At 69.8% G+C, this 48,556-nt stretch carries 48 protein-coding genes and 1 pseudogene (1 of these 49 only partly in view); 31 read left to right on the plus strand and 18 right to left on the minus strand.

Annotated elements, in window-relative coordinates; all coding sequences use genetic code 11:
- The 5 genes from AB0E90_RS18525 to AB0E90_RS18545 form a co-directional block, all read left to right on the plus strand.
- A protein-coding gene (locus AB0E90_RS18525) for a flagellar assembly protein FliW (RefSeq protein ID WP_360406412.1) crosses the window boundary here: on the plus strand, positions 1–346 show its 3' portion. Its footprint begins 53 nt before the window's first position; the window shows 346 of its 399 coding nt (coding positions 54–399); the start codon falls outside the window, past its left edge; the stop codon is at positions 344–346.
- Between the two features lie 121 nt (positions 347–467).
- Positions 468–710, plus strand: coding sequence for a carbon storage regulator CsrA (gene csrA / locus AB0E90_RS18530; RefSeq protein ID WP_203725277.1), 243 nt, complete (start codon positions 468–470; stop codon positions 708–710).
- A gap of 54 nt (positions 711–764) precedes the next feature.
- A complete protein-coding gene (locus AB0E90_RS18535; protein ID WP_360406416.1) occupies positions 765–2,324 on the plus strand; it encodes a methyl-accepting chemotaxis protein in 1,560 nt (519 codons plus the stop codon).
- Between the two features lie 207 nt (positions 2,325–2,531).
- Entirely contained in the window at positions 2,532–3,254 is a 723-nt protein-coding gene (locus AB0E90_RS18540; protein WP_360406419.1) for a hydrolase, read from the plus strand.
- Between the two features lie 80 nt (positions 3,255–3,334).
- A complete protein-coding gene (locus AB0E90_RS18545; protein WP_360406422.1) occupies positions 3,335–4,177 on the plus strand; it encodes an SRPBCC family protein in 843 nt (280 codons plus the stop codon).
- A 58-nt stretch (positions 4,178–4,235) separates the two neighbouring features.
- On the opposite strand, the gene AB0E90_RS18550 is transcribed toward AB0E90_RS18545, so the two are convergent.
- Together AB0E90_RS18550 and AB0E90_RS18555 are read right to left on the minus strand one after the other, a co-directional pair.
- A complete protein-coding gene (locus AB0E90_RS18550) occupies positions 4,236–5,975 on the minus strand; it encodes a PAS domain-containing sensor histidine kinase (RefSeq protein ID WP_360406425.1) in 1,740 nt (579 codons plus the stop codon).
- A gap of 54 nt (positions 5,976–6,029) precedes the next feature.
- Complete coding sequence (locus tag AB0E90_RS18555; protein ID WP_360406428.1) at positions 6,030–6,242, minus strand: hypothetical protein; 213 nt, start codon at positions 6,240–6,242, stop codon at positions 6,030–6,032.
- A 246-nt stretch (positions 6,243–6,488) separates the two neighbouring features.
- Here AB0E90_RS18555 and AB0E90_RS18560 point away from each other — a divergent pair, with 246 nt between their 5' ends.
- The 3 genes from AB0E90_RS18560 (at position 6,489) to AB0E90_RS18570 (ending at position 9,933) form a co-directional block, all read left to right on the plus strand.
- Positions 6,489–7,706 carry a S8 family peptidase gene (locus tag AB0E90_RS18560; protein WP_360406431.1) on the plus strand — a complete coding sequence of 406 codons (1,218 nt, stop codon included), beginning with the start codon at positions 6,489–6,491 and terminating at the stop codon, positions 7,704–7,706.
- A gap of 87 nt (positions 7,707–7,793) precedes the next feature.
- The gene (locus AB0E90_RS18565; protein WP_360406434.1) at positions 7,794–8,198 is read left to right on the plus strand and encodes a response regulator; all 405 of its coding nucleotides are present in this window, start codon (positions 7,794–7,796) and stop codon (positions 8,196–8,198) included.
- Positions 8,199–8,370: 172 nt separating this feature from the next.
- Positions 8,371–9,933 (plus strand): DNRLRE domain-containing protein, encoded by a 1,563-nt coding sequence (locus tag AB0E90_RS18570; RefSeq protein WP_360406437.1) that lies wholly within the window; start codon positions 8,371–8,373, stop codon positions 9,931–9,933.
- A gap of 3 nt (positions 9,934–9,936) precedes the next feature.
- Here the strand turns inward: AB0E90_RS18570 and AB0E90_RS18575 are convergent, their stop codons facing one another.
- Positions 9,937–10,743: a class I SAM-dependent methyltransferase gene (locus AB0E90_RS18575; RefSeq protein WP_360406440.1), complete on the minus strand. Its 807-nt coding sequence runs from the start codon at positions 10,741–10,743 to the stop codon at positions 9,937–9,939.
- Positions 10,744–11,499: an SDR family NAD(P)-dependent oxidoreductase gene (locus AB0E90_RS18580; RefSeq protein WP_360406443.1), complete on the minus strand. Its 756-nt coding sequence runs from the start codon at positions 11,497–11,499 to the stop codon at positions 10,744–10,746. It lies immediately after the preceding gene.
- A 113-nt stretch (positions 11,500–11,612) separates the two neighbouring features.
- Between AB0E90_RS18580 and mshA the strand changes: the two genes are divergently transcribed.
- On the plus strand, positions 11,613–12,884 hold the full coding sequence (gene mshA, locus AB0E90_RS18585) for a D-inositol-3-phosphate glycosyltransferase (RefSeq protein ID WP_360406603.1): 1,272 nt from the start codon (positions 11,613–11,615) through the stop codon (positions 12,882–12,884).
- Positions 12,878–13,369: a YbjN domain-containing protein gene (locus AB0E90_RS18590; protein ID WP_360406446.1), complete on the plus strand. Its 492-nt coding sequence runs from the start codon at positions 12,878–12,880 to the stop codon at positions 13,367–13,369. The genes mshA and AB0E90_RS18590 overlap by 7 nt, the downstream gene beginning before the upstream one ends.
- Before the next feature lie 397 nt (positions 13,370–13,766).
- Here AB0E90_RS18590 and AB0E90_RS18595 read toward each other — a convergent pair whose 3' ends face one another.
- The gene (locus tag AB0E90_RS18595) at positions 13,767–15,050 is read right to left on the minus strand and encodes an MFS transporter (RefSeq protein ID WP_360406449.1); all 1,284 of its coding nucleotides are present in this window, start codon (positions 15,048–15,050) and stop codon (positions 13,767–13,769) included.
- A 133-nt stretch (positions 15,051–15,183) separates the two neighbouring features.
- Between AB0E90_RS18595 and AB0E90_RS18600 the strand changes: the two genes are divergently transcribed.
- Positions 15,184–15,930: a phosphoglyceromutase gene (locus AB0E90_RS18600; protein WP_360406452.1), complete on the plus strand. Its 747-nt coding sequence runs from the start codon at positions 15,184–15,186 to the stop codon at positions 15,928–15,930.
- A 60-nt stretch (positions 15,931–15,990) separates the two neighbouring features.
- Here AB0E90_RS18600 and phoU read toward each other — a convergent pair whose 3' ends face one another.
- Entirely contained in the window at positions 15,991–16,644 is a 654-nt protein-coding gene (phoU, locus tag AB0E90_RS18605) for a phosphate signaling complex protein PhoU (RefSeq protein WP_360406455.1), read from the minus strand.
- Between the two features lie 203 nt (positions 16,645–16,847).
- Here phoU and AB0E90_RS18610 point away from each other — a divergent pair, with 203 nt between their 5' ends.
- On the plus strand, positions 16,848–18,143 hold the full coding sequence (locus tag AB0E90_RS18610; RefSeq protein ID WP_360406606.1) for an ATP-binding protein: 1,296 nt from the start codon (positions 16,848–16,850) through the stop codon (positions 18,141–18,143).
- 31 nt (positions 18,144–18,174) lie between these two features.
- On the plus strand, positions 18,175–18,858 hold the full coding sequence (locus AB0E90_RS18615; protein WP_020512993.1) for a response regulator transcription factor: 684 nt from the start codon (positions 18,175–18,177) through the stop codon (positions 18,856–18,858).
- A gap of 4 nt (positions 18,859–18,862) precedes the next feature.
- Here the strand turns inward: AB0E90_RS18615 and AB0E90_RS18620 are convergent, their stop codons facing one another.
- From AB0E90_RS18620 to AB0E90_RS18635, 4 genes are all read right to left on the minus strand, one after another.
- Positions 18,863–19,306 carry a hypothetical protein gene (locus AB0E90_RS18620; RefSeq protein WP_360406459.1) on the minus strand — a complete coding sequence of 148 codons (444 nt, stop codon included), beginning with the start codon at positions 19,304–19,306 and terminating at the stop codon, positions 18,863–18,865.
- A gap of 2 nt (positions 19,307–19,308) precedes the next feature.
- Positions 19,309–20,466, minus strand: coding sequence for a putative T7SS-secreted protein (locus tag AB0E90_RS18625; RefSeq protein WP_360406462.1), 1,158 nt, complete (start codon positions 20,464–20,466; stop codon positions 19,309–19,311).
- Positions 20,466–20,792 carry a hypothetical protein gene (locus AB0E90_RS18630; protein WP_360406465.1) on the minus strand — a complete coding sequence of 109 codons (327 nt, stop codon included), beginning with the start codon at positions 20,790–20,792 and terminating at the stop codon, positions 20,466–20,468. Before AB0E90_RS18630 ends, AB0E90_RS18625 begins: the two co-directional genes overlap by 1 nt.
- A 70-nt stretch (positions 20,793–20,862) precedes the next feature.
- A complete protein-coding gene (locus tag AB0E90_RS18635; protein WP_360406468.1) occupies positions 20,863–21,690 on the minus strand; it encodes a hypothetical protein in 828 nt (275 codons plus the stop codon).
- Between the two features lie 111 nt (positions 21,691–21,801).
- On the opposite strand from AB0E90_RS18635, the gene AB0E90_RS18640 reads away from it, so the two are divergent.
- Positions 21,802–22,623 carry a sugar phosphate isomerase/epimerase gene (locus AB0E90_RS18640; RefSeq protein ID WP_360406471.1) on the plus strand — a complete coding sequence of 274 codons (822 nt, stop codon included), beginning with the start codon at positions 21,802–21,804 and terminating at the stop codon, positions 22,621–22,623.
- Here AB0E90_RS18640 and AB0E90_RS18645 read toward each other — a convergent pair.
- Positions 22,610–23,146 (minus strand): CGNR zinc finger domain-containing protein, encoded by a 537-nt coding sequence (locus tag AB0E90_RS18645; RefSeq protein WP_360406475.1) that lies wholly within the window; start codon positions 23,144–23,146, stop codon positions 22,610–22,612. The two genes, AB0E90_RS18640 and AB0E90_RS18645, sit on opposite strands and share 14 nt — an antisense overlap.
- A 78-nt stretch (positions 23,147–23,224) precedes the next feature.
- On the opposite strand from AB0E90_RS18645, the gene AB0E90_RS18650 reads away from it, so the two are divergent.
- The 5 genes from AB0E90_RS18650 (at position 23,225) to AB0E90_RS18670 (ending at position 27,073) form a co-directional block, all read left to right on the plus strand.
- Complete coding sequence (locus AB0E90_RS18650) at positions 23,225–24,142, plus strand: proline dehydrogenase family protein (protein ID WP_360406478.1); 918 nt, start codon at positions 23,225–23,227, stop codon at positions 24,140–24,142.
- A gap of 183 nt (positions 24,143–24,325) precedes the next feature.
- On the plus strand, positions 24,326–24,538 hold the full coding sequence (locus AB0E90_RS18655) for a helix-turn-helix domain-containing protein (RefSeq protein WP_020512985.1): 213 nt from the start codon (positions 24,326–24,328) through the stop codon (positions 24,536–24,538).
- A gap of 174 nt (positions 24,539–24,712) precedes the next feature.
- Complete coding sequence (locus tag AB0E90_RS18660) at positions 24,713–24,814, plus strand: AURKAIP1/COX24 domain-containing protein (protein ID WP_007465623.1); 102 nt, start codon at positions 24,713–24,715, stop codon at positions 24,812–24,814.
- A 75-nt stretch (positions 24,815–24,889) separates the two neighbouring features.
- A complete protein-coding gene (locus tag AB0E90_RS18665) occupies positions 24,890–25,978 on the plus strand; it encodes an NAD-dependent epimerase/dehydratase family protein (protein WP_360406482.1) in 1,089 nt (362 codons plus the stop codon).
- A gap of 66 nt (positions 25,979–26,044) precedes the next feature.
- A complete protein-coding gene (locus tag AB0E90_RS18670; protein WP_360406485.1) occupies positions 26,045–27,073 on the plus strand; it encodes a lysophospholipid acyltransferase family protein in 1,029 nt (342 codons plus the stop codon).
- A gap of 102 nt (positions 27,074–27,175) precedes the next feature.
- On the opposite strand, the gene AB0E90_RS18675 is transcribed toward AB0E90_RS18670, so the two are convergent.
- Positions 27,176–28,342, minus strand: coding sequence for a DUF5667 domain-containing protein (locus AB0E90_RS18675; RefSeq protein WP_360406488.1), 1,167 nt, complete (start codon positions 28,340–28,342; stop codon positions 27,176–27,178).
- A 181-nt stretch (positions 28,343–28,523) separates the two neighbouring features.
- A complete protein-coding gene (locus tag AB0E90_RS18680) occupies positions 28,524–29,492 on the minus strand; it encodes an ECF subfamily RNA polymerase sigma factor, BldN family (RefSeq protein ID WP_360406491.1) in 969 nt (322 codons plus the stop codon).
- A gap of 377 nt (positions 29,493–29,869) precedes the next feature.
- On the opposite strand from AB0E90_RS18680, the gene AB0E90_RS18685 reads away from it, so the two are divergent.
- The 9 genes from AB0E90_RS18685 to AB0E90_RS18725 all read left to right on the plus strand — a co-directional run bounded on the left by AB0E90_RS18685 (position 29,870) and on the right by AB0E90_RS18725 (position 39,039).
- Positions 29,870–31,354, plus strand: coding sequence for an AMP-binding protein (locus AB0E90_RS18685; protein ID WP_360406494.1), 1,485 nt, complete (start codon positions 29,870–29,872; stop codon positions 31,352–31,354).
- A complete protein-coding gene (locus tag AB0E90_RS18690) occupies positions 31,351–31,599 on the plus strand; it encodes a glutaredoxin family protein (RefSeq protein WP_360406497.1) in 249 nt (82 codons plus the stop codon). Before AB0E90_RS18685 ends, AB0E90_RS18690 begins: the two co-directional genes overlap by 4 nt.
- Before the next feature lie 10 nt (positions 31,600–31,609).
- The gene (locus AB0E90_RS18695; RefSeq protein ID WP_360406500.1) at positions 31,610–32,254 is read left to right on the plus strand and encodes an HAD hydrolase-like protein; all 645 of its coding nucleotides are present in this window, start codon (positions 31,610–31,612) and stop codon (positions 32,252–32,254) included.
- Positions 32,255–32,475: 221 nt separating this feature from the next.
- Positions 32,476–33,228: a redox-sensing transcriptional repressor Rex gene (locus AB0E90_RS18700; protein WP_360406503.1), complete on the plus strand. Its 753-nt coding sequence runs from the start codon at positions 32,476–32,478 to the stop codon at positions 33,226–33,228.
- Positions 33,225–34,514, plus strand: a complete 1,290-nt coding sequence (locus tag AB0E90_RS18705) for a glutamyl-tRNA reductase (RefSeq protein ID WP_360406506.1) — start codon at positions 33,225–33,227, stop codon at positions 34,512–34,514. Before AB0E90_RS18700 ends, AB0E90_RS18705 begins: the two co-directional genes overlap by 4 nt.
- Positions 34,511–35,440, plus strand: a complete 930-nt coding sequence (hemC, locus tag AB0E90_RS18710; protein ID WP_360406509.1) for a hydroxymethylbilane synthase — start codon at positions 34,511–34,513, stop codon at positions 35,438–35,440. Before AB0E90_RS18705 ends, hemC begins: the two co-directional genes overlap by 4 nt.
- 85 nt (positions 35,441–35,525) lie before the next feature.
- Positions 35,526–37,112 carry a uroporphyrinogen-III synthase gene (locus AB0E90_RS18715; protein WP_360406512.1) on the plus strand — a complete coding sequence of 529 codons (1,587 nt, stop codon included), beginning with the start codon at positions 35,526–35,528 and terminating at the stop codon, positions 37,110–37,112.
- A gap of 18 nt (positions 37,113–37,130) precedes the next feature.
- The gene (gene hemB, locus AB0E90_RS18720) at positions 37,131–38,114 is read left to right on the plus strand and encodes a porphobilinogen synthase (RefSeq protein ID WP_360406609.1); all 984 of its coding nucleotides are present in this window, start codon (positions 37,131–37,133) and stop codon (positions 38,112–38,114) included.
- A gap of 430 nt (positions 38,115–38,544) precedes the next feature.
- Positions 38,545–39,039 (plus strand): helix-turn-helix transcriptional regulator, encoded by a 495-nt coding sequence (locus AB0E90_RS18725; protein ID WP_360406515.1) that lies wholly within the window; start codon positions 38,545–38,547, stop codon positions 39,037–39,039.
- Positions 39,040–39,051: 12 nt separating this feature from the next.
- On the opposite strand, the gene AB0E90_RS18730 is transcribed toward AB0E90_RS18725, so the two are convergent.
- Positions 39,052–40,071, minus strand: a complete 1,020-nt coding sequence (locus AB0E90_RS18730) for a GNAT family N-acetyltransferase (protein ID WP_360406517.1) — start codon at positions 40,069–40,071, stop codon at positions 39,052–39,054.
- A gap of 77 nt (positions 40,072–40,148) precedes the next feature.
- On the minus strand, positions 40,149–40,736 hold the full coding sequence (locus tag AB0E90_RS18735) for a lytic murein transglycosylase (RefSeq protein WP_360406520.1): 588 nt from the start codon (positions 40,734–40,736) through the stop codon (positions 40,149–40,151).
- A 993-nt stretch (positions 40,737–41,729) separates the two neighbouring features.
- On the opposite strand from AB0E90_RS18735, the gene AB0E90_RS18740 reads away from it, so the two are divergent.
- The gene (locus AB0E90_RS18740) at positions 41,730–41,951 is read left to right on the plus strand and encodes a zinc ribbon domain-containing protein (RefSeq protein ID WP_360406523.1); all 222 of its coding nucleotides are present in this window, start codon (positions 41,730–41,732) and stop codon (positions 41,949–41,951) included.
- Positions 41,952–42,977: 1,026 nt separating this feature from the next.
- The gene (locus AB0E90_RS18745) at positions 42,978–45,626 is read left to right on the plus strand and encodes an adenylate/guanylate cyclase domain-containing protein (RefSeq protein WP_360406526.1); all 2,649 of its coding nucleotides are present in this window, start codon (positions 42,978–42,980) and stop codon (positions 45,624–45,626) included.
- Here the strand turns inward: AB0E90_RS18745 and AB0E90_RS18750 are convergent.
- Entirely contained in the window at positions 45,619–46,113 is a 495-nt protein-coding gene (locus AB0E90_RS18750) for a phospholipase (RefSeq protein WP_360406529.1), read from the minus strand. The two genes, AB0E90_RS18745 and AB0E90_RS18750, sit on opposite strands and share 8 nt — an antisense overlap.
- A gap of 164 nt (positions 46,114–46,277) precedes the next feature.
- On the opposite strand from AB0E90_RS18750, the gene AB0E90_RS18755 reads away from it, so the two are divergent.
- Complete coding sequence (locus AB0E90_RS18755) at positions 46,278–47,291, plus strand: NAD-binding protein (protein WP_360406532.1); 1,014 nt, start codon at positions 46,278–46,280, stop codon at positions 47,289–47,291.
- A gap of 1 nt (position 47,292) precedes the next feature.
- Here AB0E90_RS18755 and AB0E90_RS18760 read toward each other — a convergent pair whose 3' ends face one another.
- Together AB0E90_RS18760 and AB0E90_RS18765 are read right to left on the minus strand one after the other, a co-directional pair.
- Positions 47,293–48,315, minus strand: a complete 1,023-nt coding sequence (locus tag AB0E90_RS18760) for a 2-oxoacid:ferredoxin oxidoreductase subunit beta (protein WP_360406535.1) — start codon at positions 48,313–48,315, stop codon at positions 47,293–47,295.
- Positions 48,308–48,556 (minus strand): annotated as a pseudogene (locus AB0E90_RS18765) (2-oxoglutarate ferredoxin oxidoreductase subunit alpha); the annotation flags it as partial. The pseudogene AB0E90_RS18765 and the gene AB0E90_RS18760, both read right to left, overlap by 8 nt.

The raw sequence follows: 48,556 nt of genomic DNA on the forward strand, positions 1-48,556 counted from the left end.
CGGGTTCCCGGCACACCGCGACTTCGTTCTGGTTCGGCTCAACGAGGACGGACTGCTCTACGCGTTCACGTCCATCCAGGACCCGGACCTGCGCTTCCTGGTTGCGCCGCCGGAGCCGTTCTTCCCGGACTACGCCCCGGAGATCGCCGATGAGGTCTTCCAGGCGCTGAACACCAAGGACCCGGACCGGCTGCTCCTGATGGCGGTCATCACGGCCGGCACCGACGAGACCACGGCCAACCTGATGGCGCCGATCGTGGTCGACCGCGACAACATGCGGGCCATGCAGGTCGTGCTCAGCGGGTCTGGCTACCCCGTCCGCGCGATCATGCACCGGGCCTACTGACGTCCCGGCGCCGGCGCGACCGCCCGGTCCGCGGTCGCGCCTCTCACGATGGTGCCCATTCACGGACGAGGCTGACGAAACATAATGCGGTCCGTCCACGGATGGAGGGAGGCACCGGACGATGCTGGTGCTGACACGGCGCGCCGGAGAGAGCGTGATGATCGGGAACGACGTGATCATCACGGTGCTCGAGGCGCGCGGGGACGTCATCCGGCTGGGCATTCAAGCCCCGCGCGACGTCCAGGTCCATCGTGAGGAAGTGTTCCGGGAGTTGCAGGCGGCCAATCGCGAGGCGGCCTCGCCCACCGACGATGCGGTTCGGGCGATCACGAAGATGCTGCAGTCGCCGGAGGAATCCGGTTGATCGGGTACGCCCCGGCGCATCGCGCCGGGGCGCACCCCGTTCCAGGAGGATCCGATGGGGCGACTCGCCAATCTCGGTATTGCGCGGCGACTCACGCTGATCGTGGCTATCGGGGCGATCGTGCTTGCCGCCCTCGGGATCATCACGGTGGTCAGCCAGAACAAAATCACCGCGCAGGGGAGAATGCTGGTCGGACTCCAGGCCGGCGCCTCGGCGCTCAACCACCTGGACACCCGGCAGAGCGAGCTGAAGGTAGACGCCTACCGCGCCGCGCTCGGCCAGGACGTCACCCAGGACGTCAGCGACGACGTGGCCTCCTCCACCGAAGCGGCGGACGCGGCCGAGGCCGCCGGCATGCCGGCCGCCCTGACCGAGAAGTTCGCCGGCTATCGGGCCGACTTCACCTCGTTCAGCGAGTTCATCACCCAGTTCGCCGCCGACGCCAAGAAGAACGTGAAGTCGGTGCAGTCGCGGCTCGACGAGATCTCCGAGCGCAACCATGTCACCGACGACGAGCTGGGCGGTCTGGTCGACGAGGTGAGCGCCCTGGTCGTCCAGGAACGTGCCGACCTGAACAAGATCTCGAACACGACCCAGGTCACGGTGATCGTGGTAGCGGCGATCGGCCTGGTCCTGATGATCGCGCTGGCCGTGCCGATGGCCCGCTCGATCCTGATCCCGGTCCGCCGGCTCGGCTCCGTCATCGATCAGGTGGCCGCCGGTGACCTCACCGTGCGCAGCGGCATCACCAGCCGCGACGACCTGGGCCGCATGGCGATCGGGTTGGACGGCGCCCTCGACTCGATCCACCACTCGCTGGAGACCATCGGCAAGGACGCGGACCAGTTGGCCAGCGCCGCCGGCGAGCTCTCCGCGGTGGCCGCGCAGATCGCCGAAGCGGCCGGCGACACCGACCGGCAGACCTCGGCGGCATCGGCCGAGGCCGAGGAGATCTCGCGCAACGTCCAGTCGGTCGCGGCCGGTTCCGAGGAGATGGGCCTCTCGATCCGGGAGATCTCCCGCAACACCAGCGAGGCCGCCCAGATCGCGGCGATCGCGGTGTCCGAGGCGGCCCGGGCCACCGAGACGATCCGTCAGCTCGGCGCCTCCTCCGAGGAGATCGGCAACGTGATCAAGCTGATCACCTCGATCGCCGAGCAGACCAACCTGCTCGCGCTGAACGCCACCATCGAGGCGGCCCGCGCCGGCGAGGCGGGCAAGGGCTTCGCGGTGGTCGCCTCCGAGGTCAAGGACCTCGCCCAGGAGACCGCCAAGGCGACCGAGGACATCGGCGCCCGGGTCAACGCGATCCAGCAGGACACCGGCGGCGCGGTCGAGGTCATCTCCCGCATCTCCGAGGTCATCGCCCAGATCAACGACTTCCAGACGACCATCGCCAGCGCCGTCGAGGAGCAGACCGCGACGACCGGCGAGATGAGCCGCAGCATCGCCGAGGTGGCCAGCGGCTCGTCCCGGATCGCGCACAACATCTCCGACGTCGCGGCGGCCAGCGCGAGCGCCGTGCAGGGTGTCGAGCAGACCCGCGAGGCCTCCACCGAGGTCGCCCGCACCGCCGATGAACTGCGCGGACTCGTCGGGGCCTTCCGCCTCTGAAACGCAAAGGGCCGTCCGCCTCTGAAACGCAAAGGGCCGTCCGCCTCTGAAACGCAAAGGGCCGTCCGCCTCTGAAACGCAAGGGGGCGTCCGCCTCTGAAACGCAAAGGCGGAAGGTAACCGGACTGCACCATCCGCGGACCGGGCCTGTCACCACCGCTCCCGCACTCTGTACCAGGACGGAAGATCTCGAGCCTGGGAGAAATAGTGGGCGCAGAAGCAGTGATCGACGCGCTGGACCTCACGGTGGACGCACACGTGCACACCGGGTTCGCGGCCGGTCGCGACAGCGTCGGCGTGGTCGTCTCGGCCGCCGACCGGGCCGGGCTCACCGCGCTCACCTTCGCCGACCAGGCCGGCCCGGAAACCACCTGGCTGCCGGCGTACGCCGACGCGGTGCGCCGGGCGCAGTCGCGCACCGAGATGACCCTCCGGGTGGCCGCCGAGGTCGAGGTCGTGCAGCCGGACGGCTGGCTGTCGCTGCCCGCCGACCTCGGTCACCTCGAGGCCCTCTCGGTCGCCGTCTCCCGCCTGCCGATGATGGATGGCGGACTGCTCGGCCCGCGCGAGGTGCGCGTGCTGCTGTCCACCGGCGAACTGACCGCCGAGCAGGTCGCCGAGGGCCTGATCACCGCCACCGTGCGTGGTCTCGAGCGCGCCTCCCGCTATGCCCCCACCCAGCTGGCCCGCCCGCTCAGCCTGTTCGCCCAGGTCGGCCTGGACGACGCCGCGATCACCCCGGACATGGTGGACGCGCTCGCCGGCGCCTGCCGGGAGAGCGGCACGATCGTCGAGGTCAGCGAGGCGTGGCGGTGCCCGTCGGCGCGGATCGTGGCGCACCTGCGCGCGGCCCGGGTGACGCTGGTTCCCGCGAGTGACGCCCGGTACGCGGCCGAGGTCGGCCACTGGCAGTACCTGCGCCGGGTCTGACCGAAAACGAACACGATCAGTAGCCGTCTCCGTACGCTCGATCATGCTGGTTGAAGCATCCGAGGCATGGGAGAGATGCGATGAGTGTGGTTCAGCAGGCCATCGAGGTGAGTGCACCGCTGCATACGGTGTACGAGCAACTTGCCGCGTTCGAGAACTACCCGCGATTCATGAGCGGCGTCCACGAGGTCACCCCGATCGGCCTCGACCAGACACACTGGATCATGGAGGTCGACGGGAAGCGGCGCGAGTTCGACGCGCGGATCATCGAGCGTTCCATGGACGAGCGGGTCTCCTGGGCGACCACAGAGGGGCCGCTGCTCGCCGAGACGCTCACGCTGCGCCCGCTGGGCGAGATGAAGACACAGGTCGTCGCGCAGCTCGAGGCGGACATCGCGTTCCTCATGCCGAGTGATCGGCATGGCCAGGCCTCGCTGACCAGGCGGCTCAAAGAAGACCTGACCACGTTCAAGGGCCTGGTGGAGAGCGGCGTGCTGGGCGGCCGGCCGAAGCCGCTGAGCGGGACCCGCCCGTCGCCGAAGCGGCCGCTGCCGGGGGCCAGCACCAAGATGCTGTCGGCGAACGCGAGCCCGGCCGCGGTGGCGGCCCGAATCCGCGACAACCGCAACGTGCACCCGGGCGCCGGGTGGGGAACGAGCGCGGCGGAGCAGAGCAACGCCGCCCGGACCAGCCTGCCGCGCCACAATCTCGGCACCAATGTGGACATCACTACCGCGCCCGGCATCACCAGCGAGCACGACCTCGACGACGTGCTGGCCCCGGGCCGCCGGATCGCCAAGGGCGGCTCGATCAGCGGTGGCGCGGCCGGCACCGCGCCGATGGGTGGTCGCACCACCCACAAGGACACCTGGGGGGACGGCATGATCAACGAAGAGGATCGAGGCTCGGCCCACGACATGTGATCGAGCCACGGTGAAAAGGGGGCCCTCCGCGCGGAGGGCCCCCTTTCCGATAAACGAATCAGATCGGCGCCGACTCCAGCGTCACGATGAAACGCGCGCCGCGGGGCTCGACCGGCTCGTACCGGATAGTTCCGCCGTTCGCTTCGACCAGGTGCCGGACGATGAACAGCCCGAGCCCGGCGCCGCGCATGAACCGCCCGAAAACGGTCGGCACCAACTCCGGCGGGATGCCCGGTCCGCTGTCCTGCACGACGAGTTCCACCTGATCGCCGCGGCGCGACCCGATCAACCGCACCGGCGGATTCCCGTACGCCAAGGCGTTCTTGATCAGATTTTGGACCACCACGGTCAGATGCCCCCGGTCGGCCAGCGCGGCCAGGTCGTCGTCGATCTCGACCTCGATGCCCGGGCCGGCGGCCGCCTGCACCACCTCGGCGAGCGGCACCGGCGCCTGCCGTGCGGTGACCGATCCGGTGTCCAGCCGGAACAGCAGCTGCAGGTCGTTCATCATCTTGATCAGCCGCTGGGTGTTCTTGTCGATCTTCGTGGCCAGCTCGAGCCGGATGTCGTCGGGCAGGTCGGCCCAGTCGGCCCGGAGCAGTTCGGCCAGGCTGGCGATCGAGCTGATCGGCTGCGCGACGTCGTGGGTGAGCATCGACGTCAGGTCGTTCTTGAAGGTAAGGGCGGTCTCCAGCCGGCTGTTGGCCTCGCGCAGCTCGGTGTTCTGCTCGCCGAGCGACTCCTCCGCCTTCTTCCGGTCGGCGATGTCGACGTAGGTCGCCACGTACGCGCGGGGCGCCCCGTCGGCGTCCGGGATCGTCGCGATGGTGGCCAGCACCGGCACCTCGCTGCCGTCGACCCGGGGCATCAGCCAGTCGCCGCCGCCGGCCGGCGGCACCGGCGGCGGGTCCAACCGGATCGGCTCGTCCGGCCCGTGCCCGGTGAGCTCCCGCCAGCGCCGGTTGACGTCGATCACCTGATAGTTGGCGTCGAGCACCATGACGGCTTCGTTCATCGACTGCAGCAGGGTCGCCGCGAACTCCTGCCGGTCGTTCAGCTCACGGTCGGCGTTGTCGAGGGTCCGCACGAGGTATCCGGCGAGGCCGAGCAGCGCGAGGGCGGCGAGGATCGCCCCGGTGCTGATCGCGGCGGCCGGCCGGCCTACACCGGTGCGGGCGGCGAGGGCGCTGACCAGGGCGGCAACGGCCGGCACGGCGATCAGCGCGGGAAGCATCCGGCGAACGGACGGGTGCGCGGCCGGCATTGGCCCGGCCTCCGGCCCGCTCTCCGGCCGGGCGAGCACCGCACCCAGGGCGATGGCGAGAAGTGCGCCGGCCATCGGCGGCGGCATCAGGGCGCCGGGATGCGGACCCTCGATCATCCTCGGCACCAGGGCGGCCAGCGCGATGATGGCCGCGCCGGCGACCAGGGGGTCGGCGACCCGGAGGCGGACGTGTCCCGGCGAGCGGGCGAGGCGGACGTCGAGGCAGGCCAGGCCGAGCCCGGCGAGCAGGGCGGCGGCGCCGGCCGCCGGATGCCGGTGCAGCGACAGCGCGCCGAGCACGGCGGCCACGACGGCCAGCAGGAGGGCGGCGGCCCGCACGACCCGCCCGGCCGGCAGCACCTGCAGAAGCAGGGCGATGCCGGCCGGAACGAGAGCGGCCGCCGGATCGAGATCCGGCGGCCCGCTTCGAGCTGTGGTGAGCATGGTCGCGACGCCGGTGACGGCGCCCGCAAACCCGGCGCAACCGGCGATCAGCCGGGAGAGCCTGCCCACGTCATTAGCTGCGATTTGCACATAAGCCCCTCAGATACGAGGAAATGAGCATAACGCGGCTTTTGTATTAGGAGATTACTTACCTGCCCACTCAAAACCATCTTCGAGCTGAATGCGCTCGCCGACCCGAATGATGTCGTCCCGGTGCCGGTTCGCGTGGTGCCCGCAGAAGGCAAGCTCGCCGCCGCTGGTGAGGGTGACCACCAGCCGCGCGGCCGCGCTGCAGCGGTCACAGCGGTCGGTCATCGAGGGAACAGTGGTGGTCTCGGGCGACAGCAGGCTGGTCATATCGCTCTCCTTGCTCGGTGGCGGTGTGCAGCGGTACAGCGGGTAGATCGGCCCTCCACTACACAGCCTTAGCTCTTTCCCTCGGCACTTCAAGGGCGTCCGCGCTGGGCGGAATCGGTGCTCCGGAAAGACACCCGACCGGGTCCCCGGGACCCCGGGGACGCCTCTCAGCATTTCCCCTCAGCAGCCTTCGGCATGCCTGTCTCCCCCAACGAGTGGACCGAAGCCAACCCGAGAGGAAACAGCTTGCGTATCGACACCGGCCGTCTCACCACCCGCTTTGCCCTGCTCATGGGGGCCCTGGTCGCCTCACTCGGCCCCACCGCCGCGGCATTTGCGCAGCCAGTGACCTCGGTCACTCCGGTCGGCCCGATCCTCGCCGCCGGCTCCGCCGACGCCATCGGCAACAGCTACCTCGTCATGCTCAAGGCCGGCGCCGGTCCGGCTGCACTGATGCAGCGGTACGGCGGACGGGTGGCCGACAACTACCCGGCCGTCCACGGTTTCCACGCCCGGATGACCGCCGCCCAGGCCGCCCGGCTCGCCGCCGACCCGTCCGTGCGATACGTCGAGCAGGACGCGACGGTCGCCCCGGCCGCCTCCCGCGTCACGTGGGGCCTCGACCGGCTCGACCAGCAAACACTGCCCCTGTCGAAGTCGTTCGCGGCGCCCTCGGCCGCCAATGTCACCGCGTACGTGCTGGACGGCGGTGTCCGGGTGACGCACAAGGAGTTCGGTGGCCGGGCCGTCAACGGCTGGGACTTCGTCGACGACGACGCCGTGGCCCAGGACTGCAGCGGCCACGGCACCCACGTGGCCGGCACGATCGGCGGCGCCACTTACGGCGTGGCCAAGGACGTCAAGCTGGTCGCCGTCCGGGTGCTCGGTTGCAAGGGCAGCGGGTCGTATTCGGACATCATCGCCGGGGTCAACTGGGTCACCGAGCACGCGCAGAAACCGGCGGTGGCGAACATGAGTCTCGGTGGCACCACCAGTAAGGCACTCGACGACGCGGTCACCCGCTCGATGGCCAGTGGTGTCGTCTACGCGGTGGCGGCCGGCAACGACCACCGGGACGCGTGCAAGCAGTCGCCGGCCCATGCCCCGGCCGTGATCACGGTGGGCGCTACCGATGAGAAGGACACCCGTGCGTCCTTCTCGAACTACGGGTCCTGTCTCGACATCTTCGCGCCCGGCGCCCGAATCGTGTCGGCTTCCAACGGCTCGAACACCGCGACCAAGACGATGAGTGGCACCTCGATGGCGAGCCCGCACGTGGCCGGCGCGGCCGCGCTGGTGCTCGGCGCGCACCCGGACTGGACCGCCGCTCAGGTCCGCGACGACCTGGTCGGACACGCCTCGACCGGCCTGGTGCGCAACCCCGGCGCGGGCTCGCCCGACAAGCTGCTGTTCACCGGTTACCTCAACACCGTGTCGGCGGCTTCGGCGACCAAGAAGCGCTGATCAGCGGGATGTCGCAAAGTCCAGGTGGTGCAACCGGGCGCCGATAGCGTGAGTTTCGCCAACTCGACCGCGAAACCTGGAGGACCCATGTCGCAGGCGCCCGACGCGGAGAACCGGCCCACCGTCCTCGTCGTCGACGACGAGGAGGACCTACGCGACATCATGCGGCGGATGCTCGAGCGCCGCGGTTTCTCGACCCTGATCGCCGGCGACCCGCAGCAGGCGATCACCGTCTGCCAGGAACACCCCGGTGAGATCGACATCCTGGTCACCGACCTGGGCCTGCCCGGCGTCTCCGGCGGCGAGCTGTCCCGCTCCGCCACCGAGCTGCGGCCGAGCATGCGGGTCGTCTACATTTCCGGACTGCCCAAGGAGATCGCTGTCGCGGACGGGCTGATCGAGCCGGACGCGTTGCTGGTCAAGAAGCCGTTCAGCACCGAGTTGCTGATCGAGGCGCTGCGTTCGGTCCTCAGCGAGGGCGCCGCGCCGTAACCACCCGCTCCACGAGAACGCCGCCGTCATCTTGACGGCGGCGTTTTTCGTCGTCCGCCGATCCATTGTGTCCGCTCCTGTGCTGCACCCGCTCTTACACCAATCGGGACCCGACTCCCGCCGACGGTGAGGTCAAGCAATGACCGAACCAAGTCAGCGAGGGAGACATCAGGTGAAGCGCAAGCAGGCGGTAATCGGCGCAGCGGCGATCGGAGCGGCGGTGAGCGCCGGGTTCCTGCCCTCCGGGCAGGCCGGCGCCGCGGTCACGACACCAGCGATTCGGACCGCATTCGCGAGCGACGACGCGTACGTCTCCAGCACCCGCACCACCACCAACTTCGGCGAGGCGGACAAGCTCGTCATCGGCGGCGCCGACGGCGAGACCCGCACGACGTTCGTGAAGTTCTCGACCGGCGGCTTCCCGACCGGCGCTACCCTCAGCAACGCCCGGCTGATCCTGCCGTACGACGGCAAGCCGGACGAGTCCCGGGTCAGCGTCTACCCGGTGACCGGCGACTGGAGCGAGAACGCGATCACCTCCGCCAACCAGCCGCAGGTCGGCTCGGCCGCGATCGCCTCGGCGGCGCCGCGAGCCACCGACGCGTCGGTGACCATCGACCTGAGCGGGGTGGTGACCAAGGCCGGCACCTACTCGTTCGCCGTGCGTTCGGCATCGACCACGGCGATCACCCGGTTCCGGTCCGCCGAGTCCGGCGCCGACGGCGGCCCGCGCCTGGTCGTGAACTACACGCCGGTGAGCGCCGCGCCGACAGCCGCGCCGGTCCCGGAGTCCTGCGTCACCGACAACCTGCTCGTGCCGAACTGCGGCGTCCTCTGGGGAGCGGCGGCCGGCGGCTTCACCGACACCCCGCGCGACACCGCGCTCAAGAACTGGGAGACCCTGACCGGCCGCACCTCGACGATCTACCACACGTACCACAAGGGCGACGAGAAGTTCCCGACCAAGGCCGAGATCGCGATGACCCGGGACGCCGCGCACCCACGCGTCCTGCTGCTCAACTGGAAGGTCGCCTACGGCAGCACCTGGGCCAAGGTCGCGGCCGGCCAGCAGGACGCGCGCATCGACGCGTGGGCCAACTACGTCAAGGCCAACTACAGCACCCAGAAGTTCTTCCTGGCCCTGCACCACGAGCCGGAGAACGACGTGCAGACCGGCGCGAGCTCGGGGATGACCGCGAAGGATTTCGCGGCCATGTACCGGCACGTCATCGAGCGACTGCGCGCCGACAAGGTGACCAACGTGGTCAACGTGGTGGCCTACATGGGCAACGAGAAGTGGATGGCCCAGTCCTGGTGGAAGGACCTCTACCCGGGTGACGACGTCGTCGACTGGATCGGTCTCGACTCCTACGTCAGCGTCGAGAAGGGCTACTACCACTTCGGCGACTTCGGCAGCCTGCTCGACCGGAAGCCGACCGGCGGCGGCCTCGGGTTCTACGACTGGTCGGCCACCAACCACCCGAAGAAGCCGATCATGGTGGCCGAGTGGGGCATGTACCACCGGGTCGCCAACCCGACGAGCAAGGCGGCCGCGTTCAACACCGTCGTCCCGCAGCTGCTCAAGCACTCGAAGATCAAGGCGGTCGTGTACTTCGACACCGCCCAGGACAACGAGGGTGACCGCAACATTGCGGTGGACTCGACCGCCGACAGCCTCACCGCGTTCCGTAAGGTGGCCGCCGAGCCGCTGTTCAACGTCGAGCTGAAGAACTGATCTTTACTCACCCCCTGGGGTCGGGCCGGTCCGCTGCGGAGGACCGGCCCGACCTACTTCCGGCCACGGAATCGTGAATTCACCCAACTTCCAACGACGAGGCCCATCGAGTACGGGGTGACCTTCGTCCCGCATCCGCCGGCAGGTCGCCAACCAGCGCTGACGGGGCCCGAACGGGGTCGCCTCGGTCTCCCAGGCGCGACCGAGCGCGCGAAGCAACTCGTGGATCGGCTCACCCGCGACGTTGCGGTGGATCAGCGCCTTGGGCAGCCGCTCGGCGAACGTCGCCGGATGGTCCAGATCGGACAATCGGGCGGACAGCGTGAGAGTCAGCGGTCTGCCTTCGGAAACCACCGCCCAGGTCGCGATCCGGCCCAGCTCGTCGCAGGTGCCCTCGACGAGCAGCGCGCCGGTCGCGGTCATCTGCCGCCAAGCCGCGTACACCTCGTGCTCGGCGTACTGCCGCAGCACGTTGAAGGCGCGCACCACGACCGGTCGCAGGCCGGCCAGCTCGAAACCGCCGCGGCGAAACTCGAGACCGGGCGGATCCGCGTACGGCCGGGCCGCTTCCACGCGTACCGGATCGATCTCCAGACCGACCACCGCGACGTCCGCCCGGACCGCCGCCGCCAGGCGGGCGTGCAACTCCACCGCGGTGACCGGCGTCGCGCCGTACCCGAGGTCGATGACCAGCGGCTCGGCCGCCGCGGCCAGAAGATCGCCGCAGCGGTACGCGATGAAGTTGTCCACCCGGCGCAGCCGGTTGGGGTTGGTCGTCCCCCGGGTGATCGCGCCGACCGGCCGGCTCACCTACTTCTCCCGGTGCACCTTGTGCTGGGCGGCCTGGGCGACCGGGCGCACCACGAGCTTGTCGATGTCGACGTGGTGCGGCCGGGTGGCCATGAACGCGATGCAGTCGGCGATATCGTCCGCGGTCAGCGGTTCCTTGACGCCCTCGTAGATCGAGTCGGCCTTGGCCTGGTCGCCGTCGAACCGGTTGAGCGAGAATTCGTCGGTGCGCACCATGCCCGGGTCGATCTCCATGACCCGGATGTTCCGGTCGACCACCTCGAGCCGCAGCGTGCCGACCAGCGCCGTCTGGGCGTGCTTGGCCGCCGTGTATCCGCCGCCACCCTCGTAGACCGTGAACGCCGCGGTCGAGCCGACCGCGATGATCGTCCCCTGGCCGCTCGCATCGAGGGCGGGCAGCAGCGCCTGGGTCACCCGGAGCGTGCCGAGGACGTTGACGTCGTACATCCATTGCCAATCGGCGATCGCGCCGGTCGACACCGGATCGAGCCCTTTCGCCCCGCCCGCGTTGTTGACCAGCAGGGTGAGCGTGCCGCCCAGCCCGGACACGACGGTGGCGAGGTTCGCCACCGAGGCGTCGTCGGTGATGTCGCACTCGACCGCGGTAGCCGCCGGCCCGATCTCCTTGACCAGCTGCTCCAGCCGGTCGGCGCGGCGGGCCGCCGCCACCACGTGGTAGCCCTCCCGGGCCAGCCGGCGGGCCGTGGCCGCGCCGATCCCGCTCGACGCGCCCGTGACCACTGCGATGTTCTGCATGTCCTTATCTTTCCTCCTCCCCGATGACTTCAGTCACCCACGGGTGCCTGCATGGTGGTTGCATGCGCAAGGACAGGGAAGATTGACAAAGACGTAACAAGCTTCGGGAGGAAATTGTGGTTGAGTGGCCGACTCCACGGCGAATCGCCACCCTTTCTGTGCATACGTCTCCGTTGGAGCAACCCGGCACCGGTGACGCCGGCGGCATGAACGTTTACATCGTCGAGGTCTCCAAGCGGCTCGCCCGCCTGGGCGTCGAGGTGGAGATCTTCACCCGGGCCACCCGCAGCGATCTGCCCCCGCTGGTCGAGATGGCCCCCGGCGTCACGGTGCGGCACGTCACCGCCGGTCCGTTCGAGGGCCTCGCCAAGGAGGACCTGCCGTCCCAGCTGTGCGCGTTCGCCAACGGCGTGCTGCGCGCCGAGGCGGCGCACCCGCCGGGCCGCTACGACCTGATCCACTCGCACTACTGGCTCTCCGGCCAGGTCGGCTGGCTGGCCCGGGAGCGCTGGGGCGTGCCGCACGTGCACACCGCGCACACCCTGGCCAAGGTGAAGAACCGGTGGCTCGCGGCCGGCGACCGCCCGGAGCCGAAGGCCCGGCTGATCGGCGAGGAGCAGGTCGTCGCCGAGTCCGACCGGCTCGTCGCGAACACCCGCTTCGAGGCCCAGGACCTGATCTCCTGCTACGACGCCTCGCCGGACCGTACGTTCGTCGTCCAGCCCGGGGTCGACCTGGACCGGTTCCGTCCCGGCCCACCTGATCGTTCTCGTCTCGGCCTTCCAGCTTCCGGGCAGATTGTCGCTTTCGTGGGCCGCATTCAACCGCTCAAAGCGCCCAATGTGCTCATTTCAGCGCTGCCGTTCCTGAAAGACCCCTCGGTGACCGTGGTCATCTGCGGCGGCCCGAGCGGGAGCGGCCTCGACCGCCCGACGGCGCTGATCGAGCTGGCCGCGTCACTCGGGGTCAGCGACCGCGTGCTGTTCCTGCCCCCGCAGACCGGCGACAACCTGGCCGCGCTCTACCGCTGCGCCGACCTGGTCGCGGTGCCGTCGTACAACGAGTCGTTCGGGCTGGTCGCGCTCGAGGCCCAGGCGTGCGGCACCCCGGTGGTGGCGGCCGCGGTCGGCGGGCTGGTCACCGCGGTTCGCGACGGGGTCAGCGGCATGCTGGTCGACGGGCACGACCCGCGCGACTGGGCGCACGCGCTGGATTCCCTGCTCGCCGCCCCGCGGCATCGGGCGGCGCTGTCCGAGGGCGCGGTGGCGCACGCGTCCGGCTTCTCCTGGGACCGGACAGCCGAGGGCCTGCTCCGGGTCTACCGTGAGGCCGTGGTCGAGCATCGCGCGATGATCGCCGCCCGGCTGGAGGCGTACGCATGGTGAGTTCGCTGGTCGAAAAAGTGCTGACCGACCACGAGCTGGAGTGGGAGACCACCGGCCCGGGCGCCTACGTCGTCACCCTGCCCGGCACCCACAAACTCAAGACCGCCTGCAATCTGATCGTCGGCGAGCACGCGCTGCGCATCGAGGCATTCGTGATGCGCCAGCCCGACGAGCGCCGCGAGGAGTTGTGGGCGTGGCTGTTGCAGCGCAATGCCCGGATGTACGGCGTATCGTTTTCGATCGATGCCGTCGGCGATGTCTACCTGACCGGCCGGGTCTCCTTGAAATCCGTGGACGAGGATGAGTTGGACCGTCTGCTGGGCTCCGTTCTCACCTACGCCGACGAGTCCTTCGACACGATGCTGGAGATCGGCTTCGGCACGTCGATCCGCCGCGAGTGGGAGTGGCGGGTAAAACGCGGCGAGTCGCTGGCCAATCTCCAGGCGTTCAAGCATTTGGCCCCGGACGTGCCCGAAATTGGGTGATTACTGCCCGGCTGTCCCCGCTGTCACCCGATTCAATAGATGTGAAATGACTGTGAACTAATAGCCGCCGTGGGGGCTTCGCACCGCCAGAAGATTGACCGGGCGCTCCGCCGATCGGTCATTTATTGGTGACTGTGACGGTGCAGACAGATGGCAGACAGCCAAGTGGCTTGTGGGGCTTGACCGCCGCAACTAGCGTAATCAATGGACGCCTGACCGTTAGTTCGGGGAACTGGTTGATCAGCAATGATCGCCGCGGTCGGCGTTTGGGGACGGGTGGCATATGCCGTTGGGGGACGGCGCGACCCGAGACCGGCGGTTAGTGCGGGCGACGCCTATGGGGATGGGCGTCGTCCGCCGCCGCCGGTGCTTTGTTTCCGGCCCGTTTCGGCCGCGTTTAATTGACTCGGCTGTCTGCGATCGGCTCAGCCACCATGGGCGGGAGCGCGGTCGGCGCGGCCGATGTGGCAATGATGGGCGCCGCGGCCGCCAACTGGGTGATCCGCCGCTCGCGCCGCGGCCCGGTGATCAGGTGCCCGAGCGCCACCAGCGCGCTGAGCCCGAAACAGCCGATCCACAGCGCGGTGTCGCCCAGATGCTGCTGGGTGAAGCCGCCGGCAATCGGCGCGAGGGCCGCCCCGGCCGACCAGCTGAGCGAGTTCAAGCCCTGGTAGCGACCGCGCAGCGCGGCCGGTGACAGCCCTGCCACGGTCGCCGCGTTGGACGGCGACTGCAGCATCTCGCCGAGCGTGAAGATCACCACGGCCAGCGCGAAGAACCGGGCCGCATTCGCGAACGCGACCAGCCCGAACCCGGCCCCGATGATCAGCGCGGCGAGGGCCAGGACCCGGGAGCGGTCACGGCCCTCGATCAGCCGGGGGACGAACAGTTGCCCGAGCACGATCAGGACCCCGTTGATCGCGATCACCCAGCCGTACGTCGCCGCCGACAGGCCGTCCGCGGCCATCGCGATCGGCAGCGTCGACAAGTGCTGCATGATCACCACGATCGAGCCGAGGCTGATCACCAGGTAGAGCAGGTAGGTGCGGTCGCGCAGGGCCGCGCCCAGGCCGCCGCCGGCCGACCGGTGCACCCGGTGGGCGGGGCGGGTCTCGGCCAGCAGGATCAGGCTGAGCACCGCGGTGATCAGGGTGGTGCCCGCGTCGACCACGAACAGCAGCAGGTAATCAGCCCGGGCGGCGAAACCGGCGCCGACCGCGGAGAGCGCGAAGCCCAGGTTGATCGCCCAGTAGTTCAGCGAGTACGCCCGGACCCGGTCCTCTTCCGGCACGACGTCGACCATCATGGCCGCGAACGCCGGCCGCACCGCCTCGGTGAACACACCAAGCAGAAACGTCACGGCGAGGATCTGCCAGTAGCCGTACGCGAAACCGAGCGTGAGCATCAACGCCGCCGCACCGAACTGGGCGGTGAGCATGGTGGGCCGGCGGCCCCAGCGATCGGCCAGCACGCCGCCGATCGTGGTGCCGACCGCGCCACCGACCCCGTAGAGACCGATGACCAGGCCGGCCTGGCTCTGGCTGAAGTGCCGCTGGCCGGTCAGATAGATCGCCAGGAAGATGACGACGAACGCGCCCAGCCGGTTGATCAGCGTCCCGGTCCAGAGGAACCAGAATTGCCGGGGCAATCCACCCGTGGCATGCCGAAACCAACCGCGCACGTCGCCTCCTGTAAGTGCCGCCCACTCGACCAACACTTACAACCTAGGTGTCCGCGCAATGGGGTTTCTACGTGGCGCCGGACACTGCCGGGTCGGCGTCCGAGCGGATCTTCGCTGGAGGAGGATGGAGGTCATGACAGGGACATTGGTGCTGCTGCGACACGGCAACAGCGAGTGGAACGCCAAGAACCTCTTCACCGGCTGGGTCGACGTGGACCTGGATGCCAAGGGCGAGGACGAGGCCCGCCGCGGCGGCGAACAGCTGAAGGAATACGGCGTCCTGCCCGACGTCGTGCACACCAGCGTGCTGCGCCGCGCGATCCGGACCAGCGAGATCGCCCTGCACATCGCCGACCGTCACTGGATCCCGGTGAAGCGCTCCTGGCGGCTGAACGAGCGTCACTACGGCGCGCTGCAGGGCAAGGACAAGAAGCAGACCCTCGAGGCGTACGGCGAGGAGCAGTTCATGCTCTGGCGCCGGTCGTACGACGTGCCGCCGCCGCCGATCGAGGCCGACTCGGAGTTCGCCCAGTTCGGCGACCCGCGTTATGCGGGCCTGCCGCCCGAGCTGATGCCGAAGGCGGAGTGCCTCAAGGACGTGCTGCTCCGCGCCCTTCCGTACTTTTACGACGAGATCGTCCCCGACCTGGCGGCCGGCAAGACGGTACTGGTCGCGGCGCACGGCAACTCGCTGCGCGCGATCGTCAAGCACCTGGACGGCGTCTCCGACGAGGCGATCGCGAAGCTGAACATCCCGACCGGCTTCCCGCTGCGCTACGACCTGGACGAGAACTTCCGTCCGACCAATCCGGGCGGCACCTACCTCGACCCGCAGGCGGCCAAGGACGCCGCGGCCGCGGTCGCCAACCAGGGCCGCTAGCTCTTATGGAAAAGGCCGGGACGCCCCCGTGGCGTCCCGGCCTTTTCGTACGGCCGAGCGTCAGCTCTGGCCGTCCACCGGCTGACCGGTGACCAGGAAGACCAGCTGCTCGCCGACGTTCACGGCGTGGTCGGCGTACCGCTCGTAGAAGCGGCCGAGCAGCGCGCCGTCGATCGCGGTCTCCGCGCCGTACGGCCAATCGTCGTTGAGCAGGACCTTGAACAGCTCCCGCTCGAGGTCGTCCATCGCGTCGTCGGCCGTCTCCAGCGCGGCGGCCGCCTCGGCCTCCGGCTTGCCCAGCAGGTCGGCGATCTTCTCCGCCATCTGGTCGGCCACCTCGGCCATGCCCTTGAACACCGGGCGCAGCTCGGCGGGCACGGCCGGCGACGGGTGCCGCCGCTTGGCCGTCTTGGCCACGTGCTCGGCCAGGTCGCCCATCCGCTCGAGGTCGGCGGAGATATGCAGAGCCGTGATCACCATGCGCAGGTCGGACGCGACCGGCGCCTGCCGTGCGATGGTGTCCGCGACCTTCGACTCGACCAGTGCGTAGATCTTGTCGATCTCGACGTCCCGTTCGATGACCGACTCGGCGGCCTTGAGGTCGGCGGTGAGCAGAGCGGCGGTCGCCTTGCGCAGGGCAGCCCGCACGGCCTCCGCCATGGTCACCAGCAGGCGGCTGACCTCGTTGAGATCTGCCTGGAACTCCTCGCGCATGTCCTCGTCCCGGGGGTAGGGGTCATGCCGTTTGGGCTGGGCATGACCTTGATGGTGCCCACGCTAGGTCGGTGGGACGGCCTGAACGTGAACACCGGTGAACGACGCCGGGCGCAGTGGTGAACATTATTCGACGCGCGCCCGTTATGTCCGATTGAACGTAGGGCCTAGGTAAACAATGACCCTACGATCGCTGCGTGGACTTGGCGTACAGCATCATCCTCGCCCTCGTCGCGCTCATCATCGGCGCGGTAGCGGGTGCGGTGGTGTTCGCCCGTGCCCGCAGGACGCCGGAGCAGGCCGGTTCCACCGGGCCCCGGTCGGACGAGGGGGGACGCACCATCGAAACGGACGACGAGCCGCACACCGGAAAACACGGCATGAAGGGGCTCGGACGCAAGAGCCTCGACTCGCTGCGTGTCGGTGTGGTCGTCCTCGACGCCGAGGACCACCCGGTGCTGGTCAACCCGGCCGCCCGCGCGATGGGCCTGCTCCGCTCCGGTGGCGCGCCCGGCACGATCGCCGCCCACCCCATCCTCCGGACCTTGGCCGGCCAGGTGCGCCGCACCGGCGTGCGGCGCGAGGTCGAGCTCGACCTGCCGCGAGGCCGCGCCGGCGGCGCCTCGGCCCCGCTCGGGCTGCACCTGCGCGCCGTCGCGCTCAACTCGACCCACGTGGCCATCGAGGCGGCCGACGTCACCGAGGCGCACCGGCTCGCCCGGGTCCGCCGCGACTTCGTCGCCAACGTCAGCCACGAGCTGAAGACCCCGATCGGCGCGCTGCAACTGCTCGCCGAGGCCCTGCTCGACGCGACCGAGCTGCCGGCCAGCGAGGCCAAACCGGACGACGAGCAGACGGAAGATCTGGTCGCGGCCCGCCGGTTCGCCGAGCGCATCCACCACGAGTCGGCCCGGATGGGCCGGCTGGTCAACGAACTCCTCGAGCTCACCCGCCTGCAGGGCGCCGAGCCGCTGCCCACCCCCGAGCCGGTCGCCGTCGACTGGGTGATCGCCGAGGTGGTCGACCGCACCCGCACCACCGCGTCGGCCAAGGGCATCGAGGTGCTGTACTCCGGTCCCAAGGGCGCGACGGTGTACGGCAGTGACAGTCAGGTGGCCACCGCGGTGACCAACCTCGTGGAGAACGCCATCGCGTACTCGGGCGAGGACACCAAGGTGGCGATCACCCTGCGCCAGGACGAGCACTGGATCGAGATCGACGTCACCGACCAGGGCATCGGCATCGCCCCGCACGACGTCGACCGGATCTTCGAACGTTTCTACCGTGCCGATCAGGCCAGGTCCCGGTCGACCGGTGGCACCGGTCTCGGCTTGGCCATCGTCAAGCACATCGCCACCAACCACGGTGGCCGCGTCGACGTCACCAGCACCTTGGGCGACGGCTCGACGTTCACCCTGCGCCTGCCGGCGCGACCCCCCGAAGCCCCCTTGCCGTTACCCGCGGCAATTGAGATCGAGTCCGGGGTTACCGGGCGCTAGTCCCGGAAACCGGAAGATGGAAGGAACCACATTGGCCCGCGTGCTCGTGGTCGAGGATGAGGAGTCGTTCTCCGACGCCCTGTCGTACATGCTGCGCAAGGAGGGCTTCGAGGTGTCGGTCGCCCCGACCGGAACCTCGGCACTCACGCAGTTCGACCGGACCGGCGCCGACATCGTGCTGCTCGACCTCATGCTTCCGGAAATGTCCGGCACCGAGGTCTGCCGCCAGTTGCGGCAGCGTTCGGCCGTCCCGATCATCATGGTCACCGCCCGGGACAGCGAGATCGACAAGGTGGTCGGCCTCGAGATCGGCGCCGACGACTACGTGACCAAGCCGTACTCCCCGCGCGAGCTGGTCGCCCGCATCCGGGCGGTGCTGCGCCGCCAGGGCACCGAGGCAGCCGAGGTGTCCACCCCGACCCTGGCCGCCGGCCCGGTCCGGATGGACGTGGAACGCCACGTGGTCACGGTCGACGGCGCCGGCGTGCAGCTCCCACTGAAGGAGTTCGAGCTCCTGGAGCTCCTGCTCCGCAACGCCGGCCGGGTGCTGACCCGAGGCCAGCTGATCGACCGGGTCTGGGGCGCCGACTACGTCGGCGACACCAAGACCCTGGACGTCCACGTCAAGCGCCTGCGCTCCAAGGTGGAGCCCGAGCCCTCAGCCCCGCGCTACATCGTCACGGTGCGCGGCCTGGGCTACAAGTTCGAGCCGTAGGCCGTCAGTAGTTCGCCAGATCTTGCACGATCGGCCCGTCGACCGGGACGCGCCGCCACCACCAGGGGCGGCCGTTCAGGTCGACGTCGGCAATCTTGGCCATTTTCTGGTCCGGGTCATCGACGGTGTACGACCGGAACCGCTCGTCAGCGACGGCGATCCAACCCGCGAGCCGGTCTCGGGCCGATACCGGCAATCCGTCGAGTGCCGTTTGCAGGAAGTCGCGGGCGAACAGGGCGCCGGCCAGATCGTGCTCGTTCCAGACGGTCCGGTCCGACCACGGCAGGGCCCGGTCGGCGTCGAACTTCTCGACCCGGGCGGCCCAGCCGATGGCGAGGTCGATGGCGTCGACGGACGTCGCGTCGCTCAGCCGCACCGGATGCGCCTCGATCGCCATGATCTCGGCCTCGCCGAGCTGGGCGCTGAGCTCGGGGGGAAGGACTCGCACGACTACCGTCCCGGGTAATAGGTGGTGGACTTCCAGGGCATGTCGTAGTTCACGATCACGCGCACTCCGTTGTACTCGAATTTCTCGGCATTCTGCCCCGGCAGTTTCTGCGGTTCTGCCTTGGTGAGCGCGGCATCGACCTCGGCGCTGGTCGGCCGCCCCATCGCCACGTTGCCGTCGCCGGTGTGACCGTTCACGAACTCGACGATCTCGTCCTTGCTGAACTCGCTGCCACGGAAGCCCTCGGTCGGCTCGTACTCACCGCCGCCGGCTCCTTCGTAGTCGGTCCGGGCCGGTGACACCCCGTCGTCGCTGGTCGCGTGCATCATCAGATCGCCGGCGCCGGCCACCACGATCCCGCCGCCGGCGACGACCGCCGCGGTCGACGCGATGTTGATCGGCACGCCGATCACGGCGCCCACGCCGGTCAGGTCGAGCAGACCGCCACCCACGTCGCCGGTCGCGCCGGCGATCATCAGCCCGGCGCCGGCGGCTGCCGCCGCGACATCGCCCGGGTGATGGATCATCGCGTTGCCGAACGACGCGAGCCCGTTGGCCACGTGCCCGCCGACGTTGGCCAGCCCGGCGCCGACGTCCTCGAAGAAGTCGCCGACCTTGCTCCAGAAGCCGGGTTTCTTCGGCGCCTTGTCCCGCACGGCCCCGACCGTTCCGGCGGCGGTGTCGCCCGCGCCGTCGAGCTGCTGCCGTGCGCTATCGAGGGTGTCCCGGGCGGTGCTGCGGCCGGCCTCGCCCGGGTCGTCGAACGGCAGCGCGGTCCCGGCCTGCTGCTCGGCCTGCTGATGCTGCGCGGTGGCCTGTTGAGTGGTGTTCTGCGCGGCGTTCCACTGCGAGATCGCCGTGGCCGCCTGCTGCTGTGCCCAAATCAGCATCTTCGAATAGTCGGTAAGCGCATCCGCGGCGGAGTGAAAGCAGTCGCCCGCCTCCAGCCACCGGGACGGCTCCCCGTCGAACCGGGCCCGGAACGCCTCCGCGGCCTCGCCGCTCCACCCGTCCGCGGTGTCGATCCGCTTCAGCCCGGCGCCCGCCTCGTGCAGGGCGTCGCCGCGGGCCCGCAGCGCCGTCGCCGTGCCCGCGACGGAGGCGGCGTCGCCCGGGATGAGCTCGCGCGGATCGTTGGTCTCGCCGAGTTCCTTGGCCATCAGTCAGCCGCCGGATCAGCGCCGGTCTGCTGATGGAAGATGCCGTCCATGCGTCCCTTGGCCGCCTGATCGACCTTGAGATAGGCCTGCACCGAATGGTTCAGCCGGCCGACGATCTCCTGCCCATCGGTGGCCAGGTGTTCCACGCCCAGTTCCCACCGGTCGCAGAAGTCGGCCACCGTGTCGGCGAGCTTGCCATGGCCGTAGTCGGCCGCCCGGCCGTCCAGGTCGTCGATCCGTTTCGCCTTCAGGTCGTTCAGCGTCTTGTTGATCCCGGTCGCGGCATCCTCGAGCGCGCCCAGATCGACCCGGAAACCCTCCGCCATGAGTCACGTCCCCCGTCCGCACCACATCGCCGACTGTGCATGCAACGGTTTCCAAGTGGACTCCCCGATGTCAAGCCTCGGGGCTGGCCGGCTCGCGGCCGCCTCGGGTGACGGGGTTGCCGGCGGCGGCGGTGGCGGGGTGGATGGCGATCAGGCCGGACTTCAGGCGGGCCGTGCACAGCTCGGTGAGCTTGTCGTAGGCCTGCTTGCCGATCAGGGCGGCCAGCTCCGGGCCGTAGGTGATGTACATCGGCTCGGAGCCGACGTGGGCCTCCGGTGACGACGTGCACCACCAGTCGAGGTCTTCGCCGCCCGCGCCCCAGCCGCGGCGGTCGAACTCGGTCAGCGTGGACTGGAGGATCTTGGTGCCGTCCGGGCGCTTGATCCAGTCCTGCTCGCGGCGGACCGGCAGCTGCCAGCAGACGTCCGGCTTGTAGGTGAGCGGGTGCACGCCGTCACGCAGGGCCTGGGCGTGCAGGGCGCAACCGCCGCCGGCCGGGAAGTCGGCGTCGTTGAGGAAGACGCACGGGCCGTCCTCGGACTGGATGGCGGTGCGGCGGGCCGGCTTCGCACCGTCGATGGTGTCCATCTCGGTGTAGTTCTTGAAGCCTCGCCGATGGTGCTGCCAGGTCTCCGGGGTGAGTTTCTGAACCGCGGCCTTCACCCGGTTCTCGTCATCCGCGTCGGTGAAGAACGCGCCGTGGGTGCAACAACCCTCGTGCGCCCGGCCGGCCACGATGCCGTGGCACGCGGAGCCGAAGACGCACGTCCAGCGGGAGAGCAGCCAGGTCAGGTCGGCGCGGACCAGATGCTGGTCGTCGGCCGGGTCGAGAAATTCGATCCACTCACGAGGGAAGTCGAGGCCCACCTCGGGGCGGATCCGGTCACTGCGGGTCACTCGCGACAGCGTACGCGTGCCGGTGACTAATGCGGCGTCACCGCCCGGTATGACCGCATTTACCCGCACGTGTGGCGGGGCCGCGAGACAAACGGGTCTACCCTTTGAAGGGTGAGTTCCCGCGTCCCCGTGCTTCTGTCCAGCTCTTCGGTGTTCCCGGAGCCGACCGCCGCCGCCTTCGAGATGGCCGCAACCGTCGGTTACGACGGCGTCGAGGTCATGGTGTGGACCGACGCCGTCAGCCAGGACGCCGGCGCACTGCAGGGCCTGTCCGAGCATTACGACGTGCCGGTCCTGTCGGTGCACGCGCCCTGCCTGCTGGTCACCCAGCGGGTCTGGAGTTCCGACCCGTGGGAGCGGCTCAACCGGGCCGCCCAGCTCGCCGAGTCCCTCGGCGCGCCGACCGTGGTGGTGCACCCGCCGTTCACCTGGCAGCGCGACTACGCCAAGAACTTCGCCCCGGGCCTGGCCAAGGTCCAGCAGCGGCACCCCGACCTGTCCTTCGCCATTGAAAACATGTTCCCGGTGAAGATGGCCGGCCGCTGGTTCGTTCCGTACACGCCGGGCTGGGACCCGACCGAGACCGGCTTCGACGCCTACACGCTGGACATCTCGCACTGCTCCGCGTCCCGCATCGACGCGCTGGACATGATGCAGAAGATGGGTTCCGGCCTCAAGCACGTGCATCTCGGTGACGGCACCGGCGAGGGCCGTGACGAGCATCTGGTGCCGGGGCGCGGCAATCAGCCGTGCGCCGAGGTGCTGCGCTCGGTGGCGGCGCGCGGGTTCACCGGCTCGGTCGCGCTCGAGGTCTCCACCCGGAAGGCGACGAGCCGCCCCGCGCGCGAGAAAGACCTGCGCGAGTCCCTCGAGTTCGCCCGGCGCCACCTGGCTCCGGCGAGTTCGGCGGCGCCGGCGATTACGCGGGCGTGAGGTTGGCGGCCCGCTTGCGGGCCCGGTGCGCCGCCACGTGCGAACGGGTGGCGCAGCGCTCCGAGCAGAAGCGCCGGCAGTTGTTGGACGACGTGTCGAGGTAGACGTTGCCGCAGCGCTCGTCGGCGCAGATGCCGAAGCGGGCGCTGCCGTACTCGCAGAGCCACACCGACAGGCCCCAGGCGGCGCCGGCCAGGTATTCCGCGCTGACCGACGCGCCCCGGCTGGTCACGTGCATGTGCCAGTCGCTGGCGTCGTGGCCGGAGATGCGCGGCTGCACCGGAAACGTCTCGAGCAGCGTGTTGAGTTCGTTGACCGCCTCGGCGTCCCGGCCGCCCGTGCCCAGCTCGAAGACGTCGCGCAGCCGGCGCTGGGCGCGGCGGAAGACACCGAGGTCCTTCTCGGTGATGTGCTCGCGCATCCAGGCCTGGTCGTCGGCGAACAGGGCCCGCAGCCCGGCGATGTCGCTGAGCTCCGCGTTGACGAGATCGACCGCGGTTCGGGCGTACGCATCGAAGTTCACTCGACAACGGTAGCCGCACCGCGCGCGGACGGACACGGTTGCCGCGACCGGCGCGGTTTCGGGCGATACCCTCGGCCCATGCTCCGTTCCGTCTTCCTGGCCGCCGCGGACTCGTCCCGCCTGGGGCGACTGTTTTCGTCGGTGACCCTCAGTAAAAGCGTTGCCCGTCGGTTCGTGGCCGGTGACGACGTGGCGGATGCGCTGCGCGCGGCCCGCGAACTGGCCGACGACGGTCTCGGGATCACCGTGGACCATCTCGGTGGCGAGACGGCGACTGTGGAGCAGGCGGAGGCGGTTCGCGATGAGTATGTTGCTCTGCTCGCCCGGCTGACCACCGCCGGCCTGACGCCGGCGGCCGAGGTGAGCGTCAAGCTCTCCGCGCTGGGCCAGCGGCTCGACGACAAATTGGCGCACGACAACGCCGAGGCCGTCTGCGCCGCGGCCGCCGCCGCGGGCACGTCGGTGACCCTCGACGCCGAGGACCACACCACCACCGATTCGACGCTGGAGATCCTGGCCGGGCTACGGAAGGACTATCCGTCGACCGGCGCGGTGCTGCAGGCATACCTGCGCCGCACCGAGGGCGACTGCCGGGAGCTGGCGACGACCGGTTCCCGGGTGCGGCTCTGCAAGGGGGCGTACGCGGAGCCCGAGTCGGTGGCGTTCCAGGACACGCTGGACATCGACAAGTCGTTCGTCCGCTGCCTGAACATCCTGATGTCGGGGGAGGGCTACCCGATGGTGGCGACCCATGACCCCCGCCTGATCGCGATCGCCGAGGACCGGGCCCGCTGGTTCGACCGCTCCGCCGACGAATACGAATTCCAGATGTTGTACGGCATGCGCACCGAGGAGCAGGCGCGGCTGGCGGCGGGCGGCAACATCGTCCGGGTCTACCTGCCCTACGGCGAGCAGTGGTACGCGTACCTGATGCGTCGCCTGGCCGAGCGTCCCTCGACCGTGTCGCTCTTCGGCCGGGCCATCGCCGGAAAGTAGCCCATTCGGGGTAAATCGAACCATAAGCGGCGTGTCGGCCTTGACTTTTTCTTGCGCATTTCACGGAACGTATCGCGTTGGTCACAGCGGTATCGATACCGTTCTGATGACACGCACGTAAGCCGCCGCGTCGCGAAGCGGGGAGTCGCGGGGGCCGTGCCGCGAAAGGATCGGTGCAAGGAGATGACGGGTCCAGCCCAGACCGAGGAACGCCTCTCGGAGGTGCGGTTTCTGACCGTTGCCGAGGTGGCCGCCTTGATGCGGGTCTCCAAGATGACCGTTTACCGGTTGGTGCACGGCGGCGACCTGACCGCCGTCCGGGTCGGCCGGTCGTTCCGGGTGCCCGAGCACGCGGTGCACGACTACCTGCGGGGTGCCTTCTCTCAGACGGCGTAGGGGCCGTTTTGGCCCTGCCCCGGCCGGGCCGGTACGCTGGGGCGGTTGGTTCCCGGTCCACCACCCGCCGCTGCTTCGCGCGACGAGGAGATCCGGGACCCCGTCCAGAACGGACGCGGTCGTGCCCGGCGGGCACCCGGGTTCGACCCGCATGGTTTCGAGAGGCAAATTCGTATGGGCTCCGTGGTCAAGAAGCGCCGCAAGCGTATGGCGAAGAAGAAGCACCGCAAGCTGCTGCGCAAGACCCGCGTCCAGCGTCGCCGTCTCGGCAAGTGATGGCCGGCCGGGCGTCAGCCCGGCCCTGCCTCACTTGCCCGCCGCTTCGCCAAGCCGCACCGGAAGGTCCGCCCCGTGGTGACCTCACCGCCCCGCGTCGTCGTGGTGACCGGCGTGAGCCGATTTCTCGGCGCCCGAGTGGCCGCTCGTCTGGCCGCCGATCCGCGTATCGAACGCGTCGTCGGTCTGGATCCGCATGAGCCTCCTCCGGCCCTGAAGGCCGTGCTGGGAGACGTCGAGCTGGTCCGGGCCGACGCTCGCGCGGCTTCCGGCGCCATGGCCGACCTCGGTGCCGAGGTCGTTGTGCACATGGCGGTGACCAGCGCTCCCGATTCGCAGCACGGCGGTCGCCAGGCGATGAAAGAGCAGAACGTCATCGGCACGATGCAGCTGCTCGCCGCCGCCCAGGGTGCTCCTGGCCTGCGCAAGATCATCGTGCGCTCGTCGACGGCCGCCTACGGCGCGTCGTTCCGCGACCCGGCGGTCTTCACCGAGGACACCGAGCCCCGGGCAGTTCCGCGGGGCTCGTTCGCCCGCGACATCCTCGACATCGAGGGCTACGTTCGCGGATTCCGCCGTCGCCGGCCCGACGTGGCCGCGACCGTGCTGCGGTTCGCGCCGTTCATCGGCTCCACCGCCGACACGACACTCACCCGCCTGTTCGTTCAGCCGGTGGTGCCGACCGTCTTCGGCCGCGACGCGCGCCTGCAGTTCGTGCACGTCGACGACGCCCTCGAAGTGGCCCACCGGGCGGTGACCGAAGACCACCCGGGCACGTTCAACGTGGCCGGCGCCGGGGTTCTCACGCTGTCCCAGGCCGTGCGCCGGGCCGGCCGGGTCGCCCTGCCGCTGCCGGAGGGCACCTTCTCCGCCGTGCTGGGTCTGGCCCGCAACCTCGGGATCGGCCGGATCGGCCTCGACCAGGTCGACCTATTCGTGCACGGCCGCGTGGTCGACACGACCCGGCTGATCGAGGAGTTCGGCTTCACTCCGCGCACCACCGAGACCGCCTTCAACGACTTCATCGAGGCGCATGCCAACGGATCGTCGCTCACCGCCGCCCGGCTCGAGGCGGCCGAGCGGGCCATCCTCGACGGCATCCGCGCGGTCCGCGCCGCGGGAACAGCTAGCGGCGGGGGTGATGTCGCACATGAGCGAGCGTAGCGAGCGAATCGGCAAGCTCAGTGCAGAACTGGCTCTTGGCAGCTCGGAGCGAAGCGAGGAGCTGGCATGAGTCAGCACGAGTACCGTGACATGCTGCCCGGCCACGCCGACTTCACGCTGCCGAAACCGGCCGCCCCGGTCCGGGTCAACGGCCGGCGGCCGATCCCGGAGGTGCCGCAGATGAATGGGCATTCCGAAGAGTCGCCGACACCCGAGCCGACACCCGAGCCGCCGGCCGAAAAGGCCGACCCGGTCGACGTCTGGGACCAGCGAGTCGCGGGCGCCCTCGCCTTCCTGCGCCGGCGCCTCGCCGGCGCGTACGAGGTGGACGACTTCGGCTTCGACCGGGAGCTCACCGACGCGGTCTTCCACCCGGTGCTGCGAGTGCTCTACCACGACTGGTTCCGCACCGAGGTGTTCGGCATCGAGCACGTGCCGGGCGACGGTGGCGCCCTGCTCGTCGGCAACCACTCCGGCACGATCGCGCTGGACGCGCTGATGCTGTCGGTGGCGATCCGCGACCGGCACCCGGCCGAGCGGCACCTGCGACTGCTCGGCGCCGACCTGGTGTTCCGGGTGCCGTTCATGAGTGAGCTGGCCCGCAAGTCCGGCGCCACGGTGGCCTGCAACCCCGATGCCGAACGCCTGATGAGCGACGGCCAGTTGGTCGGCGTCTTCCCCGAGGGCTTCAAGGGCATCGGCAAGCGCTTCACCGACCGCTACAAGCTGCAGCGGTTCGGCCGGGGCGGGTTCGTGTCGGCGGCGCTGCGCACCGGCACCCCGATCGTTCCGGTGGCCATCGTCGGCGCCGAGGAGATCTATCCGATCCTGGCCGACATCAAGCCGCTGGCCCGCCTGCTCGGAGTGCCGTATTTTCCGGTCACGCCGACCTTCCCGTGGCTGGGGCCGCTGGGCCTGGTGCCGTTGCCGAGCAAGTGGCTGATCCAGTTCTGCCCGCCGATCCCGACCGCGCACCTGACCGAGCACGCGGACGATCCGATGGTCGTCTACAGCCTTGCCGACCAGGTGCGGGAGACCATTCAGGCGACGTTGCTGGAGCTGCTGGAGAAGCGTCCGGACCCGTTCGGTCTGTAACAGATGGTGCTCGGCGGCTTATAGTTACAGATGAGGGGCGGTCCGGTAACTCCCGGCAACCGCCCCTCGCCATACCTGTTACTGCCTACTGCAAATCTGCGGCTAGTCGCCGAACCCGAAAAGCTCGCCGAGCAGGCCGCCGACCGCGTTGTCGTCCTCGCCGGTCTCGCTGTAGGTCGGATCGACCGACGGGGTCAGCGGCGTCCCGCCCAGCGTCCCGAGACCGGGTGCCGGTGAGTCGGTCGGCGTGGCCACCTTGTTCGACCCGCCGGTCGGCTTCGCCGTCGGGCTGGTGCGCTGCGGCTTGGCCTTCGACCCGCGCGGGTCATCCTTGGTGCTGGGCTTGCCGCTGTGCCCGTTGGGCCGGCTCGTCGCGGCGCCGTCGGCCGTGCTGGTGCAGTCCTTCAGCTTCGGCCCGAGAGTGTCCGAGCCCGCCGAGAGAACCTGCGGACAGTTCAGCCCGGTGCGCAGCTCGTCACCGCGCTTGCCGACCGCGTCGAGCAGCGACAGCGACTGCCCCGCCCGCTCCTGGTTGGCCGTGCTCAGCTTGTCCAGCGCCGGCAGCAGCGTCTTGCGTTGCTCCTGCACGAACGTGTCGACGGTGGCCAGCGGCTTGACGTCGCGGCGGGCGACCGCCGAGGTGTCCAGCAGCCGGACGCCCTTGCGGGTGTCGGCGTCCATGTCGTCCAGCACCCCGGCGAACCCGGGTGCGTCGCCGGACATCGCGGCCGCCTCGGCGAGCCGGGTGCGGGCGAAGTCCAGTGAGAGCTGGCCCCGGGTTACGTCGGAACCGGCCATGGCCAGTTGGGCGCGCTCGGTCGAGCGCTTGACTCCGTACAGCGCGTCGCCGGGCGACGCGTTCTCGCTTGCCGCGGAGATTCCGGACACCGCCATGGCACCGGCGGCGACGCCGATGACGATCGCACCGCGCGCCCGGATCCGGCGGCCACCGCGGCCGAGGATCGTGGCTCGCAGTCCGGACCGGGCCGGCGCCGGCTGCGCGGCACTCCCGGGCTCGGACTCGACGGCGGTACGGCCGATGCCGTCCCGCTCGGCGGTGGCGACCAGCATGGCTCGCAAGCCGACGCGGAACTCGGGATCGACCTGGATCCCGGGCTTGGTCGCGGTAAGGCTGGAACCGATGGCGACCAGTTCGGCGAGTCGCTCGTCGGCCGGGCCGTGGCTGTGATGCCGCCGGCCGCCGGTGCTCTCGTCGAGAAGCTCCGCGAAGCGCTCGGCGCTCCGCCGGTCGAGGAAATCGAAGCTCATAGCGGGCACCTCCCCTCGCTAGTGACTGTCTCGTCGGCAGCGTCGCCGACGGTCGCGACAAGACCGGTGGCCGTGGGGACCTGCCGGGGTCGCACCCGGACAAACGCGTGACACTCGCCCCCGGTTACGGGGGCGAACAGCTGATATCGGGATGCGTAGATCGACATTTCAGACAAAAAGGTCACCACTGGAACCCTTCGGGCAACAGGCGGGCGAGCGCCCGCACCGCCCGGTACTGGAGGGCCTTGATCGCACCTTCGTTCTTGCCCATCGTCTGCGCGGTCTCGGCCACCGAGAAGCCCTGCAGGAAGCGCAGCACGATGCACTCCTGCTGCTCCGGATTGAGCTGCTTGACCGCGGTCAGAAGGGCGACGTTGGTGATGTGGTCGACCACGGCCGACTCCGGGCTGCCTTCCGGACCGCGGTCCTCGCGGTCGGCGTCGAGCACGTCCCCGGTGGTCACCTCGAGGCGGTAGCGGCCGGACTTGAAGTGGTCGGCCACCAGGTTGCGGGCAATGGTGACCAGCCAGGCGCCGAGGTCGCGACCCTGCCAGGTGAAGCTGCCGATGCGCTTGAGGGCACGTAGGAAGGTGTCCGAGGTGAGGTCTTCGGCGAGCTGGCGGTTGCCGACCCGGAAGTAGACGAAGCGGAACACCGTGTCGACGTACCGGTCGTAGATGAGGCCGAACGCCTCGGACTCGCCGGCCTGGGCGCGCTCGACGAGCGCCCACACCTCGGCGGCGGCGTCGCCCGGGTCGGGGCGGGCCGGGTACTTGGGTTTCTCGCTCTCACCCGGCGGGCCGGTGGTGCTCTGCACCGGCACGACGACGGTCTGCTCGCCGGGCGCCGGGTTCTCCGGCAGTTGGCTGCGCTGGCCGGCGGTGGGCTGGGCGGGCATCGGCGGACGGCCGGGCACCGCGACCCGTCCCCCGCTGGGCAGGGGCTTGGCATTGCCGGTAGGCGGCACCCGGACCCCGGGCGACTCGTTGACGTGGCGGCGGTTGCTGGTCCGCTTCGCGTCTTCGCCACGGATGGTGTTGGTGATCAAGTCGTCTACCGATCGACGGAGGGAGGTCAGGCCCTCGGTGAGTGCGAGGCGCGCCGCGAACGGATCGCGGTGGTACATGTCCCCGGCGTACACATGACTCACTGCGCCTCCTCAACCCGGCGGGCCTCGTCCGACTGCAGATCCGTCCCGCCAGACGTGGATCGGCAGTAATTCCGTGCTTTTTGCGGCACAGCGGCCTCCTCGGGATGAGGGGTGATAACTCATAGCAAAACGGGTGAAGGCAGCCGCAAAACGCCGACCGACCTCACCCAGGGCTTTGGAGTCCGTTACTCAGGCAGGAAGTATCACGGACCCCGAACACACGGAGTCGCACACCGTGTGCGCTGCGCAAAAATAGTACGAAGTGGCGCAGGCAAGACACAAGGAACTTATGCCACGATGGTGGACACTCTCGTGATCGCGACGGACAGGCTGTCCGCCGTCGGAATCTCGGCATATTTGTGCCAGACTCGTCCCTCGTGGAGGACCCCGTCGCGGCCGCTGCCGCAAGCCGGCCCGACCATCCCGCGCTGATCACCGCCGACACCACGCTGACCTGGGCAGAGCTCGACGCCCGGGTGGACGCTGCGGCTCGCCGGCTGGTCATGCTGGCGCGACCCGGCGAGCGGGTCGCGATCGTGCTGGGCAACTCGATCGACTTCGTGGTGACTTTTTTCGGCACCCTGCGTGCCGGCCGGGTCGCCGTTCCGCTCAACCCCGGCTACACCGCCGACGAGCTCGCCTTCGTCGTCGGCGACTGCCAGGCCGCGGTGGTGGTCGCCGAGCAGGCGGCGCGCGCGAAGCTGCGGTCGGCCACCCCGCCGTGCGTACCGCCAGATCTCGGAACCGCGACCGGTGATCTGCCGGAGGTCGCCGCCGGAGATCTCGCCGTTCTGCTCTACACCTCGGGGACCAGCGGGCGGCCGAAGGGCGCGATGCTCACGCACGCCGCGCTGGCCGCGAACCACGACCAGCTCGACGCGATCGAGCCGCCCGTGGTCGGCCCGGACGATGTCGTGCTGCTCGCGATGCCGCTTTTTCACGCTTACGGGTTGAACACCGGTCTCGGCACGGTCGCGCACCATGCGGCGACCGGCGTCCTCATTGACCGGTTCGATGCCGCCGCCTCACTGTCAGTGATTGCCGAGCAGGCGGTGACCGTGACGGTCGGCGTGCCGGGTATGTACTCGGCATGGTCGCGGCAGCCGGAAGTGAGCGGCGCGCTCAGCAGCCTGCGCACCGCGGTGTGCGGCGCCGCGCCACTCCCTCCGGCCGAGGCCGCCCGCTTCACCGCGGCAACCGGAAAAACCATCTTGATCGGGTACGGGTTGACCGAGACCGCCCCGGTTCTCACCACGACGGCGGTCAGCGACCGGGGCAAGACCGGCTCGATCGGCCGCCCGCTACCCGGCGTGTCCCTGCGGCTGAGCTCTCGATCCGGCGACGTGTTGTGGGAGGACGGCACCGCCTCGCCGGACGAAGACCTGGCCGAGCTCGATCTTTCCATCGAAGACACGGCCGGCACCGACCCCGGCGAGATCGTGGTGCGCGGTGCCAATCTCTTCTCCGGTTACTGGCCGGACGGCGCCGGCGGCCCGGACCCGGACGGCTGGTGGCCCACCGGCGACATCGCGTACGCGGACGGCGACGGCGATCTTCATCTGGTCGACCGGATCGGCGAGCTGATCCTGGTCAACGGCTTCAACGTCTACCCGGCCGAGATCGAGCGGGTCCTCGACGCGCACCCGGCGGTGACCGAGTCGGCCGTGGTCGGGGTGCCCGACGACGAGACCGGGCAGCATCCGCACGCGTACGTCGTCGCCGCTCTTGATCCGGCCCCGACTCCCGCCGAGCTGCAGGTCTTCTGCGCCGGGCAGCTCGCCCGGTTCAAGTTGCCGACCGTCGAGCTGGTGCGTGAGCTACCGCACTCGGCGATCGGCAAGGTCCGCAAGGGAGAGCTATGAACCGGGTCGTTCTGATCAGCCGGGACGGCTGCCACCTGTGCGACGACGCCGAAACCGTGCTCGATCGCATACTTCCTGGTCAGTGGGATCGGGTGGACGTCGACTCGGACGTCGAGCTGGAGCGCGACTACGGCGACCGGGTGCCGGTGGTGCTGCTCGACGGCGCCGAGCACGGTTACTGGCGGGTCGAAGAGGCGCGCCTGCTTCGAGATATCCAGCGGCAGCCAGGGGAGCCCCGCATATAGGTTGTTCGCCGTGGCACGCACTCATCTTGTCTGGGACTGGAACGGCACTCTTCTCGACGACCTCAGCCTGGTGGTCTCCTCGACGAACCACGCGTTCGCGGCAGTCGGCGGCCGCGTGGTGGACGCCGACGAGCATCGGTCCCGGTTCCGCCGGCCGGTCGCCGAGTTCTATGCGGAGATCCTCGAGCGGGCGGTCGACGAGGAGGAGTTCGGCGAGCTGGACCGGATCTTCCATGACGCCTACCGGGTCGGCCTGACCAGCATGACGCTGGCCGCCGACGCGATGAATGCGATCAAGACCTGGCCGGGCTCGCAGTCGCTGCTGTCCATGTGGTTCCACAACGAGCTGGTCCCGGCGGTGGAGACCTACGGCCTGGCCGGCGTCTTCACCCGGGTGGACGGGCTGCGCACCGAGATCGGCGGCCACCTCAAGGCCGGTCATCTGGCCACCCATCTGGACGAGCTCGGACTCACCGGCAACCAGGTGGTGCTGATCGGCGACTCGCTCGACGACGCGGCCGCGGCCGACTCGGCCGGCGCCGCCGTGGTGCTCTACACCGGTGGGTTCACCCACCCCGACCGGCTGCGCGCATCGGGCCGTCCAGTTGCCGACACCCTGCTGGAAGCGGTGGAGATCGCCCGGTCGCTCAACTGAGGTGGCCGTGCGGGCCGACCAGCGGGCATACTTTCAGCGGACGGATCCCCTAGCACGCCTTGTCGATCTTTGTCTACTCGTGGGGCCAAGATCGCGATTTGTGCACGCCTTCACAAGCGCCTACTGTGTGACTTCGAAGAGCCCCGGTACCACAGGCAGTCGAGCCGGGCGTCCAGGGGGCTCGCACCTCAAGGCTCGACACCTCGTCGGCACGGAGTCAGATGAGTCAGCAGCGTCACGGAAGCACGTCCGGCAACGGTGGCCGGGCCGGCGCCGTCCCTGCCTTCCCGGATCTTCCGGAGGCGACGATCGCCCGGTTGCCCGAATACCTGCGCGCACTGCACAACCTCGGAGAGGGCGATGCGGACACGATCTCGAGTGAGGGTCTCGCCGCCGCGGCCGGCGTCAATTCGGCCAAACTCCGCAAAGATCTTTCCCACCTCGGCTCGTACGGGACTCGTGGCGTCGGCTACGACGTAGCCCTGCTGATCGAGCAGATCGAGTACGTCCTGGGTCTCGACCAGCGCCGGGCCGTCTGCCTGGTCGGTGTCGGTAACCTCGGCCACGCGCTGGCCGGCTACGACGGATTCGCCAGCCGCGGCTTCAAAATAATCGCGCTGTTCGACGCCGACCCGGCCAAGGTCGGCGATCGCATACACGGTCTGGTCGTGCGCCACATCGACGAGTTGCCCGCGGTCGCCGCGGAGGAGACGATCGCCATCGGCGTCATCGCCACCCCGGCCGGCGCTGCCCAGGCGGTCGCCGACGAGCTCGTCGGGGCCGGCGTCACCAGCATTCTCAACTTCGCGCCGTGCGTGCTGTCGGTGCCGGCGAACGTCGACGTGCGTAAGGTCGATCTCGCCATCGAGCTGCAGATCCTCTCATTCCACGAACACCGCAAGGCGTCGCTCACCGCGCTGCCCGGCGGGCGTTCGGCCGCGGGGGCGGGAAACCAGGAGGCGGTCGGGTCGTGAACCTGCTCAGCGTCGGTGCGTCCTACCGCACCGCTGACATCGGCACGCTGGAACGACTCACCATCACCGATGGCGACATTCCCCAGTTGCTGCACAAGCTGGTCAGCCAGCCCTATGTCGGCGAGGCCGTCGTGCTGTCCACCTGCAACCGGGTGGAGATCTACGCGGCGGTCAGCGGCTTCCACGGCGGCCTCGGTGACGTCTGCAACGTGCTCTCCGAGGTGTCCGGCATCCCGGCCACCGAGCTGGCCGGCCACCTCTATGTGCACTACGACGAGGCGGCGGTGCTGCACTCGTTCCGGCTGTCGGCCGGGCTCGACTCGATGGTGGTCGGCGAGGCGCAGATCCTCGGCCAGCTGCGGGACGCCTATCACGCGGCCACCGAGTCGGACACCGCTGGCCGGTTGCTGCACGAGCTGATGCAGCAGACGCTGCGGGTCGGCAAGCGGGCGCACGCCGAGACCGGCATCGACAAGGCCGGCCAGAGCGTGGTCACCGCCGCGCTCGAGGTCGCCGCCACCTACCTCGGCGACCTCGAAGGCAAGCCCGCCCTGGTCATCGGGGCCGGCGCGATGGGCGCACTGACGGTCGCCACGCTCACCCGGGCCGGCGTCGGCCCGGTGCGGATCACCAACCGGAGCGCGGCGCGGGCCGATCGGCTCGCCGAGGCGTACGGCGCGGTCGCCCTGCCCTACGAGGAGCTGGACGCCGCCCTGCGCGAGGCCGACCTGGTCATCTCCGCGACCGCCTCGTCCGAGCCGGTGCTCACCCGGCAGCGGCTCGAGGCGGCCGGCCCGCTGGTCGTTCTCGACCTGGCCGTCCCGCGCGACGTGGCCCCCGACGCGCACGGCGTCGACGGTGTCACCGTCATCGACATCGACAGCCTGGCCGCGTCCCGGCGAGCGATGCCGGCCGCGGCCGAGACCGCCGCCGTCGAGCAGATCGTCACCGCCGAGGTGGACCATTTCCTCGGCTGGCTGCGCGGCGCCGACATCGCGCCGACCGTGGCCGCGCTACGCAACCGGGCCGACGACGTGATGACGGCCGAGCTGCGCAAGCTGTGGTCGCGGAAGCCGGATTTCACCGAGGAGCAGCGGGCCGAAGTTTCCCGTACGCTGCATCGGGTCGTTCAGCAGCTGCTGCATTCGCCAACCGTGCGGGTCCGGCAGCTAGCCGCCGAACCCGGCGGCGACCAGTACGCAGCGATGCTGCGTGAGCTGTTCGACCTCGATGTCCCGCATGCCACCCCGGCCGCTGCCGTTCCCGAGATCGGAGGAAACCCGTGAGTACGCCTTTGCGTCTCGGCACCCGGGGCAGCGCGCTCGCTCTGGCGCAGTCGCAGCAGACCGCCGACGCGCTGACCGCGGCGACCGGCCGTCCGGTCGAGCTGGTCCGGATCATCACGCCCGGCGACCGCTCGGCCGCCCCGGTCGCCCAGCTCGGGGTGGGCGTCTTCGTCTCGGCCCTGCGCGACGCGCTGATCGCCGACGAGATCGATTTCGCCGTCCATTCATACAAAGACCTGCCCACCGCCGTGCACCCGGGCCTGCACATCGCGGCCGTGCCCGAACGGCAGGACCCGCGTGACGTGCTGATCGCCCGCAGTGGCCTGACGCTCGCCGAGCTCCCGCCCGGGTCGGTCATCGGCACCGGAGCGGTGCGCCGAATCGCGCAATTGCATGCTTTGGGCCTAGAGTTGCAGGTCACGCCGATCCGCGGGAACATCGACAGCCGAATCGCCCGGGTCCTCGGACCCGAAGCCGATCTGGACGCCGTCGTTCTTGCCCGGGCCGGAGTGGCGCGTCTCGGCCGCACCGCCGAGATCACCGAAACGCTGGACCCGATGCTCATGCTGCCCGCCCCGGCCCAGGGCGCGCTGGCGGTGGAGTGCCGATCCGGCGACGCAGACCTGGTCGAGCTGCTGGCCGCGCTCGACCATGCACCGTCCCGAGCCGCTGTCGTGGCGGAACGGGCGTTGCTGGCCACGCTCGAGGCCGGGTGCTCCGCCCCGGTCGCGGCACACGCCGAACTCGCTGAGGGCGAGGACGGCGACGAGATCTACCTGCGCGGTGCGGTGATCAGCCCGGATGGGTCCCGAGCCATCCGCTTGTCGCGCACCGGAACGCCCGCCGACGCGGCGGAGATCGGCAAGGCACTTGCCGCCGATCTCCTCGAGAACGGCGCCGACACCCTATTGGGGAGCAATGCATGAGCGACTGCACCGAGCGGCACCAAGCCGTTCATGACGACGGCCTCGCAGGCGAGGGCCAGGAGCGCATGCGTGAGGAAGGCAGAGCATGACCACCCGCACCGCCCGTAAACCCGCTGGTCGCATTGCGTTCGTCGGGGCCGGCCCCGGCGACCCGGAACTGCTGACCCGCCGAGCGCACGCTGCGCTCACCGATGCCGACCAGGTGGTCTACGACCGCGGCGTACCCGACTCGCTGCTCGCCGCGATCAAGTCGGAAGCCAAACAGGACGCCCAGTTCAGCCCGGCTGAGGGCGCTCCCGGCGACGTCGCCAAGGTGCTCCTGTCCGCGGCCAAGTCCGGCCTGTCCGCCGTGCACCTCGTAGCCGGCGACCCGTTCGGCCACGAGACGGTGGTCAGGGAGGTGCAGGCGGTCGCTCGCACCGCCGTGCACTTCGAGGTCGTGCCCGGCATCGGCCAGGCCGAGGGTGTCGCCACCTACGCCGGCGTCCCGCTGCCGGCCGTGCGCACCACGGCCGACGTCGGCGACGTGACCGCACTCGACTTCGACGCGCTCGCCGCGTCCGCCCGCAAGGGCTCGTTCGCCGTGTCGGTCGACGCCGGTGACCTGGCCGCCGTGCGCGACGGCCTGCTCGCGGCCGGTGTCGAGCCCGGCACCCCGGTCGCGGTGACCGGCGACGGCACCGGCGAGACGCAATACACCACGACGTCCACGGTCGACAGCTTCGTCGCCGCGGCGCTCGGCTTCACCGGCCGGGTGGTTCTCTCGGTCGGCACCGACGTGGCCGAGCGCGACACCCTCAGCTGGTGGGAAAATCGCCCGCTGTACGGCTGGAAGGTCCTGGTCCCGCGGACCAAGGAGCAGGCCGGCGCGATGAGCGCACGCCTCCGGGCGTACGGGGCGATCCCGTGCGAGGTGCCGACCATCGCGGTCGAGCCCCCGCGCACCCCGGCGCAGATGGAGCGCGCAGTCAAGGGCCTGGTCGACGGCCGGTACGCATGGGTCGTCTTCACCTCGGTGAACGCGGTCCGCGCCGTCTGGGAGAAGTTCGACGAGCACGGTCTCGACGCCCGCCACTTCGGTGGCGTCAAGATCGCCTGCATCGGTGAGGCCACCGCCGAGGCGGTTCGCGCGTTCGGCATCCAGCCCGAGCTGATCCCGGCCGACGACCAGTCCAGCGAGGGCCTGCTCGCCGAGTTCTCGCCGCACGACGAGATCCTCGACCCGGTCGGCCGGGTGCTGCTGCCGCGCGCCGACATCGCCACCGAGACGCTCGCGGCCGGGCTCATCGAGCGCGGCTGGGAGGTCGACGACGTCACGGCGTACCGCACGGTCCGCGCCGCCCCGCCGCCGGCCGAGATCCGCGACGCGATCAAGTCGGGTGGCTTCGACGCGGTGCTCTTCACCTCGTCCTCCACCGTCCGCAACCTGGTCGGCATCGCCGGCAAGCCGCACGCCCGCACGGTCGTCGCGGTGATCGGACCGAAGACCGCCGAGACGGCGACCGAGTTCGGCCTGCGCGTCGACGTCCAGCCCCAGCACGCTTCGGTGCCGGACCTGGTCGAGGCGCTGGCGTCGTACGCGATCGAGCTGCGCGAGAAGCTGGCCGCCATGCCGGCCAAGCAGCGCCGCGGCTCCAAGGTCCAGGGACCCACTGCTCTGCGCTTCCGCTGACGTCATGTTGAGGTGACCATGTCGTACCCGGACATTCGCCCGCGCCGCCTGCGGCGCACCCCGGCCCTCCGCCGCCTGGTGGAGGAGACCCGGGTTGCGCCGTCCGAACTCGTGCTGCCCCTCTTCGTCAAGGAGGGTCTGACCGAGCCCCGGCCGATCAGCTCGATGCCCGGCGTCGTGCAGCACTCGCGCGAGTCGCTGCGCAAGGCCGCCCACGAGGCGGTCAGCGCGGGTGTCGGCGGCCTGATGCTCTACGGCGTCCCGACCGACGACCACAAGGACGAGACCGGCTCGGCCGGTCTCGACCCGGACGGCATCCTCAACGTGGGCATCCGGGACCTCATGGCCGAGGTGGGCGACTCCACGGTCATCATGAGCGACCTGTGCCTGGACGAGTTCACCTCGCACGGCCACTGCGGGGTCCTGGCCCCGGACGGCTCGGTCGACAACGACGCCACGCTGGCCATCTACGCGGACATGGCGGTCGCGCAGGCATCCGCCGGTGCGCACATGGTCGGGACCTCGGGGATGATGGACGGCCAGGTCGGAGTCGCCCGGCGCGCCTTGGACAAAGCGGGCTACCAGGACACGTCGATCCTGGCCTACTCGGCGAAATACGCGGGCGCGTTCTACGGCCCGTTCCGCGAGGCCGTCCAGTCCTCGCTGCAGGGCGACCGCCGGCAGTACCAGCAGGACCCGCCGAACTTCCGCGAGGCCCTGCGCGAGGTCGACCTCGACGTGGCCGAAGGCGCCGACATCGTCATGGTGAAACCGGCCCTGCCCTACCTCGACGTGATCGCCGCCGTCCGCGACCGGGTAACGGTCCCGGTCGCCGCCTACCAGGTCTCCGGCGAGTACGCGATGGTCGAGGCAGCCGCCGCGAACGGCTGGATCGACCGCGACCGTGCGATCTTCGAGTCACTGACCTCGATCAAGCGAGCCGGCGCCCAGATCATCCTGACCTACTGGGCCACCGAGGCCGCGCAGAAGCTCCGCTTCTAGTCACTCCGCAACCCACCAACGTTACCCAAGTCGAGCAGCGATCCGCCGCCGCTCGGCTGAGCGTGCGCGCATCACCATGCGCCGCCTTCCCAGGACCAACACCGTCGCACGCAAAGCCGGCGTCCACCCCGCCTCCCGCCACCCCTTTGCTTTGCGTACCTATACGCGCTGCTCTGCGTACCTATACGCGCTGCTCTGCGTACCTATACGCGCTGCTCTGCGCACCTATACGCGCTGCTCTGCGCACTAATACGCGCTCCGGCCCCGGCAGGCGGCTGTGGCGCGTATAGGTACGCAAAGCAGCGCGTATAGATACGCAAAGCAAAGGGCCGGTGGAAGCTACTGGCGGCTGGGGTTTCTATCCACAGGGCGCCGAGTCGTTGTCCACAGAGGGCCGCGGGTCGTCGTCTCGGCCTGCCATAGTCGGCACATGTCATTCGCGAAGCAGCCCGCGGCGGCGGAACCCGCCGGTTTTCCCGTGCCTGGGCTGGTGCGTCGGGTGCGGCGCATCGCGGGTCTCAGCCAACGCGAGCTGGCGCAGGCGGCTGGTGTGTCCCGCGCGACGATCGGTCGCATCGAGTTGGGCTCGCTGGCGCCGAGCTTGGCCGTTCTCGAACGGATCTTCGGGGTCGCCGGTCTCAGCCTGGCGGTGGTCAACGATGAAGGTCGGGTCATCCAGCCGATGGTTGACTGGGCGGACGCGCGCGACGGGGCTGACCGGCGGTATCCGAGTCATCTCGACACGATCATCGATCCCGAGCCGGGCGAGTGGTGGGGCGATCAATACGGGCTGGCGCGACCGCCGGAAACGTTCTATCGGGACCAGCGTTCGCGTACGGCGCAGCGCCGCCGGAGCCAGTGGGAGGTTCGGGCGGCAAAACATCGCGGCGAACCACCGCCGCCGCGCGCTCCGGACTACCGCTGATCAGCGCCTCAGCTATTCGACCGACTCGAAGCTCTGCACGAGCTGGGCGACGTCGACGCCGTACTCGAACCAGTCGCGGTCGGGCTGGTAGCCGAGTTCGGCGTTGACCTTGAGCATGGACTCGTTGTTGTGCGCGTTCCAGGTCTGCACCTCGCGCAGGCCCGGCTCGGCTCCCTGCAGCTCGAACAGCATGCGCGCCTTGATCGCCCGGTCGATGCCGTAGCCGCGGTGCGCTCGCACGACGATCGTGTCGTACTGATCGGCGCGCTCCGGGTGCTGGGCCGGCACCACCACCTCGGTCAGCCCGGCCACCACTCCGCTCGACTCGTGAATGGCCAGCACGATGTACGGCTTCAGGCCGCGCTTGTGCAATGTGTCCAGCGAGTCGCGCAGCCGCTGCGGATCGGACGAGCGAGGCGCGAGGTCGAGGTCTTCGTCGTCGTCCTGCGCCTCGAGCTTGGCCTGCGCATACGCCTCCAGGAGCGCCTCCGGCGGGCCGCCCGGGTGGTATTCCACCCGGTAGCCGGTGGCGATGCCGTCGGCCATCTCGTGCAGCGACGGCCAGTCGACCGCGGCCAGGTTGAGCACGCTGCGGGTCTCGACGTATTCGCGCTCGAAGCCCAGCGACTCGTAGAACGCGATGGCCGGGGTGCCGCCGATCGCCTCGACCCCGATCGACGAGAAACCCTCCAGATAGGCCCGGCGGGCGGCCATTGCGACCAGCTCCCGGCCCAGGCCACGGCGGCGCAGCGACGGCTTGACCATCACTTCGAGCACACCGATGTCGCCCAGCAGCAGGATGCTGACGTGCGCGAAGATCTCGCTCTCGCCCTCGGGCAGCCGATCATCCTCGGCGACCCAGCTGATCCGGCGTTCGCCGGGCATGGTTTCGGCCAGGTAGTCGCGCACCTGGACGTCCTGCCACGGTGGATCGTCGGGAAGATCGGTGGACAGCACCGTGTTCACCGTCTCCACGAGCGATCGGATCTCCGCGGCCGACGCTGACCGGGGATCCCATTCACGCACCCTCACCCGTACAGCTTGCCGTTAACCGGACCAACAGGGAAGTGCTGGCCACGGAAATGTGCGAGGACCGTCACGGAGCGTTTCTATGAGCGGCTGCGCTGACCATAGTCATTCGCCGCGGCGAAGACCTTCTGGGCGTACGGCTGAACCGCGTTGTACGAGAGAATCGCCTCCCACCACGACTGCGCCCGGGACATGTCCCGCCCGCCCTGGCACAGGTAGGTCGCCGCGGTCAGTGACGCATCGTCGATGTCGTTGGGGTCGGCCACGCCGTTGTTGTCGGCGTCCACCTTGTAGCTGTTCCACGTGGCCGGAATGAACTGCAGCGGCCCGACCGCCCGGTCATAGGTGGTGTCCCCGTCCAGAGTTCCCTGGTCGGAGTCCGCGATCAGCTGCCGCCCGCCCTTGCCGTCCAGCGGCAGCCCATAGATCGGCGGCGACACCGAACCGTCCACCCCCAGCACCGCCCCGTTGGCACTGCCATGCCCCGACTCGACAAAAGCGATCGCCGCGATGGTGGTCCAGCTCAGGTGACAGGCCGGCTGCGTCCGGGTGAGCACCAGCTCGGCGTACCCGTAAGCCTGCACCGCCACCACCGGAATGCCGACCTTCGTGCCGATCTGCTGCGCCCACCCGTTGAGCGCGTCCGCCGGCCGCGCACCGTTCGGCACCGGCTGAGCCTGCTCGGTAGTAGCCGAAGGCAACGCCCCCGCCGGCGCCGACCCGGTCGGCAGCCCAGCCGGAAAACCACCCCCGGCCGAGGCGGTGCCATCAAGCGGAAATCCGGGCGTCGCGCTGGGCGAGGGAGCAGCTTGCAGAGCTTGCGGTACGAGGTAAGCCCCAGCCGTCCCCGCCGCCCCCAACAGAAGCAGCGCAATAACCCCCGGCAGCACAAGCCGCCCGCTGGGCCGCTTGGCCCACTCCGAAGTGCTGCGCCCCGCCTTCCGAGCAACTTGCACAGGCCGAGCCCGCCGAAGCCGCCCCCCCACCACCAAAGCCCCCGCCCCAGGGCCAGCCGCTGCCTTGTCGCCCGCCGCCGCAGCCCCCGCGGCCGTGGCATCGCTCGCAGCCTTGGCGTCACCCACAGCCTCGGGGCCGCCCGCAGTCTTGGCGTCGTTCGCAGCCTCGGCGTCGCTCACAGCCGCGGCGTCGTTCGCAGCCTCGGGGTCGCCCGCAGGCTTGGGTTTGCTCGCAGCCTCGGCGTCACCCGAGGCCTCGGCGTCGCTCGCAGCTTCGGATTCGGGAGCCGCCTCGGGGCTGCTAGCTGCCTTGGCCCCGCCCGCCGCTTCGAGACCACCCTCCGGCGCGGGCGAGGTGACCCCAGCCAAACCGTCAGTCTTACTCTCGAGATCCGAACCGACCGACGAAGTAGAGGCCGGAACAGACGCGGCCGTCTCCGGCGCTACCTTCTCCACCGCCGGTTCGGCTGATTCGCCCGACTCAAGATCGGGGGCCGCGCCGGAGCTGCCCAGTGGCCCGCCCTGATGCGGCGCGGCCGCACGCAGCTCAGCTTTATCCACCGATTTCTCCCGCCCGTTCGCCACGGCCCGACCATACCTGCCGATGGCTCATAGCAAGAGGCCCCATAGACCCGCCCGAATCACCATCGGATAGCCCCGTCCGCAGGGTTAGTTGGTGTCATACCGGGGGCCTACGCTGTGCCAATGCCGCGTTACGACTTCCGCTGCCGCGCCTGCGGCGACACCTACGAGGTAAGCCGCCCCATGAGCGAAGCCTCCACCCCCACAACCTGCCCCCAGGGCCACAGCGACACAGTAAAGCTCCTCTCCACAGTCGCAGTAACCACCCGAGGAGCCACCACCCCTTCCCTCACCCCCCAGCCAGGCGCGGGCGGCGGCTGCTGCGGAGGCGCATGCGGCTGCTAACCCAACCCCAAAACCGCGAGCCACCCGCCCCACCAAACGAGGCACCCCGACCCGCCGTCGCCAGCACCCCAACTAAGCAAACGCCCCCAGGCCTGGTGCCGACGTTCGACGGCGCCCCCGACGCAGGGAACTGCCCCAGAGGTCTTGGGCCGCCCCTGGTATCTACGTTTTCCAGAGGCCCCGACTCACGGAACTACTGCGATTGCCCCGTTGATGAGGAGGCAGTCGATTTTCTGTCGCCGCGGGGTGTGCGGTGCCAGGAAATCGGCTGCCTCCTCATCAACTCCCCAGGGGCAATCGCCCGCTGAGCGCAGCGAAGCCATTCAGCTCAGCAGCCGTGTGCACCCAGCCCAGCCCGCGCCCCGTGGGTGGACCGCCCAGCCCGGCCCCGCGCCCGGTGGGTGGACCGCCCAGCCCGGCCCCGCGCCCGGTGGGTGGACCGCCCAGCCCGGCCCCGCGCCCGGTGGGTGGACCGCCCAGCCCGGCCCCGCGCCCGGTGGGTGGACCGCCCAGTCCAGCCCCGCGCCCGGTGGGTGGACCGCCCAGCCCGGCCCCGCGCCCTGTGGGTGGACCGGCCAGCCCAGCCCCGCGCCCAAATGAGTGACGCGCTAAGCCCAGCCCCGCGCCCGTGAGTGCGCCGCTCAGCCCGGCCCCGCCCCAAAGAAGCAACCCCACCCGCCATCACCGCGTGATCATTCGGGTGAGCCACGGTCGCCCGCGGTAAGCGCCCCCATCCCCACGATTACTCTGCGCAGTGACCGTGCGACTTGGAGAGACGACATCCGGGGCCCCCAACGGGTACATCCGAACGGCCTGCCGGAACTGGACAACTGCGGCGTGACTTGGCTCGATCCATTTCGTTACGTGACGCGTAGTGCATAGCAGCGTCGATGACTTGCGAACGGGTGTCCATCATTCGGGGTCGGCCATGGCGTGTAGATCGTCACCGTCCGTTTCTACGATGCACGGTGACACAGTGATACGGCAGCATGAGACACGACTTCCCGGAGGAGGCGGAGGTTTACCGTGTCGGGACGGACCGAGCTGCCGAGTGGGCTGGTGACCTTTATGTTCACCGACATCGAGGGCTCGACGCGGTTGGCCCGGATGCTCGGTGACGACTACGGCTCAATCCTCGGCGCGCATCGTTCGGTGTTACGCGCTGCGCTGAGTAACTTCGGCGGTGTTGAGCTCTTCACCGAGGGTGATTCTTTCTTCGTGGCGTTCCAGGATGCGAGCGCCGCGCTGTCGGCCTGTGTGGAGGCTCAGCGGCGACTGTCCGCACACGAATGGCCGGGCCGCGACGCCATGCCCCGGGTGCGGATGGGGATGCACACCGGCTGGGCCCGGCCGGTCGGCGGCGAGTACGCGAGCCTCGAGGTGCATCGGGCGGCCCGGGTGGCGTCGGCTGCGCACGGTGGTCAAATCCTGTGTTCGGGCGCGACCGCTCTGTCCATCCTCACCGACGGTGTTCCGGTCCCGTTCGGCACGGTGGCGACCCTGCCGGCCCGGACCAGCGAGCTGACCGGGGTGGATCTGCTCGACCTCGGCCCGCACCGGCTGCGGGGTTTCGACGACGACGAGCGCCTCTTCCAGGTGGTCGCGGCCGGGCTCGATCGCGACTTCCCGAGCCCGCGCGCTCAGGGCGGTGCCCGGCACAACCTGCCGGCCGCGCTGACCTCGTTCGTCGGCCGCCGCCCGGAGGTCGCGGAGCTGGCCGACCTGTTGACCCGGCACCGGATCGTGACGGTCGCCGGGCCCGGTGGCGCCGGCAAGACGCGACTCTCGCTCGCGGTGGGCGAGCAGCTGCTCACGACGTACCCGCAAGGGGTTTGGACGGTTGATGCGGTGAGCGCGGCGACCGGCCTGGCCCCCGCGCTGGCCGCGGCTCTCGGGCTGCGCGCCGAACCGGGCCGCCCGATGTTGGAGACGCTGCTGGAGCAGTGCGCCGATCGGCGGATGCTGTTGCTTCTGCAGACGTGCGACGCGGCGCCGGCTGCCTGCGCGGGCCTGGTGCGGATGCTGCTGGCCGCGTGCCCGCAGATGGATGTGCTGGTGACCGGCCGGGAGCCGCTGGGGGTGCACGGCGAGGTGGTGTGGCGGATTCCGCCGATGTCGCCGTCGGACGTGTTCACGCTGCTCAGCGAGCGGGCCGCGGCGGCGCGCGGGGGGCGGCCGGCGCCGGTTGAGGAGGGCGCCGATCTGGCCTGGGTGGCGTCGCGGTTGGAGGGTTCGCCGCTTGCCGCAGAGTTGGCGGCCGGTCGGTTGAGGTTGTTCACGGCGGGGCAGCTCGCGGCCCGGCTCGATGACCCGATCGCCGCACTGGACCCGGTGTCGGGGGAGTCGGGCGAGCGGAACGACAGCATCACGGCCAGCCTGGACTGGTCGTATCGGACGCTCAGCGTGCGGGCCGCCGGGTTGCTGCGCCGGCTGTCGGTCTTCGCCGGGCCGGTCGAGCTGCCGACCGTGGAGTGGTGTGGCCCGGACGGTCTCGGCTCGCTGGCCGAGCTCACCGAGAAGTCGCTGATCGAGGTCGTGCCCGGCCCGCGTTACCGGATGTCGGAGCAGGTCCGGGCATACGCGACCCGGCAACTGACGATGGCCGGCGACGAGCATGCCGTCCGCGACCGTCATGTCGCCTGGTCGCTGCACGCGCTGGACGCGGCCGCGATCGACACCGACGGCCAGCCGCGGACGACCTCGTTGTCGGAGCTCGCGCCGTTCGTGGCCGAGTGGCGGGCGGCGTTGCGCTGGGCGGCCGGCGAGGGCAGTGTCTCCGCGGGCTTGCGCCTGGCGGCCGCGCTCGATCCGTGGTGGCGCGAGCACGGTGGCGCCCGGGAGGGTCGCGATCTGCTGTTCCGGCTCTACCGCCGGCTCGACGAGGTGGAGGTCGAGCCGGCCGAGCTGGCGGCCGCCTATCTGGTGCACGCCGGCCTCGCCGACGAGCGGGACGAGCGGACGCGGTTCCTCGACCGGGCCGAGCACATCGCCCGTACGTCCGGGGATCAGGCTTTGTTGGTACGGGCGTCGGCCGGTCACCGGCTGACGTTGCTGGAGAACCGGGACTACGACGGGGCCGAGCGGTTCTGCCGTGACCTGATCGTGCGGGCCGAGCAGTCCGGGGCGGGCGAGGCGGCGCTGCCGGCCGTGGTCACCCTGGCCGAGCTGCTCTGCAAGCGGGAGGCGCTGGACGAGGCGGCCGACCTGCTGGGCGGGGCCCGCCAGTGGGAGGCTGGCTGCCCCGAGGACCGCGGGCGGCGCACCGTCGACTGGCTGCTCGGGGTGGTGGCGTTGCGCCGCCGCGACCTGGTGGCGGCGCACGACCATCTGGTGGTGGCGTTGCGGTCGAGGCTGCGGCACGGGTTCCGGGGTGCGGCGGCGGACGCGGTTGCGGCGATCGCGGTCCGTTGTGCGCAGGGCGGTGACGCGGCCAACGCCGCGGTGCTGTTCGGCGGGGCCGAGGCGGCGCGCGGCGCACGGCGTACGGCATTGTTCGGGAGCTTCTGGTCGGCGCAGCAGCTGTGGCTGCGGACCTCCCTCGGCGACGCGGCGTTCGACGCCGCGTACGCCGAGGGGGTCGGTCTCGGTTTTGATCGGATAGTGGCGATGGCTCTGGCCGTTGAGCACCCGGACCTCGAGGACGGCGCGGCCCGCTTTGCCCAGGTGACTATTTGATCAGCGTCTCGGCCCGTTTGATGTCGCTCTTCTTGACGAAGGCCAGCGAGCCGAACGCGTGGACGGCCTGGTAGTACGTCCAGGCGAGGCTGTAGCAGGCCGGCCGCACGAAGACGCTGTAGGTGGCGCAGACCCGCTGCAGGTCGGCGTAGAGCATGTCGTCGAGGCGCGCCTTGTTGGCCGGGAAGGCGCCGGCGTCCTTGTAGTTGCGGTAGCCGAAGTCGTGATGCCAGCACGAGATGGTGAAGTCGAAGCCGAGCGGCTTGTCCGGGCTGGCCGAGCAGTAGTCGGTGGACCAGTCGAAGCTGTACGACTTCCACGGGTCCCGGTTGAGCCGGGCGGAATTCCAGGCGTTGTAGCTGCTCGCCGCGGGCTGAGTCCAGTCGGACAGGACGGTCAGCTTGTCGGCGGTGGCGGCGTGGGCGGCGGCCGGGACGAGGAGAGCGCCGAGGATGAGGACCAAGGCGAGAACGATGCGTCGGACCATACCGGCAGTGTTCGATCGGTCACTATCCGCATACAAGGTTGTCGATCGGGTTTACCGGCGTACGCGGCAACCTACCTGCGAGTATTCCTAAACGATCGTTTATGTGATGTCCTGGGGGGCGGCCCTGCACCCGGCCGCTATGGTGTGCGTGTGCGGGACGAGAAATGATCCATCTGCCCCTGGTCCGACAGGGCCCCCTGCGCGCGCTCGCCGTCCGGGTGGCGTTGGCCGTCGGGCTCGTCCTGTTCACCGTCCTGATCATCTGGATCGACCGCGGCGGGTACCGGGACATCAACGGGGACGGCCTCAGCGTCCTCGACTGCTTCTACTACGCGGTCGTGACGCTCTCCACGACCGGCTACGGCGACATCACCCCGGTCACCCCGGGTGCCCGGCTGATGAACGTCCTGCTGATCACCCCGGCACGGGTGCTCTTCCTGATCATCCTGGTCGGCACGACCCTCGAGGTCCTGACCGATCAATACCGCAACAGCCTGCGCGTAGGCCGGTGGAGGCGAAAGTTGAAGGACCACGTCATCGTCTGCGGTTACGGCACGAAGGGCCGGGCCGCGGTCGCCGCGCTGCTGGAGAACGGCTGGGACAAGAACCGGATCGTCGTGGTGGAGAGCCGTCCGGAGGGTGTCCGCCAGGCCACGTCGAACGGTCTGGCCACGGTCGAGGGCAACGCCACCCGCTCGTCGGTGCTCAACGAGGCCGACGTCAAGAACTGCAAGGCTGTCATCATCGCCACCGACAGCGACGAGGCCTCGGTCCTGATCAGCCTGACCGTCCGCCAGCTCACGGCCGGCCAGGTGCGCATCATCGCCGCGGTCCGCGAACAGGAGAACGCCGCGCTGCTCAAGCAGAGCGGCGCCCACCACGTGATCGTCTCGTCGGCCACCGCCGGCCGGCTGCTCGGCCTCACCACGACGGCCCCGCCGCTGATCGACGTGGTGGAAGACCTGCTGACCCCCGGCCAGGGAATGGCGCTGGCCATGCGAAGCGCGGAGCGCAACGAGGTCGGCCAGAACCCCCGCGCGCTGCAGACCCTGGTGGTCGCCCTGATCCGCCGCGGCAAGGTGCTTCCGCTGGGCGGCGAGCAGATCGTGACCATCGAGACCGGCGACATGCTGGTCTACATCCGCGCCGACGAGAACACCCCCAGCGTGCCGGCCTGAGTTACATGATCGTCCAGGTGTCGGCGGCGTTCAGGAGCTGGTCGAGCATCTCGTCCGGAGTGCCGGTCGTCTGCGCCTTCGCGTCTTCCAGCTGCTTCTGGATGAGCTGGTCGTAGGTCGGGCGCTTGACGTTGCGGAACACGCCGATCGGGGTCGTGCTCAGGTCCGAGCCGGACAGGCGGGTCAGGGCGAACGCGTACGCCGGGTCTTCGACCGTGGCGTCGTGGACGAGCGCCTCGCCGCCCTCCTGCACCTGCAGGCCGAAGCTGCCCGCCGGGTGCACCACGGAGAACTGACCCTGCGCGCCGAAGGTGATCGGCTGGTCCTGCTCCAGGCGGATCAGGTGGTCGTCGCGGGTGGACGAATCCTTGATCAGCTCGAAGGCGCCGTCGTTGAAGATGTTGCAGTTCTGGTAGATCTCGACGAACGCGCTGCCCTCGTGCTGGGCGGCGGCCCGGAGCACCGACTGCAGGTGCTTGGCGTCCGAGTCGATCGTGCGGGCCACGAAGGTGGCCTCGGCGCCGAGCGCCAGCGACAGCGGGTTGAACGGCGCGTCGGCCGAGCCGACCGGGGTCGACTTGGTGACCTTGCCGATCTCGGACGTCGGCGAGTATTGACCCTTGGTCAGGCCGTAGATCCGGTTGTTGAACAGCAGGATCTTCAGGTTGACGTTGCGTCGCAGGGCGTGGATCAGGTGGTTGCCGCCGATCGAGAGCGCGTCGCCGTCGCCGGTGACCACCCAGACGCTCAGGTCGGGGCGGGAGGCGGACAGGCCGGTCGCGATCGCCGGGGCGCGCCCGTGGATCGAGTGCATGCCGTACGTGTTCATGTAATACGGGAATCGCGACGAGCAGCCGATGCCCGAGATGAAGACGGTCTTGTCGCGCGGGATGCCCAGCTCGGGCATGAAGCGCTGCATGGCCGCGAGGATCGAGTAGTCACCGCAGCCGGGGCACCAGCGGACCTCCTGGTCGGACTTGAAGTCCTTGGCGGTCAGCTTCAGTTCCACCGTGGGGCTAGCCATTCTTGACCACGTCCTCGAGCATGCTTTCCAGCGTCGCGGCGGTGAAGGGCAGGCCGCTGACCTGGTTGAACGGAACCGCGTCGACCAGGAACCTCGCCCGGATCACGTGGGCGAGCTGGCCCAGGTTCATCTCCGGGATGACGACCTTGTCGTACGCCTTGAGGACCTCGCCGAGATTGGCCGGCAGCGGCGACAGGTGCCGCAGGTGGGCCTGGGCGATCGGCAGCCCGCGCTGCCGCAG

The sequence above is a fragment of the Actinoplanes sp. NPDC026619 genome, assembly GCF_040638295.1.
Lineage (GTDB): Bacteria > Actinomycetota > Actinomycetes > Mycobacteriales > Micromonosporaceae > Actinoplanes.

Excerpts from the sequence above, each read along its gene's own strand:
- csrA (WP_203725277.1), top strand. The coding sequence starts at position 468 with ATGCTGGTGCTGACACGGCGCGCCGGAGAGAGCGTGATGATCGGGAAC.
- AB0E90_RS18535 (WP_360406416.1), top strand. The coding sequence starts at position 765 with ATGGGGCGACTCGCCAATCTCGGTATTGCGCGGCGACTCACGCTGATC.
- AB0E90_RS18545 (WP_360406422.1), top strand. The coding sequence starts at position 3,335 with ATGAGTGTGGTTCAGCAGGCCATCGAGGTGAGTGCACCGCTGCATACG.
- AB0E90_RS18555 (WP_360406428.1), bottom strand. The coding sequence starts at position 6,242 with ATGACCAGCCTGCTGTCGCCCGAGACCACCACTGTTCCCTCGATGACC.
- AB0E90_RS18565 (WP_360406434.1), top strand. The coding sequence starts at position 7,794 with ATGTCGCAGGCGCCCGACGCGGAGAACCGGCCCACCGTCCTCGTCGTC.
- AB0E90_RS18580 (WP_360406443.1), bottom strand. The coding sequence starts at position 11,499 with ATGCAGAACATCGCAGTGGTCACGGGCGCGTCGAGCGGGATCGGCGCG.
- AB0E90_RS18590 (WP_360406446.1), top strand. The coding sequence starts at position 12,878 with ATGGTGAGTTCGCTGGTCGAAAAAGTGCTGACCGACCACGAGCTGGAG.
- AB0E90_RS18600 (WP_360406452.1), top strand. The coding sequence starts at position 15,184 with ATGACAGGGACATTGGTGCTGCTGCGACACGGCAACAGCGAGTGGAAC.
- phoU (WP_360406455.1), bottom strand. The coding sequence starts at position 16,644 with ATGCGCGAGGAGTTCCAGGCAGATCTCAACGAGGTCAGCCGCCTGCTG.
- AB0E90_RS18625 (WP_360406462.1), bottom strand. The coding sequence starts at position 20,466 with ATGGCCAAGGAACTCGGCGAGACCAACGATCCGCGCGAGCTCATCCCG.
- AB0E90_RS18630 (WP_360406465.1), bottom strand. The coding sequence starts at position 20,792 with ATGGCGGAGGGTTTCCGGGTCGATCTGGGCGCGCTCGAGGATGCCGCG.
- AB0E90_RS18650 (WP_360406478.1), top strand. The coding sequence starts at position 23,225 with ATGCTCCGTTCCGTCTTCCTGGCCGCCGCGGACTCGTCCCGCCTGGGG.
- AB0E90_RS18655 (WP_020512985.1), top strand. The coding sequence starts at position 24,326 with ATGACGGGTCCAGCCCAGACCGAGGAACGCCTCTCGGAGGTGCGGTTT.
- AB0E90_RS18660 (WP_007465623.1), top strand. The coding sequence starts at position 24,713 with ATGGGCTCCGTGGTCAAGAAGCGCCGCAAGCGTATGGCGAAGAAGAAG.
- AB0E90_RS18670 (WP_360406485.1), top strand. The coding sequence starts at position 26,045 with ATGAGTCAGCACGAGTACCGTGACATGCTGCCCGGCCACGCCGACTTC.
- AB0E90_RS18675 (WP_360406488.1), bottom strand. The coding sequence starts at position 28,342 with ATGAGCTTCGATTTCCTCGACCGGCGGAGCGCCGAGCGCTTCGCGGAG.
- AB0E90_RS18690 (WP_360406497.1), top strand. The coding sequence starts at position 31,351 with ATGAACCGGGTCGTTCTGATCAGCCGGGACGGCTGCCACCTGTGCGAC.
- AB0E90_RS18700 (WP_360406503.1), top strand. The coding sequence starts at position 32,476 with ATGAGTCAGCAGCGTCACGGAAGCACGTCCGGCAACGGTGGCCGGGCC.
- AB0E90_RS18715 (WP_360406512.1), top strand. The coding sequence starts at position 35,526 with ATGACCACCCGCACCGCCCGTAAACCCGCTGGTCGCATTGCGTTCGTC.
- hemB (WP_360406609.1), top strand. The coding sequence starts at position 37,131 with ATGTCGTACCCGGACATTCGCCCGCGCCGCCTGCGGCGCACCCCGGCC.
- AB0E90_RS18725 (WP_360406515.1), top strand. The coding sequence starts at position 38,545 with ATGTCATTCGCGAAGCAGCCCGCGGCGGCGGAACCCGCCGGTTTTCCC.
- AB0E90_RS18740 (WP_360406523.1), top strand. The coding sequence starts at position 41,730 with ATGCCGCGTTACGACTTCCGCTGCCGCGCCTGCGGCGACACCTACGAG.
- AB0E90_RS18750 (WP_360406529.1), bottom strand. The coding sequence starts at position 46,113 with ATGGTCCGACGCATCGTTCTCGCCTTGGTCCTCATCCTCGGCGCTCTC.
- AB0E90_RS18755 (WP_360406532.1), top strand. The coding sequence starts at position 46,278 with ATGATCCATCTGCCCCTGGTCCGACAGGGCCCCCTGCGCGCGCTCGCC.
- AB0E90_RS18760 (WP_360406535.1), bottom strand. The coding sequence starts at position 48,315 with ATGGCTAGCCCCACGGTGGAACTGAAGCTGACCGCCAAGGACTTCAAG.